Origin of the sequence: Bacteroides sp. AF32-8BH (assembly GCF_003435205.1) — a bacterium.
Classification (GTDB): Bacteria; Bacteroidota; Bacteroidia; order Bacteroidales; family Bacteroidaceae; genus Bacteroides; species Bacteroides ovatus.
Genome location: NZ_QVLZ01000039.1, coordinates 1235 through 54018, shown reverse-complemented (window position 1 = coordinate 54018; position 52784 = coordinate 1235). Strand labels below are relative to the sequence as shown.

Genomic DNA, 52784 nt, shown 5'->3' with positions numbered 1-52784 from the left:
GCCGGTGGGCACACTGGGCACTGTGAAGGGAGTACATCTGACCGAATTGAAAGAAGATATCCAGGCACAGATTATTCTGGGTAATACCTATCACCTCTATTTGCGTCCGGGACTGGATGTGATCGAGAAAGCAGGCGGGCTGCACCGTTTCAACGGTTTCGACCGCCCCATGCTGACTGACAGCGGTGGTTTTCAGGTATTTTCATTAGCCGGAATCAGAAAACTGCGTGAAGAAGGAGCCGAATTTCGTTCGCATATCGACGGAAGCAAGCACATCTTCACTCCGGAGAAGGTGATGGACATAGAACGTACCATCGGTGCGGATATTATGATGGCTTTTGACGAATGTCCTCCGGGTGACTCGGATTACGAGTATGCCAAAAAGTCATTAGGATTAACCCACAGATGGCTCGACCGTTGTATACAACGTTTTAACGAGACAGAACCTAAATACGGTTACAATCAGTCTCTCTTCCCCATCGTGCAGGGATGCGTTTATCCTGACCTGCGCAAGCAATCTGCAGAGTTTGTTGCGTCCAAAGGTGCTGACGGGAATGCTATCGGCGGTTTGGCGGTAGGTGAACCGGTAGACAAGATGTATGAAATGATCGAGATTGTCAATGAAATACTTCCTAAAGACAAACCCCGTTACCTGATGGGTGTCGGGACTCCTGTCAATATTCTTGAAGGAGTAGAACGCGGCGTGGATATGTTCGACTGCGTTATGCCTACAAGAAACGGACGAAATGGCATGTTGTTCACCAAAGATGGCATTATCAATATGCGGAACAAGAAATGGGAAACAGACTTCTCTCCCATCGAAGCCGACGGAGCCTCTTGCGTGGATACATTGTACAGCAAGGCTTATTTGCGCCATCTTTTCCATGCGCAAGAGCTACTGGCTATGCAAATCGCTTCCATACATAATCTGGCATTCTATCTGTGGCTGGCAGGGGAAGCAAGAAAGCACATTATCGCCGGAGATTTCTCGACCTGGAAACCGATGATGGTCAAAAGAGTATCAACTAGATTATAAGAAATGAAAAGCAATCGATTTATAAAACGGCTGGACTGGTATATCATCAAGAAGTTCTTGGGGACATACGTATTTGCTATTGCACTAATCATTTCTATTGCAGTGGTATTTGACTTCAACGAAAAGATGGACAAACTAATGGAGCATGAAGCTCCATGGGATAAAATTATCTTTGAATACTACATGAACTTTATCCCCTATTTCTCCAATCTGTTCAGTCCGTTGTTCGTATTCATTGCTGTTATTTTCTTTACCTCCAAACTGGCAGAAAACTCCGAAATTATTGCGATGTTCTCCACCGGTATGAGCTTTAAGAGGATGATGCGCCCTTACATGATTTCTGCCGCTATCATCGCCCTCGTCACTTTCACACTAAGTTCGTATGTGATTCCGAAAGGAAGTGTTACGCGTCTGAATTTTGAAGACCGGTACATCAAACCAAAGAAACAAAACTCGGTAAGCAATGTGCAGCTGGAAGTGGATAGCGGAGTGATTGCATATATCGACAACTATAACAACGCAATGAAAACCGGTAACCGCTTTTCATTGGACAAATTTGTGGATAAAAAGCTGGTTTCGCATTTGACTGCACGACGGATCACGTACGACACCGCCACCGTTCATAAATGGACGATCCACGATTATATGGTACGCGAACTGGATGGTTTAAAGGAAAAGATCACTAAAGGAGACCGGATAGACTCTATCATCAACATGGAACCTTCTGACTTTCTTATCATGAAAAACCAGCAGGAAATGCTGACCAGTCCCGAATTAAGCGATTATATCGCCAAACAAAAACGAAGAGGATTTGCCAACATCAAGGAGTTTGAGATTGAATATCACAAACGAATCGCTATGTCGTTCGCCTCTTTCATCCTTACCATCATCGGTGTATCGCTTTCGTCCCGAAAAACGAAAGGCGGTATGGGGCTTCATCTGGGTATCGGATTAGGATTAAGTTTCTCTTATATCCTGTTCCAGACGATTACTTCCACCTTTGCCGTGAACGGAAATGTGCCACCTGCCGTTGCAGTCTGGATTCCTAATATCCTTTATGCGGGTATCGCATTCTTCTTGTACCAGAAGGCACCTAAATAAAAGGTAGGCAAGCCTTCCGCAGTCTTCACGGATTCTATCCATAGATTGCCCCAAGGTTTTGGATGCACCGGATAAACGAAGAGTATAAAAGTAGAAGTTCCGCCTATTCTTGCTAATGCAAGTGTAGGCGGAACTTTTTTGTTGTATCCATTTCCTCTTTTGTCTATTCTCCATTGTTTTCACCTGACGGTGATTTGGAAAATCCCTCTTTCTCCTTACATTCTTAAAATCGTTAACCGACTTCTTTTACATAAGCAGAAAGATCAGCAGCAGAGATGTTTTTGGCTATAATTACACCATTTCCATCCAATAAATAGTTCGTGAATCCCCGGTTTAAACGGTACTTCTTAAATAAGCCGGAATCCTCGCCTTCTGTTTCCACGAAACAAGTGGGCGTAACTATTTGATCCTTACGAACGGTTTCCTTAAATATTGACTGATATTCGTCAAATGAAATAGAAACCATTTCCACATTATGAGAAGAACGAAGCGCATTGCTCAAACTTACATTTTGCATCCGGGACTGCGCGTCATAACTTGCCCAAAAACTTAGCAACACGTATTTACCTTTCAAATTTCCCAATTTAAAGGCGGGTTGCCCGTTTGACGTAGATTCGATTTTAAAATCAGGGGCTACGTCACCCTCACTCAAACCTCCGGTAGGTTTGTCTTTCTCAACGAAAGCGGTCAAGGAACAAATCAGTAATACAACAAAAATCCATTTTACATGCTTCATGTAATTCGGTTTTAGTTAATACTATCCGGGACTGTCCTTAAACAGTGGTTTCTTCCCGAAACGTTGTCTTTTCAGGCATCAGGCGAAGAGGAATCCGCTGATTATCAGAGCCTTTATTTTTGAAACCGGGTGCAAAGGTAAGTAAATATTAAATTAACTTCCAAGCAAATAAGCAAAAATCTTACTTTTGGGGTATAACTTTTTATGTTATTTAGCATAAAAACGAACTTTTTTCTCTACTTTTGCAGCGTTAAAGTCTATTTTTTATGCAACCATCAAATACTGAATTGATTCTGATTCGAGTTACCGGCGAAGATCGCCCGGGACTGACTGCTTCCGTGACCGAAATCCTTGCCAAATATGATGCCACGATTCTTGATATCGGCCAGGCAGATATTCATAATACATTATCGCTGGGTATCCTGTTCAAGAGTGAAGAAAGACATTCCGGATTCATTATGAAGGAACTGTTGTTCAAGGCTTCTTCTCTGGGAGTAACCATCCGGTTTGAACCTATCACCACCGAGCAATATGAAAACTGGGTAGGTATGCAAGGGAAAAACCGTTATATCCTGACGGTTCTGGGACGCAAGCTTTCCGCCCGACAGATTTCTGCCGCTACAAGCATATTAGCCGAGCAGGGCATGAATATTGATGCTATCAAACGTCTGACAGGTCGTATCCCGTTGGATGAATGTCAGGCAGATACACGTACCAGGGCTTGCATCGAATTTTCAGTGAGAGGTACTCCGAAAGATCGCATCGCGATGCAGGAGAAGCTGATGAAGTTGGCCAGCGAACTGGAAATGGATTTTTCTTTCCAACAGGATAATATGTACCGTCGTATGCGCCGTCTGATCTGTTTTGATATGGACTCTACATTAATCGAAACAGAGGTGATTGACGAACTGGCTATCCGTGCCGGTGTAGGCGACGAAGTAAAGGCCATCACAGAAAGCGCCATGCGTGGAGAAATAGACTTTACAGAGAGCTTTACCCGCCGTGTAGCACTATTGAAAGGGCTGGACGAATCGGTCATGCAGGAAATAGCCGAGAGCCTGCCTATCACGGAGGGCGTAGAACGGCTGATGTATGTATTGAAGAAGTACGGTTACAAAATCGCCATCCTTTCGGGAGGATTCACTTATTTCGGCCAATACCTGCAAAAGAAATACGGTATAGATTACGTCTATGCCAACGAACTGGAAATCATCGACGGCAAACTGACCGGACGTTACCTAGGAGATGTAGTAGACGGAAAACGGAAAGCCGAACTGCTCCGCCTCATTGCACAAGTGGAAAAGGTGGATATTGCACAGACCATCGCCGTAGGAGACGGAGCTAACGACCTCCCTATGCTAGGGGTTGCCGGACTGGGAATTGCTTTCCACGCAAAGCCTAAAGTGGTGGCAAATGCCAAGCAATCGATCAACACCATCGGGTTGGATGGAGTGCTCTATTTCCTCGGATTCAAAGATTCTTACTTGAATATGTAATTAGACCAAAAAATAGATTATCTTTGCTGACAAATTAAATAAAAGAATGAAGTTTTCCGAACTACAATTAAATGCAAATGTGCTTGAGGCGCTTGATGCCATGCGATTTGACGAATGTACGCCTATACAGGAGCAGGCAATTCCAATCATACTTGAGGGTAAAGATTTGATCGCAGTAGCACAGACAGGAACAGGTAAAACGGCCGCGTTTCTACTGCCTGTATTGAATAAATTATCTGAAGGTAAACATCCGGAAGATGCGATTAATTGTGTCATCATGTCTCCTACCCGGGAATTGGCCCAACAGATCGACCAGCAAATGGAAGGGTTTTCCTATTTCATGCCGGTATCGAGTGTTGCCGTATACGGTGGAAATGATGGAATATTGTTCGAACAACAGAAAAAAGGACTCACTTTAGGAGCTGATGTTGTTATTGCTACTCCCGGACGTCTGATCGCCCATTTAAGCCTTGGATATGTAGATCTTTCCAAGGTTTCTTATTTTATTCTGGATGAAGCGGACCGGATGCTCGACATGGGATTCTATGAAGATATCATGCAAATTGCGAAATATCTGCCGAAGGAACGACAGACAATCATGTTTTCTGCAACAATGCCTGCAAAGATTCAGCAATTGGCAAACACAATCTTAAATAATCCGTCAGAGATAAAGCTCGCAGTTTCCAAACCTGCAGAAAAGATTATTCAGGCAGCATACGTTTGCTACGAAAATCAAAAGCTGGGAATCATACGCAGTCTTTTTATGGATGAAGTTCCGGAACGTGTGATTGTCTTTGCATCTTCTAAAATCAAGGTCAAGGAAGTAGCCAAGGCTTTGAAATCCATGAAACTGAACGTAGGGGAAATGCATTCGGATCTGGAACAGGCTCAACGGGAAACTGTTATGCATGAGTTTAAAGCCGGACGAATCAATATATTGGTAGCTACGGACATCGTTGCACGTGGTATAGATATCGATGATATCCGCCTGGTTATCAACTTCGACGTGCCTCACGACAGCGAAGACTATGTACACCGTATCGGACGTACAGCACGTGCCAACAATGATGGTGTAGCACTTACGTTCATCAGCGAGAAAGAACAAAGTAACTTCAAAAGTATTGAGAACTTCCTGGAAAAAGAGATTTATAAAATTCCTATTCCCGAAGAATTGGGAGAAGCTCCGGAATACAAGCCACGTTCTTTTAGCAAGGGCAAGGGTGGCAACTACAAAAGAAAAGATTTCCGGGGAAAAAGGAATAATAATAACGGAGGAAAGAGAAATAACCGTCCGTCTCCCCCCAGACAAAATTAAAGCAAGGCTTTTTTAATCCGGCACTATACGATCTGAATGTATGGTGCTTTTTTATTTGGATGAAGTGATAGTCAAATCTCCTTTAAAACTTACTTCCATATTTACAATGCTATATATGGAAGTTTCCGGAATGGCCAGGACAGCTTGATAATGAAAACCGTTCCGGTCTACTTTCATAAACTTTGTATCTGACAGGATGGATTGCTCCAGAAAATCGACAGGAAGTACTTTGTCAAACATCTGTTTGGTAACATCGCTGGCAAACAGGCTCTTTTTACCTTCATACACACAAATGTGCATCACATTATCATAGTATACATTATCCATGCTAATCCCGTCTTCGGAATAAGTCGTCTTGATGACTCTCATTTTAGAAGGATTAATATATACGTATGCGCGATAACGAGTGCCATTATAGCTCACTACACTATCGCGTTTGGTTACTTCCGTATATGCCGGAATTACTAATTCCTGACGGACAAAATAGATTGAATCATTGGCATCTTCGGATTTATGCAACTTAATCACATCATCCGTTATGGAATGAAACCAGAATATATGTTCTGCCTGCTTATCAATCTTGTAATAAGTAGTATCATTTCCATAAGTATAAAGAGTATCCCGTATTATTTTAAATGCAATGGGAGTACTTTGTACATCTGCATAGTAGATAGTATCTCCTTCTACACGCATCAACGGGCTCTCCGTTTCATCGTCCAGCCAAATTCCCTGCAGTAGCCCTTTTGCACTAAGATCCTCTTTCTCTTGTTGAAGAGAATGGGGACTCTTATTGCCGCTACATGCCGCGAAAAAGATTGCCATTAACGATACAGCCACATTTTTCATCATCTATTTTAGTTTTTATATAAAGATACTCTTATTTTTTTATTTACCAATACAGTGATAAATAAATCCGAGTTCTTCCATCTCTTTTTTATCATATATATTACGTCCGTCCAACACAATCTGCCGGGACATCGTTTTCTTGATAACGGCCCATGAAGGCAGACGGAATTCTTTCCATTCGGTAACCAGCATCAACACATCAGCATCCAGTACGGCATCATACATATCGCAAGCATAATAGATAGTATCACCAATCCTGCGCTTACATTCTTGCACGGCAGCCGGATCGTATGCGCGTACTTTACAACCTGCTTTCAGCAATTTATCGATCAGGACTAATGCCGGAGCCTCACGCATATCATCCGTTTCCGGTTTAAATGCCAATCCCCACAAAGCAACAGTCTTACCCTGCAAATCACCATTAAACTGTTTCATTAACTTTTCGAACAAGACACTTTTTTGGTTCTCATTCACTTCTTCCACAGCCGTAAGTACCCGCATGGTATAACCATTCTGTTCTGCTGTTTTAATCAATGCCTTCACATCTTTGGGGAAGCAGGAACCACCATATCCGATACCCGGGTACAGAAACTTACGTCCGATACGAGTATCCGAACCGATCCCACTACGCACCATATTCACATCCGCACCAACAATCTCGCACAAGTTTGCAATATCATTCATAAAGCTTATACGGGTTGCCAGCATCGAATTTGCCGCATATTTAGTCATTTCCGCAGACGGAATATCCATGAAAATCACACGGAAATTATTCAATAAGAATGGTTTATATAGTTTGGACATCAATTTCTCCGCACGTGCCGACTCCACTCCCACTACCACGCGGTCCGGGCTCATAAAGTCACTGATAGCATTTCCTTCTTTAAGGAATTCCGGATTAGAAGCCACATCAAAATCAACCGTCACGCCTCTCTTATCCAGTTCTTCCTGAATAACCGCACGAACCTTACTGGCAGTGCCTACCGGAACGGTACTTTTGGTAACTACCAATTTATACTGTTTCATATTGCGACCAATGGTACGGGCCACCTCCAATACGTATTTCAAATCAGCGCTGCCATCTTCATCCGGAGGAGTTCCAACCGCACTGAATATAACTTCCACTTCATCCAGACAACTTTCCAATGAGGTAGTAAACTTCAATCGCTTTGCTTTCATATTACGGAGCACCATCTCTTCCAATCCATTCTCATAAATCGGCATATTCCCCTTTTGCAAAGATTCGATTTTCTCCTTATTCGTGTCTACGCACGTTACATTCACGCCAATTTCGGCAAAGCATGTACCTGATACCAGCCCCACATACCCTGTTCCCACGATTGCAATTTTCATACTTAATCTATTGTTTGTTTAGAAATTCATTCAAAATAAGCGGCATCTTTAAAGGCAGTTCCCTCTCTGTCTTTCGCCGATAATACCATTTGCGAATCTGCCAACGGCCAGTCGATCCCCAACGTTTCATCATTATACAAAATAGAAGCTTCTGCCTGCGGAGCATACTTGTTATCTACCTTATACGTAAAAACGGCTTCTTCGCTCAAGACTGCAAAGCCATGAGCAAAACCACGGGGAATGAAAAATTGTCTCTTGTTTTCCTCACTAAGCAACACGCAGACGTGCTTTCCAAACGTAGGCGATGATTTACGCAAATCAACGGCAACGTCCAGCACTTTTCCTTTAAGAACACGAACCAGTTTCGCCTGACTGTATTCTCCTTTCTGATAGTGCAATCCACGCAATACACCAAAAGATGATTTCGACTCGTTGTCCTGTATAAAATCTACGGGACCAATATTGGCATCAAACTCTTCTTTCTTATAGGCTTCCATAAAATAGCCCCGTTCATCGGAGAAAACTTTAGGCTCTATCAGCCATACTCCGTCTATTTCCGTCTGTATATAGTTCATTATTGATAGTGATAAATAAAACGATGCAAAAGTAGTGAATTTTTCGAAGTTTTCTGGGATATATTCAATTTATCTCTTAATTTTGCAGACATGATTGAATTGGCACAACATATAGAGACTTTACTACTGGAAAACGACTGCGTCATTGTTCCGGGATTTGGTGGTTTTGTAGCGCATTATTCGCCCGCAACCCGCGTAAAGGAAGAAAATATATTTTTACCTCCTACCCGTACAATCGGTTTTAATCCTCAATTAAAACTGAATGACGGCGTACTGGTGCAATCTTATATGTCAGCATACGACACAAGTTTTGCTGACGCCAGCCGTATAGTAGAAAAAGAAGTAAACGAATTTATCGGTCTCCTTCATGAGGAAGGGAAAGCCCATCTGGATAATATAGGCGAGATTCATTATAACATTTATGGCAACTACGAGTTCGTTCCTTATGATTATAAGATAACAACTCCTTCATTATATGGTCTCGACTCTTTTGAAATACATGAACTTTCGGCTCTGCAGCAGAAAGAAAAAGTATTGGTACCGACTTATCAGGAAAAGGAAAAGAAGACTTTTGAAATTAGTATCAACCGCGCGTATCTCCGCAATGCTGCAGCAATGATTGCTGCCATCGTACTGTTCTTTGCCTTTTCAACTCCGGTAGAGAATACTGACGTTCAAAAGAACAATTATGCACAGTTATTGCCCAGCGAGCTTTTTGAGCAAATAGAAAAGCAATCGGTTGCAGTAACTCCTGTTTATGTTAAGAACGATGCTGCGCAACAAGCAAAGAAGCTTTCTGCTTCTTCTGCTTCAACCAAAACTTCATCTGCTAAAAAGCATACAACGGATAAAGCCAAGACTTCCAAACCGATCGCAGTAAGAGAAGTGAAAGTGGTAAAACAGGAAACAGCGACTCCTGCTCCTGCGGTGAAATCTCAAGAAAGTGCAAATCATCCTTTTCATATCATTGTGGCAGGAGGAATCAGCCTGAAAGATGCAGAAGTTATTGCGAACCAATTAAAATCAAAAGGATTTGCAGATGCAAAAGCTCTGAACACTGATGGTAAAGTACGTGTCAGTATCAGTTCATTTAACAACCGTGATGAAGCAACCAAGCAATTACTTGAGCTAAGAAAAAACGAAACTTATAAGAATGCCTGGTTACTGGCTAAATAAAAATCCCTTTTAAAAAGCATGAAACGAGTTCTTTGTCCTAAATGTGAGAATTATCTTTATTTTGATGAAACCAAGTATAGTGAAGGCCAATCACTGGTATTTGAATGCGAACATTGTGGCAAGCAATTCAGTATCCGGTTAGGAAAAAGTAAAGTTAAGGCTCTTAGAAAGGAAGAAAACCTGGAAGAAGAAGCTGAATCTCATAAAGAAGAGTTCGGATATATCACTGTAATCGAAAATGTATTTGGTTTTAAACAGTTACTTCCCTTGCAGGAAGGTGACAATGTCATAGGCCGCCGTTGCGTAGGAACAAACATTAATACTCCCATTGAAAGCGGTGATATGAGCATGGATCGACGCCATTGCATCATTAATATAAAGCGTAATAAGCAAGGAAAGCTAGTCTACACATTACGAGATGCTCCTAGTCTCACAGGTACTTTCCTTATGAATGAAATTCTGGGAGATAAAGACCGTGTACGCATTGAAGATGGCGCTATTGTAACAATTGGAGCTACTACATTTATTTTGCATACGGCTGAACAAGAATAATAAATAATCTGATAATAAAAAATAGCGCCACTGTTCTCTGAACAAGTGGCGCTATTTTTTTATTTAGTCTTCTAATTACAGAATACCTTTAACGGTCTCAAGCATTCCTTTTTCCTGGATAGAATCCAAATCAGCTTTTACGGCTTCTGTCAATCCCGGAATCTTATTCAAATCTTCTCCCCAGATAAAATCTGCAGCCAGAACACCTTCGGCAACTTTCTTTGTGCAACCTGTTGCCCAAAGTTCTTTCAGCAGGTTCATGATTTCAGGAGCATCATTCGGAACAATTTCAGCACCATCAGCACGTACACCACCTTTATAATAAGTAATGATAGCAGCTAATCCAAGCACCAGTCCTTTAGGAAGTTCACCTTTACGTTCCAGATAAGTCTTCAATCCCGGCAAATCACGAGTTTCGTATTTAGGGAAAGAATTCAGCATGATACTGGTTACTGCATGATCCACGAACGGATTGTTGAAGCGTTCCAATACATCATTTGCAAATTTCTCCAACTCATCCTTCGGCAAGTTCAAAGTTTCCATCAGTTCGTCAAACATTACCTTGTGGATATATTTACCAATCACTTCGTGCTGGCAAGCATCACGCACAATATTCACTCCCGAGAGATAAGCAACCGGAGAAAGAACTGTATGCGGGCCATTCAACAAAGTAACCTTACGTTCGTGATAAGGAGCTTCTGACGGTACAAACAATACATTCAAGCCTGCCTTGTCAGCCGGGAACTCTTTTGCAACTTCCTGCGGAGCTTCAATAACCCACAAATGGAAAACTTCAGCCTGAACAACCAGATTATCATCATATTGCAGTTTTTCTTTGATAGCAGCAATATCCTTGCGCGGGAATCCCGGAACAATACGGTCTACCAATGTTGCATATACACCACAAGCTTCTTCAAACCAAGTTTTAAACTCATTCCCCAGGTTCCACAATTCAATATATTGATAAATTGTTTCTTTCAACTTATGACCATTCAGGAAAATAAGCTCACAAGGGAAAATAATCAAACCTTTTGTCTTATCACCATTGAATGTTTTAAAACGATGATAGAGTAATTGAGTCAGCTTACCCGGATAAGATGAAGCAGGAGCATCCTCAAGTTTACAAGCCGGATCAAAAGCAATACCAGCCTCTGTAGTGTTTGAAATAACAAAACGCATTTCAGGTTGCTCTGCCAACTTCATAAACTCGTCATTTTGAGTATATGGGTTTAAAGCGCGGCTGATTACATCAATCATTGTCAAGCTGTTAACAGCCTCTCCTTTATCCAATCCTTGAAGGTTTACATGATAAAGATCATCCTGTGCATTCAGCATATCGACCATACCTTTATCAATCGGTTGAACCACTACTACACTGCTGTTGAAATCAGCTTTCTGGTTCATGTTATAAATAATCCAATCTACAAATGCACGCAAAAAGTTACCTTCGCCAAATTGGATAATACGCTCCGGACGTTGTGTTTTAGGAGCAGTTTCTTTGTTTAATGCTTTCATGTTAGTTGTAATTTATAAAGTTGATATTATACAAATTCAAAATAAAAATCAATGTTTTCCTTTATCAGGATATCAATAGGCATGTATTTTACAGGTTCAACAGACTTCTTAAACACGACATGGTCGCACAACGCCTTCACCCCACAATATCCTTGCAAACCCGGACGTTGCCCGATTAAATAATGCACATCACCGGATTTTAATAAATCTACGTTTGCTTTCAGAAGGTCATATCCTATCAGTCCTTTCATGCTACGTCCCGCATGACGAAGATACTCTCCCAACTGATACACTCTGGAATTAAATACAACTCCCAGTAAAGCCTTCGGATGCGCCTGAAAAAACTCATCCAATGTCTGTTGGTTACTTTCCTGATCGGATTTATTAAGTACTACCTCATGGATTACCAAGTTATTATATTCTTCGGCAATGTAACTCATAAAACCATCCAAACGGCGTTGCATCTGTATTTCAGCCGGATTATCTTTATTGTTACTTAAAAACAAAACCAACTCCTGGCCTTCTCCTGCCGAATAATTGCGCATCAATATTTTCGCTGCGATATATCCGCTCTTATATGAATCCTGCCCGATATACGTCAACGCTTTCGCTTCTTCCATATTGAAATCGACAAAAGCATAAGCAATCTTATTTTCCTGTAAATAGGCTGTCAGCGCCAGTGTCTCTTCCCGAAAATTCGGAGAAATCAATACCGCATCCACATTCTTTTCTTTTATAGAAAGGCAGGCTTCCTGATAACTCTTCTCATCCCCATGGTGATAGCACAAATAATCTATACTCACATTAAAAGGACGTAATTCTTGCCGGGCACGCTCAATCCCCCCTACTACCGAATGCCAATAATCATGCTCTATATAATAAGGTATCAAACAGAGGAAAGAATATTTCTTTTTAGCGGCCAAACCGATAGCAAACACATTGGGCTGATAATGAATCTCATCCAACACCTTTTGTACTTTGGCTTTGCTTTTGGGAGACACGTCACCGCGATTGTGCAACACCCTGTCAACCGTTCCGGCGGAAACACCGGCCATACGGGCAATGTCTTTAATGGTATAGTTCTGGTCCTCCATAGTGCTAAAACTTAAATATTATAAATAATCGCTGCAAATATACGAATTATTTTGTTACTCCAAGTAAATTTTCTATTTTTGTGTTCGATAACGGTTAATAAAACTAAAACAAGATTTACGCCTATTAGCTTTAAAATCAATACTATATAGGTATAAATATAGAAAGTAATAATTTTATATACTTAAAACACAGTAATAATGAAGAACTTCATGGACGAAAACTTCTTGCTGCAAACAGAAACTGCGCAAAAGTTGTATCACGAGCATGCGGCTAAAATGCCGATCATCGACTATCACTGTCACCTTATCCCTCAAATGGTAGCTGACGACTACAAGTTTAAATCACTGACTGAAATCTGGTTGGGCGGTGACCACTACAAATGGCGTGCAATGCGTACAAACGGTGTAGACGAACGTTTCTGTACGGGAAAAGATACCACAGACTGGGAAAAATTTGAAAAATGGGCGGAAACAGTACCTTACACTTTCCGCAACCCATTGTACCACTGGACTCACCTTGAACTGAAAACGGCATTTGGTATCAATAAAATATTGAATCCACAAACCGCACGTGAAATTTACGATGAATGTAATGAGAAACTGTCTCAACCCGAATATTCAGCTCGTGGAATGATGCGTCGTTATCATGTAGAAGCCGTTTGCACAACGGATGATCCTATCGATTCATTGGAATATCATATCAAAACACGCGAAAGCGGATTTGAAATCAAGATGTTACCAACATGGCGTCCTGATAAGGCTATGGCTGTAGAAGTCCCTGCAGATTTCCGCAGTTATGTAGAAAAACTGGCAGAGGTAAGTGGTGTTATCATCTCCAACTTTGATGATATGATCGCTGCTTTGCGCAAACGTCATGACTTCTTCGCAGAACAAGGCTGCCGTCTGTCTGACCATGGTATTGAAGAATTCTACGCAGAAGATTATACAGATGCTGAAATCAAAGCTATTTTTAATAAAGTATATGGTGGCGCAGAATTGACCAAGGAAGAAATTCTGAAATTCAAATCGGCAATGCTTGTGATCTTCGGTGAAATGGACTGGGAAAAAGGATGGACTCAACAATTCCATTACGGCGCTATTCGTAACAATAACACGAAGATGTTTAAATTACTGGGTGCTGATACAGGTTTCGATTCTATCGGTGAATTTACAACCGCCAAAGCAATGGCTAAATTCCTTGATCGCCTGAACACTAATGGCAAATTGACTAAAACAATCCTCTACAACTTGAACCCATGCGCCAACGAAGTGATTGCAACAATGCTGGGTAACTTCCAGGATGGTTCTATCCCGGGAAAAATCCAATTTGGTTCCGGATGGTGGTTCCTCGATCAAAAGGATGGTATGGAAAAACAAATGAATGCTTTGTCAGTACTTGGTCTTTTGAGCCGCTTCGTAGGTATGTTGACCGACTCTCGTTCATTCCTATCCTACCCGCGTCATGAATATTTCCGCCGTACATTGTGTAATCTGGTAGGACGTGACGTAGAAAACGGAGAAATTCCGGTATCTGAAATGGAGCGTGTAAACCAAATGATTGAAGATATCAGCTACAACAATGCCAAGAACTTCTTCAAGTTCTAATAGATAGTAGTTACACTATAAAAAAATACCGCTACCAAAGTCGAATATAGCTTTGAGTAGCGGTATTTTTTATTCCTATAGCTGAACTGTAACAACAAAGACTCTTAACAAAAAAGGAGAACCTTTTAAGTTCTCCTTTTAATAATCTTTGTACACCCTCAGGGGGTAAAATTGATGTTGATAGTCAGATAATTACACATTTGGTATCATTTTAGTATCACATCCCAATATTTCAATTCATCTACATACCAACCATAGGTTAATAAATGTAGGATAGACTCACTTGTTTATGATACAAAGATAATTCATTATGAGAATAAATCTATGTCTTTATTGTATTTTATTTCTTTTTATTCATAACTCTTCTTTCAGCTCGATTTTTATATGGACTATGAATTTCAGAATATGTATTGCGAGAAATCTCTAGCGTATTACGGCACCATTTCCTCAGTTTTTGAAATATCGTCATTAGAGTTAGGTATTTGAGTTATTTGAATGATTTGCTGTAATTGTTCGTTAGTCAATTTATCAATTTGAACGTTCTTAACTTGTTGTATTAAACGTTTTCGCATAACTTTCTGCCTATGTTTATACAATAACTCTGGAGTAAGTACTTCAATATAACAATATTGGTATCTTTCAGAAGGTGTTTTTCTACCATCATTTTTACGGAACTTAATATTATTACAAATAATTAAAGTTGGAGTTACTCGATCCACAACATAAATTGTGGAGAAATAGTTACTCCTAAAATACACCTTATCTCCAGGTTGTATGTCATAAAGAGATTGTTTTATATCATTACTCTTTTCCATTGTTGATTTTTATAAATGATTTATAATACTTACAATAACGAGGTGTTTTTCTTGCTGTTATTCGCCTTTTTAGAGCTTTGCAATACATCTGATAGTTAGGGCATACCTCATAGTGAACACACTCGCTACAATGCCTATCATCATCTTCTTTCATATCTTTTATTTCAGATATTCTTTATTAAAATGATGATTTTTAATGAGCCATTCTATCATAGACACACAGCATTCAATTGGAGTATCCTCGATATGTGTCCCAACCAAACAATCTGCTGTATATCTCCGAATTGATAGATTATATCCAAAAGCATGTTTTATCAGTTCCGGATGATGTGCTTCAAACCCTGGTTTAGGATCTGGAACTTCATTAGGCAACATTTCCAACAATCTCGATAAACTCCATGCCGGAATATCTTTACCCCATATTTCATCAAATACTTCTTCTCCTGTCATAGGTGTCCCATCCGGATGCTTATGAAAAGGCAATGATAACTTTGCTATTCTTTGAGGTGTCCAGAATTTACCTCTCAATGTTGGCGGAGTTGTTTTTAATTCCCATTCCAGTGCAGGTACTTTACTTTTGGTATAATGATATACCATATCAGCAGTTTCGGGTTTTACCCCTAAAGCTATCAATCGTTCTGATTGCTTTTTATCTGTAGATATTGATGATATAAATTTTTTCATTGCCCTACTATTCTCGTTTTACTTTGTTATTCAATTATTTTCTTATAAATATCATCTTCTTGCAATAATTTGCGTCCAGAATAGTCTTGCCGATGACAAGCGTCTTTGAGAACATCTGCTTTTGCCGGATCTATCTTGGCAATTCTCAATGCAGCTATCATCTTCCGTGTGCCGCGTTGACAGATGTCATTCCACAGAACATATATGTCACTGCCATATATCTCCAGTTTATCAAGAAGTATGATATATTCCCATCCATCAACGTATGGATATACCTTTGCACCCTCTTTGATTATACAGCAGCACGCATTGATGGCTCCCGGATTGCCTTCGCATATTTTTGCCAATGCACTTTCAGCATTGTCTATCATTGTTATTTTGCTCATATATACTATTTCATTTTTTTTATTTGAATACGTTTAAAAATGCCTTAATCGTCTGGCGCATATCATACACGCACTGTGGGACCACATTATTTTCCGGAAGGCTATCAGCAAGTATCATATCACGCACCATAGTTGCTGACACACCATCTTCACAAGTGTTTCTGGCAAGTAAGGATAGAGATACATTATTCCTTAAAAGAAATCCTGGGAACCAAGATGTGATGGTCTCAAATCCATCAGAGTAATAGATGGTGAAATCAGATTGGTTGATTTTGCTGACAATAAATGAGTATAGGTAAAAGCCCCAATCGTGGCTGTTGTCAGATTCATCAGAAAGGTCAGCAAGCTCAACAATCTTCGTTTTTTCGTGAAGAGAATGGTCTTTAATCGCCTTTTCAACAAGTTGTTTTCGGATAGTCCAAGGTATCGGATTCCGTTTTGAGAGTTTGTCTATTGAGCCAATAATAACTAAAACTTGCTCATTCTCGTCACAAGCCTTCTTTATCAGCTGTAGGTGTCCGTTGTGTATAGGCTGGAACCGAGCCAGTATTACTCCTGTTTTCATAACTACTCAAATAAGCTGATGGTTATTTCTTATTAATCATACTTCTCACTATGATTGCAATTGCATGTACAAGCAATGAAATTGCAATAATGGCAAAATGAACAGCAACTCCTCCCCAAAGAGGTGAAGTTACCCACCACCATGACCAATTGATTACATTGCACAACTTTAATGTGATAAACACAATTGCCAGCAATCCTAAGAATCCGATTCCATTACCGGATGTTTTTGTTTGACTACTCATAATAATGCTTTTAGACGGACAATAAGAAGAAAAGCCGTATCTTTGCGGTTAAAACTGATTGAAATGAATCCGTTGATAACGGCTTTCCTTCAGATGTTTACTATAAATAGTTGTAATACAAACATTAACGCCAACTTTACAACCAACTTAAATGTTAATGTTAACTACGACATCAATCTGGACTTGACATTAGCCGTGTCAATTACTGCCAGTTTTGCGGTTTGTGCTACAATCTATCTTATAGGTAAATGGACTGTCCGTAGATTTAACAATTAATTTATTTTTTATCTTCCTCCATGCAGTAGTTGGCTGCATGGTTGTATTTTTGCAATGCATACAAGAATCGAACTTGTGACCTCTACAACGACAGTGTAGCGTTCTAACCACTGAACTAATGCACTAAATGCCATATCTCTTTTGATTCAACTTTGCGAATAACCACTGTCATTTTGATTTCACAACCATATTAGCCCTATGGTTGTCATCTTTAGGGAGTAATTGCAACTCCCCATCACATTGTTTACTTTTTCGATAATAATATTCTTTATTATAAGCTCTTAGATAGTCACGCCTATCTTGGTAAGTTCTTAGAGTGCCCTCTTCTTTTTGTTTGTAATAACGTTTTTTAGCATCTTCTCTATTCTTTTTTTTACGTAACTCGTCTCTTTTTCTCTTCTCATCTAAGATTTCTTTCTGGTGAGATAAAGAATAAAGCAATATACTAATCTTTGTATTCACAATACGTTGGTTCCGCTTTTTGACATATTGTGCTACTTGGCCACTATTTACTTTATTACGGTAATACATCGCATTTCGGTATTTGTGACTATGATAAAAAGCATTGTTTTTTCTTTTTATTTCTTCTTTATGCTTTTGATAGTATTGTCTGGCATATTCTTTTAGCCTTTCTTTATGCTTCTGATAATATGCTCTATAGTATTCTTTCAATTTATTGGATACTGTCATATAAATCAATTTAAAATCGTGGAAAATTAATTGCATCCCATTTGAGGCCCATGCAGGAATCGAACCTGCGATCATGGTTTTGCAGACCATTGCCTTACCACTTGGCTAATGAACCAGAGAGCTGGAAGTTTCACAACTTCACAGCTTTGCGGAAAGAAAAATAAGCTAATCCAATAACAATCTTTTTACCTTTAAATATGCGTTCTTAGGTGGATTTGAACCACCGACCTGATGATTAACAGTCATCTGCTCTACCACTAAGCTATAAGAACAAATCCGCAAAGGCTTAAATAATTTTCTTATCTTTGCGGACGCAATGAAAAAGAAATTTTTCTTTCTGTCCTTTACAAAGAGAATTGCATTTGAGTTGGGGCGGCTCACCATAAAAGCCGTAGAAATGCTATTCTTGGACTGATAGAAACTCTTTAAATTGAAAATGAATGGAATAAAGCCACACCAAGCAGAGCCAACCTGCTATCTTTATTTGTGAAACTGCAATAAAACCAATCAAACGTTTATATGTGAGAGTTTCACGTTCTGTGTGGCTCCATTCTCTTTATCTTAACCTGCTTTAATTAGTCATCTTAAGAAATTCTGGAGTTACCCCATACAGCGGCGTTTTTCCGTCCCATTTGTCAATAAACTGTTTGTATAGAATTTCTTTAGTTAACCCTTTCGATGTGATAAGAGCCTGTTCGGTTTTTAATCTCTCCAGTTCGTTTTGCTTTTTCTGTTCCTCGATTTTCTGATCAATAACGGAAATATTAGTGTTGACCTCGTTTCTATTATCAATCTTTTCCCGGACTCTCTTACTAAACTCTAATTGAGCAGAAAACGATTTTAAATCTAACCCTCGTTCTTTAAACTCCGCTCTAACAATATCCTCTAGCTGCTTTTCAAAAGCTAAAGAGCCACCATCGGCCATAAGCGTATCTGTTTTATACTTCCGGCTTTCTTCTTTAATTAGGTCGTAAATACGCGGTTCCAAAATGTTATCCTCCAAGGACCTCATAAAACCATCGCCATTGCCTATATGCTTATTATCGAAAACAACATCAATCGCTTTGTCTTTAATTACTCTATATGAGTATAAAGGAGTAGCCTCAAATTCCGTATTGTCAGCAGCTTTCAGAGTAACTGCTCTCTGGAAACCTCCTCGCTGTTCAAACAACGGTACCTGGAATAACTCTGTCCCCCATTCCCATGTAGAAACCTTTCCGGACACGATCTTAAAATCGTTTTTACCTTTTTTACCGTAATTCTCCATAAGAACGCCGGCATAGTTAGGAGCAACACGCTCACAAGATGAAAAAATCACTGTTGCCATAAGAGCAACCAACATAAACTTAATCTTCGTTTTCATGTTTTTTGATAATTAATTTAATGATGTTAATAACTGGATAGCAAACCCCAAAACATATAGCAATTCCCAACCAAGCGTCAACATGATTGAATACTCTATTGCCTATGAATAAGACTGCTATCATAAAAAAGAATTGTTCTATATACTTTTTCATCGCATATTAAGTTTGGTATATTTCAAAGAACTCTTATTGACTTATGTCATTGTGCCGCAAACAGGAGTCGAACCTGCACCGTCCTTTCGGACGAATGGATTTTAAGTCCATCGTGTCTACCAATTCCACCATTGCGGCATCATCTTATCAAGACTTAAAGAACAAAGAAAAAATCCGAATAAAGAATGAGTTTCTGGTTTTCATCTTCTCCAACTCTTTATTGTCTTTTCTCAATTTCTTAATGTCTGCCTTATTGGAAGACACGTGTGTTTTAGCTCTCGTGTTCAACTCCACTAAGGACTGAACCAATTGTCTCAAATTGGCAATAATATTTGCCCTTTCAGATATGATTTGCTCTTTCATACTATAATTAATTTAATTAGTTAGTGGCGGAGAACCGGACTCGAACCGGCGACCTCTTGGTTATGAGCCAAGCGAGCTACCAACTGCTCCATCCCGCTATGTAACGGCTATTTATGACTAAGTATCTCAACAGCCGTTAGTTGACAGAATTTTGAAAAACTGTCCTACTTTGAAAGATTCTTCTTACCTTTGCGAATATATGCCAATCGCATGGGTGCTGATTGCCTTTACAATGAGAAAATGCCTACGAATAAGAGTGGATTTCGATGTAGCCGCATCGTTAAAATCTATCGCTGACATTATCTGGGCTTTCAGAGGAAGAAAGACTTCCAACAAATGATGATTTGTATATCTCAATCCTCCAGTTCTCTTGCTGGAGGATTTTATTTGTTTCCAAAATCAGCAGGGGTCTCACCCCATTCTTTGTTGTTCCAGTGTCGGACTTCAATTGTATCAACATCCCATGCAAGAGTTTTAAGAAATATCTCGGCTTTCTGAAGTTCTTTGCATTTCTTCTTGGATGCTGTTTTTTTGTTTTGAAACCAAGCTATTGCTGTTATACTATCTGTATAGATAATTCTGGGAGAATAATCATTTTCTATGATATATTTTGCCGCTTCAACAACGCCTAAGAACTCACCAATATTCACCGTTTTATTACCCAGGTTCTGATAAAATATCCGCTTACCGGTCCGTAAATCTATCCCCTGAAACTCTGTTATTTTATTTTTCGTGGAATGAGCTGCGTCTGTAGCTATTCCCTCTACTGGAATTTCTATCATATTCTACCAATATTGAGCGGGTGTGGGAATAAGAGCCACAGTACCATTTATCATTACCGGTTTCATTTCTACTGTCGAATTAACCCAAAATTTACAAGGCCACTCTCCTTCTACTTTAGCAAGATTAACAGTGCTATAATACGAAGCGCGTCCTTGTGCTTTTATACAAGCCTTTTTTCTTTTTCTCGGCAGCTTAGGTTTTCTACTTTTTGAGAACTTTTTTTGCTGCGACATAATGACCATCGTTCTGGAATGCGGTTAATACAATGTTTGCTGACTTACAGAAATCATCAATTACCAGCAATAGATTTTTGATGTCTTTACGTTTTGACAGTTCCTCTACAACCCCATCAATAGTACGAACAGAATCTTTGACCCCATCCAGCGGATCGTATTTGATTGTCTTGTTTCCGAACTTTACTTCCACTAAATACACAGCGTTCTTTACAACTGTAGAAGTAATCTTTGCATCAAAAGCATGTGGTTCCGCTGCTACAACGATGTATCCAGCCTTTTCATTTTTCATAGGAACCATTTGTACATCATAAAGCACATTCGGCTCAATAATTGGCTCTAGCTCATGTGTTACAATACATACTTTTTTAGGACCCTTTGCGTCTTCTCTAACGCCCTTAATGTAACCGGTTTTAGTATTGATAGAAACAAATCCTACCCATGACTCTGTACGGTCTGACTTAATAAATTTCAATTTTGTTTTTATCTTATCCATATTCCTATGATTTTTGTTTACATATAAAAGCCTTACCAACTATTTTGTTAAGATGGTGAGGCAAAGGTACGACTTTGTTTTAAATTATGACATCAATTTATTAATTATTTTATATTTAATCAACTGTTATACAATAGATTAGCTATATATAAAACTAAATATAATACTTAATATAATTGACTATATTACAGATATTTACAAAAATCACTATTAGTATATCGAAAATGTCAATAATCAGCTTCAATATCATCCAAAATTTGTTTCACTTTTGGTATTGCGAATACCCCATTTTCATCTCGATATTCTATAGTATTAACCGAGATACCAATCTGTACAAGGAACAACAAGGTGTTTTCAAGTTCATAATCCGGGAAACTACAGAATTTCACGCCTTCTTGCAGATGTACTGGGAGATTCAGTGCTGCCCCCAGTTGAATAGCATCATCTTCATAAGCCTCAAAATGAGATTGAATATGAAATAATACTAAACCATGTGCGTAGTCATTCTTATAGAACTTATACGCTTCAATGTACAGATTGTCCATAATTTATAATTTTATTTGTTTAGAAATACACTTATCGCATATACCATCGTTTCGCATGTATTTGACTTTCGATAACTGGAGTCCACATTGCCTACAATAATATACGCGCTTGGGCTTAACTTTTATCGCATATAAAATTTTACGTTTATTGACATCATATATACCAGAAAGTTTTTCAAGTATCTGGTTGTGTGTGAATTTGTTTGTTTTCATCAATTTCCAATAATCATATCGGATTAACTTATCTCTTGCTTCTTTCTGATTCAACAAGCCATTGTCTCTCAATACAATAATATAAGGATATGGAATATTGGTTATATCCGAAATCTTTTGAGCATACAAGTCATAAATCTGTGCATCACTCATTTCTTTATCACTATTTTAGTTTGAAGGATTATAGATTTGGAATCTTCAATATCGCGTATAAGATTAAATGAATCTTCCAATAGGGCCAACATAACACGATTACTTTCTTCGTGTGTCATACTTTCCCAGTCAATTTCTAATTGTTTAGCTATTTCTTTCGCTAACTCATAAAACTTATTTGTTTTCGGAATGTCTGTGACATCATATATTTCGTTTTGCTTTTGACCGAACAATAAACGGCTTAACTCATAATAACGAAAAAACGCCTCCAAAGTCTTCTTCTTATCTGGAGGCGCAATAGATAATTTGTTTTTTGTCATATTTATAAATGATTATATACGATTATCAACAATTTATGTAATTTTGCAACCAACATGGTAAGATTAGTCATGCTGGTTGCCCTTTTAGTAGCAAACCTTGTCGATGCACCTGGAATATCATGGATCAATTATACCACCCTGATTTATGATATTTTCTCAGCCGCCATCGCAAGGTTTGCAGGACTAACCAAAAGGAGTCAAAAAGACTCTGCAAATTGATGAATTTTATCTGTATGGCTGGAGAATATATCTCCGGTCTTTTTTAAGTAATAGTTGGAACTGGATGGAGTTAGTTTAGAAAACCAAGTGCATTTTTGGAAAATTAATTGGCTACAATTGTATTCAATTATCAATAAATAGCAGTATCTTTGCTGAAACGATTAATAAATATTTATCATTATGAGTATAGAAATTGGAGACAGTGTAAAAATTGTCAATGCTATTGATCCTATAAAGATGGTTGTTATAGATAAAATAGACAATGAACATTTAACCGCAGTGTACTGGAGTCATACCCAAGGAGCATATCTTACAATAACAGGAAATATAAATGCTTTCGTAAAAATCGACTAACAAGCCCATTGCTTTTTATAATAAAATATAGGAACACACAAAAAACGTATCTCGACAACAATATACGAAGAATCAGTGTCCCTATATTTTTTTGCTTCAATAATAGCTTTCATATAACAAAATTTTAGTCTATAACAATATCATATTAAATAGATACAATACCAGATACCAAAGTACTGATATTGACAACTACAGTTTTCTATAGAATAGGAAAGATGGAAAAAGAATGGTTGTTATTTTTAGTTATTACACCAGAATGACAAAATTCTTTTTTAACACCAATTTCGGAATTCCACAACTTATCGAATAAGCCGAAATTAAATAGTTACAAAAACTTATTATATGTATCAATAACAATTTCCAGTAACTCCATTGATTTCCCTAACGAGTCATACGCATCATTAATTACGTTATAACTTGCCTTTAACGTCTTTAGTTCACTCTCGGAATAAGGATATGTTATAACTTTAATTAAGTATAATGTTTTCTTAGCTTCAATGAGTTCAGAAATTGATTGTTTCTTACGTTGGCATGTTTCATAATATTGTTGATACGCATCACCTAATTTGGAATTAAAATTTCGATTATAGAGGTCTAATTGAATTGCGATAGATTTGGTGTACACCTCGTTTGAAAACATTGTTATGTCGGAATTAAGTGTATTTAATTCATAAGTCAATTTAAGGTATGACAATTCATGTTCAAGAGAATCGACTCTCTGGACAAGTGTTTGTATTTCCTTTTGTGAATCATTAGATTGTGCATGGACTGAAGAAAAAGAAAGCACAAATACAAGAGAGCATAAAAATTTATTCATATAAATATGGGTGTTAAAAGTGTTTATAGCCAAAACTGTATGGTATTATATCGTGGACAATAACTCAAAATCTTCAATAGATATTTTGTCTATTGAGACAAGCCATTCAAGATAAGAAATATCATCTTTAATGTCACGAAACTTTTGTCCCTTATATTTCCCAAAATCAATTACTTGGTCTGCAATAGATATATCTTCCTGTTTTTCGACATCTGGATATAATTGTTTAAGCTCCTCAAAATTAACTTTGAAAAGCCTATCTGTTTTTTCTAGCCAATGAAGATATTGATAATCTATCTTATAAATGTCACCATAAGTTTTCCCCTTATATTTACCAAACATAAGTATCTCATCCGCTTTATGAATGGGAAATATTTCATCAAGCGATACACCAGGAACATCAATCAAGACCCATTCGCCACACCCGGCGCAAGGGATTTCTTCGTCTTTGATATTTGGATAACATTCTTGCCTATATGTATCATCAGGCTTACCATTTACAAAACACTTGCCATAAGCCTTACCATATTTGCCACGCGGCTTTACAGTTTCGACTAAGAAGGTTCTATCTTGATTTGGGTCAATACGTCTTTCCTCGCTGGATGAACGTGCTAACCCTAACTCACATCGTTTAACCAAGAATGGAGTTCGCTTCCCTATATTGTAATAAATACTAAAAATATTATCGTGTGGGTACATAGCTTATTTTATTTTTATTATGAATTAATTACACAGACTGACATAATTAACAGGATTGTTCAATGTACAAAATCATTTCCAATTTGTCTGGTAAAGGTAATAATTTATTTTTTAGTTACAAATTTGTTGCAGCATTTATTCTAATAGAATCAGCTTAGATAAGAAAAATAGAAAAGAAATAGTTATATATTGATGTATTTTTGAAAATTAATCAGCTATAATTATAGCTAAATATCAATATTTTGTATTTTTGCAATCAAACCAATTGATGATACAATGAATACAAAAGAAAAGCAAGACCTCATTGAGTTATTAGTAAAAGTTGTAACAAGAACTTTTGGCCCTGAAGTAACCCCTTATGAAAAAGAGAGAATTTGGGTTGGGTGCCAAACATACGTTTCCACATGTCCGCAAGTTTTTTTTGAATCTTGCCGACATGGAATTCCTCAATATCATATTGATAAAGCGTTAGAATTATCTCAGAAAATGATTGATAACCCTAAAATAGCTGGAAATATAATAGAATTTTAGCGTTGGTCCATATAGGCTAGTCCAACAAGGTCCCAAACCTTATCTGCTAGATATACTTCTATCAGCCTTACTTCATTTGCTATATTCGCATCATTAAGGGGGTATTTCCCCTTACATGATTGTTTTGCACGTAACCTTTCCAGAACATCCGTATCAACAGTTACCTTGAAAAGTTTAGGAGCTTTTTTATTCTCTTCTTCTATTTGAGGAATAATCTCAGTAATAAAATCAAAGGATGTCTTCTGCTTATCCAATATGAACTCTACCAAACGGTCTGTATTGTGTAAGGCATATCTGCTTTTTAATGCCAAGAATAATTTTGCATTTTTAGGTTCTTCCATACTCTTTAAAATCGTTTTCTATAGAATAGAAAAAAAGAAGAAAGACGGTTATGAAAAAGGTATTGAAATCAGAAATAATATGCCAGTTCTTATGCCAGACAATCATCTTTTAGATCTAAAAAACGATATACCCAAAGCATAAATAACGATACCAATTACCCCAATAGCTAAGAAAAACTTATACAGTAATTCATAATGTTCGTCATACATATACAAAAGGAAAAAAGTAAATACAGACACTAATAACATACATGTACTATATCTTTTCCACGAAATACGTTGACTTTTTTCTTTTTTTAAAGACAACCCACATATAACAGCAATGCAAGGTGTTACTATAATCCAAATAATAACACAAATAAACGCAACCATAGCAATTATTGTTTTTCGATATTAATTGTATATCCCAGAACATCTACTGTTTTAAGTAATGTATCTATACTAATAGTAGTTGTTTTTCTCTCAATATTCGCAATTGTAAGGTGAGAATACCCTGCTTTTTCAGCCAAAGCTCTCTGTGAAATTGCTTTTTCTTTACGAATTAATGCTAATATACTTCCTAATTCTTGTGCATCATTTGTACGATATGAATGTTGGCCGTTCTCAATTACAAGAATATGCTGTAGTGCTTTAATATACGACATCATATTCCCCATCTCAAAATTGCTACTTCCTTTTTCTAAACGATATATAGCAGTAGGCATAACCCCCATTTGAAAACAAATATCTTTCATTTTAATGGTAGACTGCTTTCGTATATCTGCAATTATTTGGCAAAATTCTTGTCTATTCATGTTCTTATAGTTAATAATACAACAAAAATAAGCAATGTATTTGATATACACAAATAATACCTATTTTTTCTTTATAATTTTCTCCTCCACAAACCCAACGACCTTATCTATCTTGCTTATACAGTCCTCCATCAAGCCGATATAGTCCTGCATCTTTTCTCCTCTAGAAGACATTTGTAAGCCATCTGGGAGAGAATCGTAAGAGTCTTGTTCTTCATTTAAGATGTCCTCCACTTCTCCCTTCGCTTCTTCCAGGGAACTAATAACATCGTTGAATCTACCTTTCCTTTCTTTGTTCATTTATTTAAATACGATTATATTCGATTATACACATTATTATTAAATTTGTAGCCAACTATGATAATGAATATCATGTTGGCTACTATTATTTGAAATAAATATTTTTATCATGTACAAAACACCTAATAAATATTACGAAGACAACCACAAAGAAAACAGTAAACTGTCTTTTAAAGCTTTTCAGAAAAGATCAGAATTTTGGCAGGGTGTACTCGTAGCCAGCGCAAGCCTATACGGGATATTAGTTTCCCTCCATGATAATTTTCAAGAACCGCTATGTACCCGCGTGGTATTTCTTTGTCTGATAGTCGTGTTGACCATTGGTGTGAGTACAGCTGGCGTAACTCTATACAACTACGCAATTCTTCTTGAACGTCATAGGCAAGAGGTCGAGAAGGAATTATTATCTGCATTGAATAAAGATGCTCTGGTGTCGGAGGTACATACTGGTTTATCAAAGAAGGAGGAGTTTGTAGAATGGTTGGCTCTGTTTGCATTGCTAAGTACACCTTTTCTATTACTTGCATACACCATCCTAAAAATGTACGTGAATTAACCTTGTCCCTATCTTTCCATAAAGGCATCCTCCAGTAATATTCTTCCGGGAACTTGCAGAATGGACGATAACATGGATCATCCATAAGAGTAAAAGGCATTCTTCTCATAGCAAAAATTCTTTGCTAAAATACCCTTTTGCAATAAGCCACTTAATCATAGACACACAACTGTCAAAAGGGCTGTTCTCGATATGGGTACCGGCAAAACAATCTACGGTATATCTACATACGGAGAAGTTATATCCAGCCTCATACTTAATCAGTTCTGGATGGTGAAGAACACTTGGTCGGTCGCAAGGAATCTCATAAGGAAGCAGTTCAAGTAACCGGACCAAGCTCCATGCTGGAATGTCATTGTTGTCTATGTTTTCCAGTGATGGCGGACACAATTGTAGTTCCCATTCCAATGAATCAGTTTTTGATTTTGTACAGCGATATACCAAATCTGCTGTTTCAGGTTTTACACCTAACTCTATTAATTGTTGCGACTGCTCTATGCTTGTTGCAACTTGTGTTGTAAACTGTACCATATCGTTATTATTTTTTCATTAGTTCCTCTTCAAATTCGGCAATGATACAATCTGCATCACCACCATGCACCCAATTCTCTAAAACAGAAGCCAGAATTTCTATAGCTCTTTTCTTGGCATCTTCTTCACCTTGCTTGTAGGTATCCATGCCTATTCGATCTATGTCTCCTAAAAAATCATAACTCATTTCTCTAAACAGATTTAAAATGTTCTATAAGCTCTTTCACCGTTGCCTTATGACTACAATGGAACCATGCCGCCTGTACACTATCTTTAATATTTTCTCGTGCATAATTGATGTCATCGTCATCGCATATAAACCAAATATTTTCAGGAGGATATACAAACCATTGTGAATCGTCAGTATCGTCTCTCAATGCGGCTATGGCAAGGAACAAAGCCTCATTAGTTCCGCAATGAATATACCCATTACATTGTTCAGGAGGATATGGAACATCAATTCCAAACATCTCATCATTGTCTGTCGCTAAAAAATCATCGTTTATATACCTTTCATATCCTATTTTATACCCTAAACGAACTAACTTATCTCGAAGCTCCGGTGTGTTTTTGAGTATAAACACAGGTGTTGTAAATCCCATAGTTAATCCTCCGTTTCTATCTTTACTTTGGCACGTATTACAAATATTCCACTACATGAATTAAAAACATCGCATGGATCTGAATACAACCTATCACCTAAATAAGTACCACACTCATTCTTTAAAGAACACTCTAAACAAGGGGATTCGCTCGGTATGACAAACTCATGCAAAACTCCATTAATTATTATTCCATTATTTACTTCCATAATCATTTCTTTCTTCTATGTGTTTTCTTATTTTTGTTTTTCTTTCAATTCTTCAATCATCCGTTCAAGGCGATTGTATTCATCTCTCCCAGCTTTATAAGACTGGTCAATACAATCACGACAGAATTCCAGACGTTTAATTTGTTGTTCCAATGTTTCGTTCATATTTCTTATTATTATATTTTATTCCAGAGGACAATCGCTGGGAATATCAACTTTGTCACCTTCGTGGGGTCGGAGTGCAGCAGCTACTGTCCTTTTTAATTTTTCACAAAAGAGTTTTACGTCATCGTCACAAAACCAATCATACGGATCTGGGTCCGGAAGAATTATACAATGCGGACATTGTACACACTTCTTTATTTCATTAATTTTTGTTTTACCCATATTGTATATCAACTTTAATTAAACCAATGTTTTCAATATTCCAATCGCTTTTGCTATACTCAAAACTTCCTTCTTTGTTTTTACAGCAGCTGGAATAATTGTCCCATTTGCAGACTTAGAATAGGTCTTGCCACGACATAATACATAATCGTAACCCATTACTTGCTTCTTACGAGAGAAACCTATACATCCATATTGCAGCGTCCATTCAGAACCACCTCCAAACGGCATATAGTTACCTTTATCATCATACCACGAATTTTGATGACGTCTTGCATGAAAATAACGAGTACCAAGTTGATTATACAATAACACCTCGTATGCACTGTTGATTGAACGATTATGTAAATTCAATCGTTCGCAATTTAATCGTTGTCGAGTATCAATCGGTAAATCACAGAATTTCATATTTATTCTTATCTGAGTGTTGGTTTCTCGAATGTAATATTAGGCAGAAGAGAGTCGACTTTATTAGCAATTCTACAATTCCATTCTTGTTCTACATTTGATATAGCTTCCATTATCTTACCGAAAAGGCAAACTGGAATTTCATCGCAGCAGGGGTCTATAAAAGAGACACATCCTTTTTCATCTATCTTATACCGTATTAAAAGCTGTTTACGGTCATCTGTAATTCTCTTTTTACTCATTTACGATATTTAATAAGTTAAATTTCCATCTTTACTAATAGTAATCACCCCGCTCGTTACCCCAACAAAATAATACTCGGCCTTTGAGATGATGCCTTTGTTTTTCTCCAACATGTGTTCTGCTTCTATTTTATCAAAAGCGGTAACTAAGCAAAGTGTATTATCAATGCATAGTCTAAAAATAAATGTTCCCATATTAATTACTATCTTTTTATTAGTTAATTTTCACCCAAATACGAGAACCGGGTAAATCTGACTTAGCTGACATTACATGAAATGCCAACACCTTTTTCACATCTACGCGATTTCCTTTAATTGTTCTTTTAACTTTTTCAGCACTCACAAAATAAGTGTATTCACGTTCACCATTTAGATGTTTTTTAAGAGCTTCTTTTGCGTCAGATTCCTCTTTAAAAACATCATAAGAATATGCGTTATAGGTCCGTTCTCCATCCAATTTAAATTGTAGCTGATAAAAGACTTCATTTGTTTCTTTATCAAAAGATTTTCCTATTCTTATCTTCATTTCTATTCTGTTATTAGTCAAACAGCTTAAATTCATACACCCACACAAATGGGTTTTCTTCCCATGTACCTTTGCCGGATACTTTATCTATCAGGACAGCAAAGGCTTCTTTGGGGTTCTTAAACCAGCGAGAAGCAAAGTATTTATTATCTCCGTTCAAAAAAGCATCATAAGCATAAAGGAAAGGGGATTCATCAGATATTACCTCTTGCATAACAATTCCTTCTTTCAAGCAATCTTCATCGCTAATGTCCTGTAGGCGTTCAACCTTGATTCCGGTAATTTCGATATGGTGTGGCATTAGGTCGGCTTTCGCAAACATCTTATTTCCCCAACCGGGATATAATTTCAGTTCAGGCAATATAGAATCCAAGTATTCTAAGTAAGCCGCATTTTTCCCCTTTCTATGAAATCGGTCAACATCCATATAACTTTGTGCAATGGCAACAACTTCACCAACCTTGTATTTAGGCTTTATTTCATACCCATGTATGCTTTCATAACCACTCTTACAAAAGATACTGTTGCGTATTTGGTCTTCCGAAATACGTCTCGTCATAGTCTTTCGACCATCCAACACAGCTTGGGTTAAGCCGTATTTATCGTTAAACATTATTTTCTTCATGATTATTCCTCCTTGATTAAATATGGATTATCGTAGATGTTGCCTAATATTTTAACATCACTTTCTGTATCTGTATTCAAATCACTAATTGCATAAAAACCAGCATTTTCAGAATCATTTTCTGTAACATTGAAAATAAACCCACCTTGATGCCATTCTATACAACCTTTCAAATAGTGCTCTTGTTCTCCATAACAGCCATTGGAAAAGAATAACCATTCAACAATATCCCCTTCATATATTTCTTTTCCGTTTTTGTCAAGTAGCCCGGTGAATTGACCTACGGTTTCGGGAATGACCTTACTTCTATTAAACATTTCAGTAGCTTCGTATCCATATTGGGAAAGTTTCTTGCTGAAAATAGCCATTTCACCACTTTCGTACTGAATCAAGTCACCAAATATCCATTCGTTATTATATAAGTTTTTACCTCTGAATTTTATTGTTCTCATATTCATTACTATTTTGTTTTACTTCAAAATATCAATAGCTTGCTTCAATATAACATCAGCTATTTTTTCATCACCGATCTCTGTTTTGCAAATTATTCTAAGTTGCGTTGCTAAATATCTTGTAGCTTGTGCCAACTGTTGAACATCTTTTGGGACTTCCATATCATTTTCAATCGCAGACCGTCCCAATATCTCTGCTATCCTAAATTCTATTTCACTCATATTAAGATAAGAACGTATAACCCTTTTTGATAGCAAGAGCTTCTTCTTTACTATCAAACATTAAAGTTGTTTCGCACTCGCTTCCATAACATAAAGCTTTCACTTTCAGCCACCAATGATAATTTCCACTACCATAATCATCATAATATGGCTCACCGATAATCTCGGTTACATAATGTTCAAGTACATTCATTTATCCTCCTTGTTTTTTGTTTTGACTTCCTCTAATTTGCAACAATTATGTTTATCATCTTGCTTCCAACATGGAAGTCCTGAACCTGAATATAAGTCGCAATAGTCACAACCGTCCCAATTTGGGCGTGCTCTACATACATTGATAATATTTTCCCTTTGTTTGTGAGAAAGAAAATAACTTCTTAATCTTTCCGCATTATTAACATTAGTTGCCATGTTCTCAAAATTTATCATTTATAGACTCTTTTATCTTCTTGTCGGTGCCGGTTTAGTTTTAAACATATACAAATCTTTACCATCATTATCAAGAAGATAATAATCCGGTTTTACTAATGTGATCCAGTAATCTATAGGCAGCAAACGTTCGTCTCCAAAAGAAGGAGATGTGTATTGGCTAGTTGGAACATAATGAGCTTGAAACAAAACCTTATCATTATTATATGTTGACATGATTCTTGTTATATCTACATCTGAAAAGTGTTCCAAGACCCCATGTGTTACCACTACTGTAGATGATTCAAAAAACTTAGGTTCACAAATATTCTCTTTAACATAAAACAATGGGACTTTTCCTAAGTAATTATCCGTGGATATTGAGAGTGTGTTCTTGCAACATAAATCCAACATAGGAATATTGATGTCTGAGAAGATAACTTTTGAAATTTTCTTTGTATTAGAAACACTGGTTAATCTAAAAGAATTAAACAACCTCTCTCCTATTTGCGAAATAGCAAGGCTTACAGTACCTATTCCACATCCTTCCTCTTTTAAGATAAGAGGTGCTTTCAGGTCGTAGGATATTTGTTGTATATTGATAATTATTTCTTCTATAAAACGGTTGTATTTTTTACAAAACACATTCACATAACTGTTGTTACAGACACGACTTTGATAGAAATCTTCCCAGGTATTCACAGATTCTGTAATATTATCTTTGCTCATATCTCCTTTTGATTTTCAAATTACTTCTCATCAACATACACCTCTTTCTTGTTGTTAGGCCAAGATTTACGGATCAGGGAAGTGATCCTCTTCCTTTGAAGTTTCTCGATAGCTTTTCTTTTGGCTTCGGCTTTATTATTAGCCGAAACCACTATTTCAAAAGCATCCAGGTCAATCGTCACTCGGTATTTTTTCATATCGTTTTGTCTATACTCTTTCCAGATCACTACTTGCTGCAATCCCTTTTAAAACAGCTCCTCCAACTTCAACGCGATAAAAGTAAGAAGGCTGAACATTGTTATCTGAATCTTCAGAAAATGATGGATACACTTTCTTTATTCGACCAATTTTACCAACCATTGCCGGTTGCAAATCATTAGAGACAATTTTCACATTATCCCCAACATTAAATTTTAAATTTTCCATATTATTGTTGTTAAATTACGCAACCTTACGTTGCATTGTTACTAATATTTTACATAATGCCTCACAAAGAACTCGTGCCATATTAACTTCTACGGCGTTTCCTATATACTTTTTCTGTTCTGCTTTTGTTCCTATTAGCATATAATCTTCTGGGAATCCCATAATACGTTTCAACTCTGGAATCGTTAGCATTCTCATTTTTATGTCGGAAATTCCATACATGGCCATGAATTCCTTTATTTTCTTCATTACATCACTATCTGTGTCATATATCTCATATACCAATCCTTCTGGAAACATCTTAATAAAGCCAGGTAGCTCTCCCCCTCCAGATGCTTCAATCAAATATGGCGGCATCTTATCCATTCTAGCGATTAACGTAAAACAAGGTTTATCTACAGATCCGCCAGCAGAATTAAATTGAGGATTCATCAAGTAATGCCATTTACGGTTTGCGGTAATTACTGGTGCCGGTTGATTTATACTTGTGCCAACATTCTTAAAATTTGCATCTAAAATCCAAGGTTTACAGCTTACAAGGCTATATTTGGGATTAACAGTAATACAGCCTAGTGGTTTATCCAGTGAAGAAGGCTTACTGTTTCCGTATTGTTGGTCAATAAACACAGAAGAAATTAATGAAAATCGGTCTTTTGTTGTTACGGTTGGTGCTGGTTCATCTACAGATTTACAAAATCCATTTCCATAATGAACAGAAATAAATGCTTTTCCGGTTAGAATATTTAAACGGTTTATGCAAGCAACACCAAGTCGATTTTGAGTAGATATTACTGGACATGGATCCTCAACTCCCGGAGCATTGTACTTTCCAGCTTTACTCATTGAGTTATACTTAACCATGAAGGCATCTTTCCCACCTGCTACAAACTTAATAAGTCCTGCATAAATTCTTAATAAAGAAGAATCTACTAAAGGTGTTTTCCGACCAAAAATACTTTTTCCTTCATCATCAAAGTCTAACACTTCTCGTACTGCCTTCCAGTTCTTTAATTTTTGGTCTGGCTTTTTAGAATGGGTTTGCTCTGGAAAAACAATAGGTAAACTCCCTTTCGCAAATATTCCGAAAAATCTCTTCCTAGAAGTGTAAGCCCCATAGTCTGCTGAATTTAATATTTTATGTTCAAATTTGTAGCCATAAGACCTTACGTTATCCAGCCATCTCAAATAAGATTTACCTTTATCACGACTAATGGGTTTACCGTACTCATCCAAATCTCCCCATGACATAAACTCTTCTACATTCTCAATTTGAATATAGTCTGGGTTAATAGCCTCAATATACCGAAACAAGTGCTCTGCAAGTGTTCTACTATCTGCATCTCGTGGTTGACCACCCTTAGCCTTCGAGAAGTTTGTACATTCCAACGAAGCCCATAAAACTATCAATGCTTCAGGATATTCAGCTCTGCATTTTTGTAGGTGGGAAACTAAAGGTGATAAATTTAGTGTACGAATATCTTCTGTAAAATGAAGAGCGTCCGGATGATTAGCAGCATGACTTGCAATCGCATTTTTATCATGATTTACACACGCTATTACCTTAGCGCATTGTTCATTCTCTAAACGGGCTTTTTCTACCCCTGTGCTGGTTCCACCGGCACCACAAAATAAATCTATATAAAGTAATTTCATTGTTTTTCCAAGTATTCTACAATATCTTTATCAGGCATATTAAAGGTCTCTTCATCCAGATAGAAATAAATCTGTTCATCTACAGATTCTGCTTCTCGTGTACTCCAATTACCCATATCATCTAATAATTGTCGCGCTAATCTCTCGACAGATACAGTCACCTTTTCTTCATCAGGAGTGTTTTCTAAGATTACTACTGTTTTTATTGGATAATCAGCACCATTCCAATCAATATAATCTGGATTTTGGCAAAACATTCCACGAATAATCGACCATATTTTTTCTGACTGAAAATCAGAATTTTGTATATGCCAGTAACATTCCCAGTATGTAAATCCGGCACTGCGTAGTATTTCCTGAATAACCGTATCAGAGGCACCATTACTTACTGCATCTTGAAGTGCACACCAGTACCCTTGATTGAAGTCAGTCAATTTGGGAGTTAATTCGCTGGCCTTTACTTTTACGCTCCCCCTTTTATCAGAAAAAATTAGAGAAACTAATGTATCATTCTCAACAGGATAAGAAACAGAGGTACATATTTGCATAACTTTCTGCTCGTCACTATTTACAGGATGCCATATTACCTCCGCACCTATATTTACAAAATAATATTTATTCATATTCAATTATATCAAGATATGCTTAGCGAATCTAACAGTTGTTTTAATGGCTGTTTATCATCTTCATTTTTAGCTGTTAATAATTTCACTTCTCTGTCAGCTAATTGATAAAATTCATCTTTTTCAGCATAATTCATAGCTTTTATATACAATTCAAAAGCGTCTTCAATAGACATGCCATCTGCCGAAATATTAGCTAACAATTCTCCCATACACACTTCGCTTTGTGTGTATTGTTCTATAATCTTTTCAAATGTTTCCATGCTGTTAAAGAATATTTTGCCACCCATACCATATCAAATATGGGTGGCGATAATATTAAATAGTCAAGGTCTTAGTCAATTCGCCTTTATAACCACGTTCACGTAACATGTTTATAAGAGCTTCGTCACTATGCAGACAATCGTTACTTTTTGCCTCGCCTGTCAACAGGCTCGGCGAAGGCTGAAATGCTGCAACCGCTCTCACCATGCCACTGTAGTACTTGAAGTAGCTGAGGAAGTAGCCATTACTAAAGTTCACGTACCAGCTGCCGTTCTGACTGCCCTCACTGCTACTCCAAACCCAAGTTTCATCAGAATCTTCTGTAGGAAGTAAACATTCATCGGGACATCCAATTTCTTTCATTGCTTTGTTTATCTCATCACGATATGCGCAAAGAACTCCTAGCTCCATCAAACATGGCAAATACCACTGGAGACCACCTTTTTGATAGTTCCAGCAACGTTTGGCGGCAGTCATTCCATCAATATCGGTTTGTGCTTCTACGATACGTTTGGTTAGATCAAGTCCAGAGAAAGTTTGCATAGCAACAGATTCATTCTGCTCTTCAGTCAAGACCCTACCAGTGTTTCCCCATCGTTCTTTCCAGGTGTCAAACGCCAAAATACGGCTCATAAATTCTGTTGTTACGATAATGCCAATAGCATTAGTATAATTCATACCTCTTGCTCTGAAATCTGCGATTTCATACTGTTTCTTGTCGGCTCCTAAAACCGAAATAGAATACTTTTCCATACTTGTAAATTATTATTAATATTGATTTTAGAACCACACCAATAGTCTTGGAGTCTTCCAATAAAAATTGAATACTGGGAATATCTCTTTAAGTGTGGTAGTTATTTTTCCTGTAATATTTTTCACATGTCTAATTCGCAAATGGTTAGCTGTTACGATATAGTCTATTCCTGATTGTAACCCTATTTGCGAAAGAAGCGATTTCAAGAATATTTTTATATGTTGCTTTGCATCAGTAATTGAACGATAGTCGAAATCAATGTTAGCTACATACTTGATACGCTTGCGTTTCATTTATTTTTCAGCTTGTTATTAAATTTGATCTTTCCATTTCTGTATAAATCAATTTTCTTTTTTCGATACTTCCGTTTTAACTCTGTCCAATATTCTGTTGGATATTGTTTAGAGTGCTTGCGAACAGGAGGAGATAGTATAGATTGTATAAGCCGCTTGCTAACATTGAACATAGCAGCCAACCTTCTTTGGCTATATCCTTCACGGGCCAAAATTTGAATAGCCTGACGTTGTTCTGGGGACAACTTAGCGCGGCCATCAAACTTGGTTCCTGCCAACTTGATATTCTCAATTTTCAATGGCATATTTATTACTGTTTTAATGTGAATAGATTTTATAGTTTTATATGGTGTGAATAGTTGTCCACTTTAACCATTGTTTAACACAAAAGGCTGCTCTATTTTATTAGAACAGCCTTTGCTTTACAGACATCACTTTAACTATGGTCGATTGTACCTTAGTCCGTCTGTATGAATAAACCATTTCTTCAAACTTCCGTCTGACTTCTGAACTTTCTCAATATCCACTGTTAACCAATGAATAGCTCCCTCACCGAACTTGATTTCCCTTTTGGTCGGGTGTCTCCAATAATCAATCGTCTTTTTGTGCCCCATATTAATCATCATTTATTGCCACTGATTTTACCTTGTCTGTGACAGGCATGTACTCTATAAGATAAGCAAGGTGTCCGGGGGCAATATCTTCCGGCTCAATATCTACCCGGTTTCCCCATTCATTATCATAAGTCAATAATCCAATACAACCATCATCCAGCCATGCTTTATGAACCACAACGTCCATAGGACCGTCATTTGAATTAACCATAATTATAGGCGGTTCATATAATTGTTCCTCATCGTTTTCATCATCAATCCAGACAAATTCTCCACCATGAGCTTCCAATGCTAAATGTAATTCTCTAGCTTCCATTTTTCTAATTTTATCACACATGGCGTAAAAATTAGAATGCTCCATATATTCCATGATAATTCAATATTTTATGACCTACAAACACAAATATATTCTCCGGCAATTTTATATTCTTCATACCGTCCATCCCAAGAATTAAGTACCGAGCACCAACCATCCTCACTTATGATTGAATCCAACCAATCACTCAACGAATCAGTAGTTCTTTGAGCCGCCACAGATTCACGCCATAAATACGCGTATTCATCACCATTATGTACTCTATCACTAGCTATATTAGTCAGTTCATCTTCTGTACCAATATAATAATCAATACCATTTGCACAGTATAGTTGTTCACCATAGGAACATTCTTCAAATGTATCATTCAAATCACCGAATGTACATCCCAAATGTACTCCCAGAGCTACAAATCGTTTGGCTTCATCTTCGTCACATTTACGTAAATCCATTACTTGCTGGATGATTTCTTTTGTGGCAATAAACCCTTCTTTACCCATGTCAAAAACCGCTTCCAGTTCTTCTGTTAACGCAGTTTCTTCTTCTTCAACAAGGTCACAAATATTATTTATGATCTCTTCAATATTATCTGGAAGCGGACTGTATAACCAGCCATTACCATATTTATATCCATTATCTACATATAAGCCTTTTATAGCAAGAAAGAAACATTTTACGTTGTAATCTGAAGATGTATGGAAGTATTTGTTTGACAATCCAAGGATATATTGAATGGGATTATTCCTCATTTTCTCATAAAGCACATTTCTCACCTGTATTATAGCCGCGTCACTAATATTAAAATTCTTAACAAGAATCTGAAAAGAAATATCATCAAACTGTTCACGGTAATGCTCATTATATGTTTTAAACAACTCCACAAAGTAATTGTAGTCGTTAACATATTGCTCGCCGTTTAAATATTCATCTTGACGAATCGTACCGCCAGACATACCACCTAGATGATATTTGTTCCAAAATTCCAGAAGTTTCTTTTGTCCTTCTGTACGAGAAATTATATGATCGTAGCATTGCCCGGCACCCATACCTCCAGCTCCACATACCGAAACACTGAAACTTTGTTTAAATTTTTGCAATGTTTCACGGTTTATACGAGTAGATTCTTCCTTATAAACCTCAAAATCTACAGTCCAACTGTTTTTATTTTCGTCCCGAAATTGGACGGAACGTTTGAATATTATATCGTTTCTCATAATCAATCTTTCTAATTTTATTTTCATAAACCAGAGGCAATGCACCTAAACTGGTTTATGAAAACTGCCTTGATTAAGTTATTTACGCCATTCCTTCATTTTAGCAACCACATCAATGTTGTTGTCATCTAGCATTTTCTTCAACATACCAATCAAACGCCAACCTTCTCTATTCTCATACAACTTTGCCTTCTTATTCAAAAAGGCAAGGGACGCGTTTTTACCTAATGTTTTTCCATTGTCATCTATGACAACGCAATTATGAAAACGAATCATGTTCTGCATTGTAAAGAACGCTCCAGCTCCTTTGTAAGCATCTAGCCATGCTGCATTTTGAGGAGTACCCCAATGCATTTTGATACGCCTTTTATTGAACTCCTGCACCGAATGCCAAAGTTCATAAGTGTTTTCGGCATGTTGTATTTTATGTACTGCAAACAACAATGGCTTGATTACTTTTTTATCAAAATCATCAACGAAAATGTTTTGGCCGTTGATACGTTTATACGGTACCCCTTTACATTTTCTCAATTTCAACTTCTCAAATCTCTTTTTGAGTTTCTCGATATAGTCTTTTGCCATATCTAATACCACTCTTTTGTTGAACCAGCGATTTCGATCTCTGAAATTATCGACATCACCATTCTGCATCATTTTGTGCTGGGCGTACAACTCGTTATTTAGCATCTTCCACTGATATTCATATCCCATACTACGAATCACCTCTGAAACTCCAATCGGCTTATAAGCACCGTGGGTATTGGTAGTTGTATAAATTATGCGGAACATCTGTGCCATTACCCAACGTCTGAATAATTGCCGATTAGGAATTGTGCCTTGAATTATAATGGCCTGGAAGATTGGATCATCTTCTTCCAAGATACTAATGACACCATCTCTTTTTGAGGCTATAAACTCCAAACCATCTGCACTTTGCATTGCAAAAAGCTCACTAACATCAACACCAGCTTTCTTTAAAGCTTCAATACGCTCCTTAGCTTTGTTTTGATTAGCTGTAAGCGTAAACTCGGTACCACACTCAGGACATTCAAATTTTAACTGTTTCATAACTTATTAATAATTTAATTTTTAGTCTGATTATTTATTTCTCTACTGTAATCCAGTTTTTGAGAATTACTAAATCTCTATCTTTGTTGCTTTGCCAAAACCATTTACCCATTTTATTAGCATCCCAACCTATACCTAATATTATTTGACAGAGAATGTATAATTCCAATTCGACTTGTGCTATATCTCGACCAACTCCAAACAACATGTCTTCATCCTCTAAATCTTTATCAGACAAAGCCTTAAAGTATTTTCGGCTTTTACATTCACTCATTGTTGATGGAATAGAATGTTTATATCGAGTATATAAATGCTCTACATTAGACAGAAACTCATCAAGAGAAGCGCATAATTCCACACCTAAGTCTCCCTCATACTGCGAATTCTGTATAATATATTGGCCATTAAGTTTGAAACTTCGTGTTTTAAAATCTACTTTAAACTTGGTTCCGTTCTCTACTGCCCGTATTGATTCTTGATAAATATTTTTCATAATGTTTACTTTTGATTTTATACTCAAACCTTTGACACATTTCTTTAAAAGCCTGATATTAACATCCAGAATACGCCGGAATAAAGGTTTATAAAACCGTAGATGCCGGCGTAATTGTCGGATAGTTGTTAAACGCAGGGTTCTTGTATAAATGAAAGTTGTGTTACTTATAAAACAGCCCCCATTTAGCGTGACACATGTCTATATGTTTATGATATATACTGTATCAAGTAATGCCCGCGTGATCCTAGGTCATACATAGGATGACCGTCATCACGCGGGCATCATATCTTGTCCAGTATGTTAAATTACTAAATCCCAGACTGTAAACTTTGTGTGAAGTAATAAGTTGTAATTCTCAAAATATTGGCACATTTCTATACTTATTCGATTTAAAGCTGGTGTGATCAGGAACGGACCAGGAGTTCTCGGTCCTTCCTGATATATAACCAGCTATATAAATGATATTTCTTGAATTACATTTCTGTGCTAAATAGTTATCCTCATAATACTGATACATTACTTTACCCAATAGATGTATTCCGGTTGGATATTCCTGGAGCAGATGAGTTATCGACTCATAGATCCAGGAAGCTGCTCACCGGAACAGTAAACAAATGTATTCCTTGGATAGCTTTTGATGTATTTCATTTATTTTACAAGTTCTCAAGTAAATGGCACATCACTTTACTCTCATGATAATTATAAATATGACCTGATCGAGAACCTGAGGTGAGAGGCTATGCAGCCTTGTGACCTCCGGTGAACGATCAATAGTTCATACTTAGAATATGAAATTTTCTTCTTGAACTTGCCTGCTGTGCTGCTTTATAAACCCTCATAACAATCGACACATTTCTTTATCTTCATTGATATAATCCAGATGATTATATAGTGCCCGGAGTAGATACTGAAAGATGTAATCTTTCAAGGATAGAATCGGGGTACCTAATATAATCTGGATATTAAACACTTGTTCCTTGGATTTATTTACTGTGTGTTCATATTGTAGTTTACAATATTGCCACTAAAGTATTGTACGCTGCTCGCCTAGTCAAAATGGCATTCTGCATACAACCAATTGTCAAATAGCCTTCAATTTCCTTACTTTTAGATTTATTTCGATTAGCCTTAACGTTCCGACCAATGCCTCTGACAACACAACCATCAGGCTTATCTTTAACATAGCCAAGACCACCGACTTTATGTTTCCCGGTTTCAACAGCTCTCAGACAATCCATTACAAATTTGTTCAGTTCATTAATATCACCCCGAACATTACATACTGGAAGAATTTGAGTCGCCCAACTATATTCGCCATTCCCTTTATACAAATATCGGTTAACCGAATCCACAGCCTTCTTCAACGTAATACCACGTTTTCTGATTGTTCTTGATTCTATTTCTTTCTGGAAGGTTTTAAGGCGATTGGGAGAGAAAGAAATCATACTTCCCTTAATGCTGAAACCTAGAAATTTAAACCACTTGTCCATAGTCAGGTACTCTACTTTCTTGGGATTCAAATTCATTGATTTTTCGGCCAATCTCTTTTGTAAAATGGTCATAGCCTTTTCATAGTCCGGACCAACGAACAACATATCATCCGAATACCTTACGTAAAACCCATTCAATTGGGACAGTTCATCATCTAGGCTATATAGCAACACGTTGGCTAACCAGCTTGCTACTGCGCATCCTTGTTTAAGTGATTGATATTTCTCATGCAGTTCGTTGTTCTCATCGAAATACAATCCGCAATGATAGTATTTTCTTAATACATCAATTAACACAGAATGACCACACTTAGCTTCCACTTTATCAAAGGCTGCGTCAATAAACTGGATAGGAACAGAGTCGAAATATTTACTTAAATCAGACTTCCAGCCCACATAACCATCACTTTTCATGTTAACAATTGTGTGACTTACTTCCAGAACCACTTTACCACAACCAATACCGACCTGATAAGATTTACAAGCAGGATGAATCATCTCTGGCATTAAATCAAACAGCAAATCGTTCGCGATGCTTAGGATTATACGATCAATAGGTTCGTTGACATATACAGTACGAAACTCTCCGTTATCCTTCGGGATTTGTGCAATATGTGGTGGTGTTATTTGATATTTACCATTCAACATAGCTTCTGCCATGCGAATTCTGGTTGGTTCTTCTGTCAGTTTAATAAGTTCGCTCTTCCGAATATCCTTCAGAACTCCTTTCTCAATTGCTTTTGTCCATCTATCAATGTCGAAGAACATTGTAATAATCTTATCTTTCATTTTATATCTCCTTTCTTTTTGAGTTGTTCCTTATATCTCCTGTACTCACGAATTGTTGCTGCCCATTCTGCTTTTGTAGGTTTGTATCGCCCTTCTGCTTTACGTTGTTTTAAACTCTCTCTATTTTTCAAATATTTGTCTGGGCAACAAATAAATTGAATAAGACGCTTGCTCACTCCAAATATTTTAGCAAGTTTAGAGTAACTGATTAATTGCTTTTCTCTCAACCATTTTATATATTCTTTTTGGTCTGGAGTGAGCTTTATTCGTCTATCATATTGGGTTCCAGCGATACGAATCTTTTCTGATTTATACGGCATCGTTTTTAGGATACATTAAATCATCGTGTAAATTGTTAGGACATCGTTCATCGAACCAATGCCAGACATCGAACCTTGATGTTCCGGCTGGGAAGTTGAGGAAGTCTTCTTCAATCTCATCATCATTGTTTACTGGAATATCCCCAAACATTTCCCATAATTCTGAAAGGGTGCGTAATTCTACATGCTCTTCACAAATGCCACACCAGCAATCTGTCACCTCAATTGAATCATTGTATCTGATTTCACGTGTATTCGGATTTACCCATACCCTCTTTTCAACATCACTGCTTCCACATTTTGAGCAATACAATGTGTCTAATGACCTTTCTACTTGTACCCCCTTCTTTTTAAACACTATGTCAAACTGTTTGAGATTTGAAAGTTCTGTAAAAACCATTTCTGTAATAAAGGATCTCATTTTATTAATCTGTTCATCTGATGATATTCCCCATATATTAGCCGCAGCTTGTACTGCATTTTGCATGGAAAAACAGATTTGAGTCCAGTCATCGTACTCTTTTTTATCTTCGAGGATTTCATGGATTAGCGTTTTCGCTTTCTCAATGTATTCTTGATTGAATGATTTTGATGTTTTCATATCCTATTGTATTAAGTTCTTCTAACAATGACCGATATTCTTGTTCAGTAGCTAAAGGCCAATTTTTCAGAATGTCAGGAGAGCAGCCGGCGTGTTGTCCGATGTGCATATAGCTTGTCAATTTAGTTTTGGACCTATCCCAAAATTCATTCACAAATACAGCACATATTTCTCCTTCTTCTGGAGATTTTACGAAAGTTATTTTTATTTCATTTTTCATACATATCAATTATTGTTATACCATTCTATTTCAGCATCATTTGCTTCACGATACAGCATATATACACCACCAATAGTTGAGTTGTAAATAAGGGTGTATCCATCCTTTTGATGTACGGAATCAGTGCCATTATTCACCCACCTTGGTTCTTCGCTGCGAATATCATCGTCAGCCCATTCATCGCTATCCCATTGCTTCAGATAATCAATAACAGCTTCTCCATTCGCATCGGTAAAGACAGTTCCAGACCCTTTACCATCGTACAATTTATCACATTCGTCCAGCATGTCTCCGTACTGGACATCAACGACAATTCTATACAGTTTTGGGAGTTCCATTGATTTTTGAATTTTAATTATGCAACATCATCTAACGGTCCAGTATAGACTCTTCCATCCATATAATACAACCTGTCCTCATACTGGTTGTTATGTAATTCCTCCCGGATTGCATTTTCATCATTGGCCCAATACTCATATTCTTCATGCCAGCATTTGAAAAACTGTCGTAGCATTGTTCTATTAAGTCTGTGAGCGAAAAGTTGTCCGGATAACTGCACCAAGTTTTATAATATTTAATGATAGGTTCAAGCAAGTAATAATCGTAACACATACCAGTTAGTGGACAATCCTCTAAAGATTTAATAACCCTACTTCGTCTATGCTTATAAGTGCGTTTCCCGTCTATACACTCACCTGAAGTTGAATAATATTGGCCATGCGTAATGTATGGCATAATATTATTATTGATATATCGGAACAGTAACTTCCCACACAAATCCTCTGCGTAAATGTCATTATCACAATTAACTGGACATTCAAAAATTTGGTTATAACTACATTTAAAATTAAAATCGTATCCGCTATAGTTAACACTCCAACTATATGATTGGGTGTTTGTCAATTTCTCGAAAGCTCTTAGAGCCGTTACATAATCCGAACCGTAACCCTCCATACACTGCTCCATTATATTCCAGCGTTCACGCTCAATAATTTCCTTTTGTACCTCATCCGACAATTCATCAAAAGTGTACAGTTGCAATGTTATTGTTTTCATTGATTTAAGATTGTTGGTTTTTAAACTCCATATAAAGGAACTCTGATATATTTGACTGGAAATTATAGGATATTCCCCATGTTCCAAAAGTTTCAAAGAACCAGTCAACAAGAAAGTCCCGGTCCTCGTTAGCTTGTTCGCTGTCTTCACCGGCATCTAATCTAGCGATCATAGCATTTACAAGAGGCGTATCGTATGTAACCTCTCCATAAATATGATAAGGGTAGTCATAATCAATGTTATTGAAATTACCACAAATCCTGTGGTCTGGATTATGCAAGTATTTCTTCATATCAGAATTAAATTGCCAAGCCATTACATTACTGTAATCTTCCAGATATTCATCCGAAAAGTTCTCCATGATAAAATCCTTATTTTTATCATCAACCATGCTTTCACGTGCATCTTTGAGAATTTGACAAAGGCGTGTCGCCATATTATCAATATTTATATACTTCTTTTCTTCCATTTTACTACTTTATTTGAAGTTGAAGATTATCATTACCATAAGAATACATCATTACAGAAGCCCCACAAGGAGCATTTTTACCAGCATGAAAACATCTCACACCTATTTCACGAAGTTTCTGAAAAGCATCAAATGATTGATTTTCGTTTGGAAAATGCAAATCAATAGAACTACCAATATCTACATGCTGTACCTGCAAGGATACTTTGTTTTTGTGATTTAAGACTATTACATCCATATTATTCATCGTTTTTTTGTTCACGTCTATATTGTCTGTATCTATCGTATGCTTTAAATGTCTCTGCTATAGTTTCAGAGAGATCATCAAATTTTAGAGGAGTAATTTTTGCAAAATATGCAATCCCTTTAGTTGTATAACAACAATTTGTTACAAGTCTATCTGGAGTGCCAAACAAACCACGAACTTTAAATCGGTCATCTGATCTTACTTGGAAATGTTCTGACAACACCTTCAATGTTTCATTACCAGCTTTGACTGCTTCTTCCAAAGTATCAAATATACCTATGGCAATTGTCTTACTACAAGAAGTAGCTGGGCAGCTACCTATCGGTCTGTCATGATAACGAAATTCTATTTCTAACAATTCCTTTTGCATATTTCTTTTTGTTTTTATTATCGAATAGTTTTTTGATGGTGTCCATAGTTGTCCACTTTTTGAATATTAACTCGCTTTAACTTTAAAGGAAAAGGCGCAACCAGAACAATAACATTCTGATCGCGCCACCCTTCAAACAAAAACATGTCGAACAACACACATGGAAACAACAAATATATGTAGTGTTCCGGGAATCGAACCCGGATTTCTACCATAACACTTTACTCGTGCTTACGATACTCTTTCACTTGTTCAATATCATCCATATTGTTCCACCAATTTGAAAAGTCATAGTAAACAAGATCTTCATCAAATTCTTCTTCCCCATTTTCATCTGTAGAAATATAGTCTTCTCTGTCAAGGCTGGCTATATCAATCATATCTTCGGTGTCTGTGATACCGTCAAACCAATCTTGCGCTTCTTTCACATCATCTTCACTAACTCCTGCATCAAAATGTTCTCCATCCTTGTATCCAAGCCAGTCTGCAATTGTATCAAAGTCAAACCAAAAGAAATTATTTATGTCATCATCGGTCCAACCACTTTCAGGAGCAGCACTCTCCATTATGGATTCAATTTTATCCAGTTGTTCATCGGTACAGTTCTTTGCCCGATCCTCACCCCCACTCCAAAATTTGAAATCTCGAAGTGAAATTTCTGATATAACTTTCATAGTTCGTTTGCTTTTAAAAGTTCCTTAGCAACTCTTCCTACCCGCAGCAAGTATTCATTCCAGACTCTCCCATCAGAGATTCTGTTCTGAACAACAGCACTATAACCGCATTTAATATTCAATTCTCTCACATCATAAGGGGAAACAAGCATACCTCCATGTTGTGCCAAGTTATAATCCGGTTCTTTAGGAAATGATTTTATATACCTCTTAATAATTTGAATACTCTCTTGCTTATCCTTTCCTTTGGATAACAATAGTTTCTCAATACTATTCATAACAGCATTGAGATTAGGATTTACTGAATACTTCATATTACAACAGTTTTATGTATGAATACTCCAACGTCTTTCAGTCGCATTTGGGGACATAATTATCCCGCCGCAAATTTTGCGTTTGCCATTTACCACCTCAGAGAATCCAAAGCTATTTTTCGCAAAATCACCATATATTTCAATATGTTGGTTAACGGCAAATCTCACCCATTTTTGTAGACTTTTCAAGCAATCTTCAAAACTTGAATCTTGCAATTCCGAAGCAATATTCTTGACCTCTTTTACACGCTCTGATATTTCTGGGGACATTTTTAATTCCAATGGTTTGTTTATGGCTGCATACTCTTCAGGGTATTGAATGGAAAGTTGATGTATCCGGCTTCCCCAAATATTATTGAATATTGAAATAACCTTATCCTTGGATACTTTCTGAAGCTGTGCTCCATCCCAATAAAAATACTTATTATAGTCCAAATCGTCCCAATAAACAATACTTGCAATAATAGCATGAGAATCTTTCATAATTGCAAACCGGTTACTTTCTGACGAAAAAAGACTTTCTACACTGGGGCCAATAAAACACAAATGTGTTCCGTGTGTGCGCACTAACCAAAAAAATGGCTCATTGGTCTTTTCAAGAGTTTTCAAATCATACTTCTCGAAATCAGAGATGCACAATTTAGTATCGTATAACTCTTTGCGCATTTGTTCAATAATTTCTGGTATCATACTTCTTTATTTTAATTTTCACTTTTTATCAATCTTCCAGTATAACCACGGTATTCAAGCAATGTCACAATAAGATGATCTGGCACATCTCTCAAACGTCTGTAATTTTCCGTTAACACTTCAAGCAGATATTCCTCATCTTGTCCCTGCAAAAGATTAGTCAATTCCCAGCCATAACTTGTGTACATACCTATATATTTACTACTTTGGAATAACGTAATTCTCCAGTGTATCCACGTCTACGCAATTCAGCAAACAACATGTTGTCATCAAAGTCAGACATTTTCAGAGTAGCTTTTACTCCTTGTTGAGTTATGCCCCCACTGGATTTGCGTCTTCTTTCTTTGTCACACTTCTTACAATAGTTTGCCAACCCATCTTTGGTTGCCTTGTTCTTAGAAAAATTTGATTTGGGCAAACTCTGACCACATTCTTTACACACTTTTGTTTCCATTATTGTCTTGATATTAATTGTTCTCTTCAGGATGGAGTTTCAAATACTCGGTAAGTTCACAGTCATATATTTGTTCCTTAGCAATTTCAGAAACAAGGGAATCTCCTTTAGTCTCCCAGAATTTCACCAACAAATCAATATTGGCGCATTCTGGGTGCTCTGTAATTATGCGCTCTCGGATTTCTTTTGGGATGCTATCAACTACATCGCACACATAATTCAAGCGGCAGGCTTTTAATGTTATTGATACAAAGTTACTACAAAAAAGAGAAATGCGGAAAGATATAGTGATAGAATTGAGTTACAAGGGTTTCAGTCGTGCTTCCGATTATTCGTGAAGCCATCGCAATCACCGCTGAAGCCAAATCAGGACGCCGCTACGTTACTTGTCCGTAACCATGCACGGAATGGCGACAAACGGACACGGATAACGAAACAAGGCGTTAAGGATTAGTGAGTTACTGACAACTCACGCAACAAATCCGGTTACGGAAAAAGATTGCGCCGTTCCTCCCCGTTTTGCGTACCGGCGACGGACTCTTCACCAACTAATTTTGAACCTAAAAAAATAAGGACGATGAAGAGTACATTTTCAGTAATCTACTACCTCAAACGTCAGGTAGTGAAAAAGGACGGGACAGTACCCGTCATGGGACGCATTACGGTGGACGGCAGCCAAACGCAGTTCAGCTGCAAACTGACCGTCGATCCCAAGCTGTGGGACACCAAAGGGGGACGTGTCACGGGCAGAAGCTCGGCGGCACTCGAAACGAACCGCATGCTCGACAAGATGCGTGTGCGCATCAACAAACACTATCAGGAAATCATGGAGCGTGACAACTTCGTCACGGCGGAGAAGGTCAAGAACGCCTTTCTCGGACTGGAACATCGCTATCACACGCTGATGCAGGTGTTCCGGCAGCACAACGAAGACTACGAGAAACAGGTGGATGCTGGCATGAAAGCCAAAGGCACGCTCCTGAAGTACAGGACCGTTTACAAGCACCTGCAAGAGTTCCTCACCATCCGCTACCGCGTGAAGGACATCGCGCTGAAAGAGCTTACGCCCGCCTTCATCTCCGACTTCGAGATGTTCCTGCGCACGGACAAGCACTGCTGCACCAACACCGTGTGGCTGTATGTCTGCCCCTTGCGGACGATGGTGTTCATCGCCATCAACAACGAGTGGCTCACACGCGACCCATTCCGGGAGTATGAAATCAAGAAGGAGGAAACGACACGCAGTTTCCTGACGAAAGAGGAAATCCGGCTGCTGATGGAGGGCAGGCTGAAAAACGCCAAGCAGGAGCTTTACCGCGACCTCTACCTGTTCTGCGCCTTCACGGGCCTGTCGTTCGCCGACATGCGCAACCTGACGGAAGAGAACATCCATACCTACTTCGACGAACACGAGTGGATAAACATCAACCGCCAGAAGACGGGCGTGGTGTCCAATATCCGCCTGCTCGACATCGCAAAGCGCATCATCGACAAATACCGGGGTCTGTGCGGGAACGGCAGGATTTTCCCCGTTCCCCACTACAACACGTGCCTTGCCGGAATCCGTTCCGTCGCCAAGCGTTGCGGCATCACCAAGCACATCACGTGGCATCAGAGCCGACACACGGCAGCCACGACGGTGTTCCTCTCCAACGGCGTACCCATCGAAACGGTCAGTTCCATGCTGGGACACAAGAGCATAAAAACGACGCAGATATACGCGAAAATCACCAAAGAAAAGCTCAACCAAGACATGGAGAACCTTGCCGCAAGGTTGAACGGCATCGAGGAATTTGCAGGTTGCACCATCTAAAAAGAAAAGCCATGAAACGTGACATAATCATCATAGAGGACAAGGCGGTCAGCGTAACCGGTAACGAGATATGGATGACCTCCACAGAAATCGCCGGACTGTTCCACACGGGCGTCCCGGCAGTGAACGCCGCCATCAGAGCCGTCCGCAAGCCGGACGTGCTGAACGACTACGAGGTGTGTCGCTACATGCGGCTTGAAAACGGGCTTTCAGCCGACGTGTATTCGCTGGAAATCATCATCCCCATCGCCTTCCGGCTGAACACCTACCATGCACACGTGTTCCGCACGTGGCTGGTGGGCAAGGCACTCTCGAAGGAAAAGCGGCAGGCATACGTGATGTTCATACAGAACGGAAAAGCCGGGTATTGCTAAACACGCATAAAAAGAAAAAAGAAAAAGGAAACGGACAGCCCGTATGGAGTTGCCCGTTTCCTTTTTTCATGCAGCCGCCTTATTCCATCGGCTTGCGGTAGTTCGCCTCCAATAGTTCACGCAACCCCGATTCGGGGTAAAGCACCTTCCCTCCCAAAAGTATAAAGGGCAGCACCCTGTTGTTGCGGTACTCCTGCAAGGTGCGGCGGCTGACACGGAGCAGTTCCGCCACCTCCCTGTCCGTCAGGTAACGCTCCCCGTCCAACGGCGGGCGGTAACTTTCCAGAAAGGCGGAGAGCCATTTCGAGCCTTTGCGCATGTTCTGCACGACGGTGGCAAGCGGCTCGTCCTCCATCGTAAACACTTCATTGTTCTCGTTCATCATAACTTCGGATTCAGTGGGTTGTGAATAATAAAAATCAAATCATTTTCCGCCGGGATAGAGCGTGCCGACAAGCGGAATGAGCCTTTTGACCTCCTCCGGCTTGTAATAGAACCTGCGGTTTATCTGCGAGTAGCCGATAAGCCGCCTGTCACGCAAAGTCTGCAACGTGCGCGGGCTGATCCTCAACTGCCCGCAGACCTCCTCGCCCGTGAGCCACCTTTCCATCCGCCCGCCGTCGCTCCTGCGCCTCAGGGCGGCTACCTTCTCCGCGAGGGCGTTGAAGGACGCCACCATCATCTCGAAGGTCTTTTTCTCGATAGATACTATTTCCATAAGCAAAACATTTCAGAGTTTGCCGCAAAGGTAACGAAGCCGCCTTGAACACGTACCGTTTCCCGCTAAAAGGCAGCTTGTTGCGCCGTCTGTCCGGGTTACGGAGCCATTATCCGTAAAAATCTTACGTGAGCCACGTAGTGAGCTGTTAAAGCCCATTTGGTTTATTGCCGAATTTTGTCGCAGAAACATAGCGCAAGCCGAGCGCAGAACGTCAAGCCCGCTTGAACGGTATGCCGAGGCGCAGCCTATGTTCATGCAAATAAACCAAAAGAAAGAACTGAATATGAAAGTGATAACGATGGAAAGTTCCGCCTTCACCGCATTGACGGAACAGATAGCCGAGATAGCGGCACACGTGCGTGCCGTTTCCGGCGGTAGGAAGGAAGAAGCTCCCGACAGGTTGCTCACCACCCGCGAGGCGGCGCACCTGCTGAACGTGAGTTGCCGCACCCTCCAGCGCATGCGCAGCGAACAGCGCATCGCCTATGTCGTGCTGCGCGGCAAGTGCCGCTACCGGCAGTCGGAAATCGACCGCCTGCTCGAAGACAGCACCGTTACGGGCGAAGCCGCGACACCGGAACAGTTGAAACGCAACCACACGCTGCGCACGGGCGGCAGACCCAAAGGAAGGAGGACGTAAGACATGGAACTGCTTACCCGCAACAATTTCGAGAACTGGATGCAGAAGGTGATGGAACGGCTCGACCGTCAGGACGAGATGCTGCTCTCCATGCAGCCGTCCGGCAAAGCCCCGAACCCGATGGACGGGATCAGGCTTTTCGACAACCAAGACCTGTGCATACTGCTCCAGATCAGCAAGCGCACCCTGCAACGCTACCGCAGCATCGGCGCGCTGCCCTACAAGACGCTCGGCAAAAAGACCTATTACAGCGAGGCGGACGTGCTGACGTTCCTCTCCGAACATGTAAAGGATTTCCGCAAGGAAGACATAGCCTTCTACAAGGCTCGTATCCATAATTTCTTTCAAAAATAACCATTAAAACATTTTTCAGATGGCAAAGAAAAAAGACGAAAAGGACGTGCTGGTTGTCCGTGACGAGAAGACGGGCGAAATCAGCGTGGTAGCCGGGCTGAACGCCGACGGCTCCCCCAAGCGTATCCCCGCGAAAGCGGAGAACGCGCAGAGTTTCCTGCAATTCGACCGGCACGGCGACGTGCTGGACAACTTCTTCAGGAACTTCTTCCGGCAGTGCAGGGAACCCAGCCGCTTCGGTTTCTACCGTGTCGCGGCGGACCAAGCCGACAAACTGCTGGAGGTTATCAAGGACTTGCTGAAAGATCCCGACGGCAACAAGGAGATGCTTGCGCCCCACAAGGTGGACACCTCCGGCTACGAAAAGAAAGTACAGGAGGAGCAGTCCGCCGAAAAGCAGGAACAACCGGAACAGAAACAAGATGACGAACCTAAAAAACAGGAAGAAATGGAACAGAAAAACGAACAGAATCAGGAAAGTCCTCAGCAGACGCAGGGCAACCGGGGCTACCAGCCCATCGACGAGAGCAAGATCAACTGGCAGAAGTTGGAGGAGAAATGGGGCGTGAAGCGCGACGACCTTGAAAAGTCGGGCGACCTTAACAGGATGCTCAACTACGGCAAGTCCGACTTGGTGAGGGTGTCGCCCAATTTCGGCGGAGAGGCTTTCGAACTGGACGCCCGCCTCTCCTTCAAGAAGGACGGCGAGGGCAACGTCAGCCTTGTGCCGCACTTCATCCGCAAGGAGCAGAAGCTCGACGACTACAAGGAACACAAGTTCTCCGACGATGACCGGAAGAACCTGCGCGAAACGGGCAACCTCGGCAGGGTC

The 52784-nt window shown here is 38.5% G+C and carries 77 protein-coding genes and 5 tRNA genes (1 of these 82 cut by a window edge); 16 read left to right on the top strand and 66 right to left on the bottom strand.

Features of this window, described 5'->3' with window-relative positions:
- Together tgt and DWZ47_RS23150 are read left to right on the top strand one after the other, a co-directional pair.
- Positions 1 to 1036, top strand: partial view of a tRNA guanosine(34) transglycosylase Tgt gene (gene tgt / locus DWZ47_RS23155; RefSeq protein WP_117514832.1) — the 3' portion only. Its footprint begins 95 nt before the window's first position; the window shows 1036 of its 1131 coding nt (coding positions 96–1131); the start codon falls outside the window, past its left edge; the stop codon is at positions 1034 to 1036.
- A gap of 3 nt (positions 1037 to 1039) precedes the next feature.
- Positions 1040 to 2137 carry an LptF/LptG family permease gene (locus DWZ47_RS23150; RefSeq protein ID WP_117514830.1) on the top strand — a complete coding sequence of 366 codons (1098 nt, stop codon included), beginning with the start codon at positions 1040 to 1042 and terminating at the stop codon, positions 2135 to 2137.
- A 232-nt stretch (positions 2138 to 2369) separates the two neighbouring features.
- Here the strand turns inward: DWZ47_RS23150 and DWZ47_RS23145 are convergent, their stop codons facing one another.
- Positions 2370 to 2873 (bottom strand): thioredoxin-like domain-containing protein, encoded by a 504-nt coding sequence (locus DWZ47_RS23145; RefSeq protein WP_004295908.1) that lies wholly within the window; start codon positions 2871 to 2873, stop codon positions 2370 to 2372.
- A gap of 266 nt (positions 2874 to 3139) precedes the next feature.
- Here DWZ47_RS23145 and serB point away from each other — a divergent pair, with 266 nt between their 5' ends.
- Together serB and DWZ47_RS23130 are read left to right on the top strand one after the other, a co-directional pair.
- Positions 3140 to 4369 carry a phosphoserine phosphatase SerB gene (serB, locus tag DWZ47_RS23135; RefSeq protein ID WP_004311666.1) on the top strand — a complete coding sequence of 410 codons (1230 nt, stop codon included), beginning with the start codon at positions 3140 to 3142 and terminating at the stop codon, positions 4367 to 4369.
- Positions 4370 to 4415: 46 nt separating this feature from the next.
- The gene (locus DWZ47_RS23130; protein ID WP_004295906.1) at positions 4416 to 5684 is read left to right on the top strand and encodes a DEAD/DEAH box helicase; all 1269 of its coding nucleotides are present in this window, start codon (positions 4416 to 4418) and stop codon (positions 5682 to 5684) included.
- A 51-nt stretch (positions 5685 to 5735) separates the two neighbouring features.
- On the opposite strand, the gene DWZ47_RS23125 is transcribed toward DWZ47_RS23130, so the two are convergent.
- The 3 genes from DWZ47_RS23125 to rfbC are packed head-to-tail and all read right to left on the bottom strand — an operon-like array spanning position 5736 to position 8458.
- Positions 5736 to 6533 (bottom strand): DUF4738 domain-containing protein, encoded by a 798-nt coding sequence (locus tag DWZ47_RS23125; protein ID WP_008647664.1) that lies wholly within the window; start codon positions 6531 to 6533, stop codon positions 5736 to 5738.
- Positions 6534 to 6569: 36 nt separating this feature from the next.
- A complete protein-coding gene (locus DWZ47_RS23120; protein ID WP_008647671.1) occupies positions 6570 to 7883 on the bottom strand; it encodes a UDP-glucose dehydrogenase family protein in 1314 nt (437 codons plus the stop codon).
- 26 nt (positions 7884 to 7909) lie between these two features.
- Entirely contained in the window at positions 7910 to 8458 is a 549-nt protein-coding gene (gene rfbC / locus DWZ47_RS23115) for a dTDP-4-dehydrorhamnose 3,5-epimerase (protein WP_004315343.1), read from the bottom strand.
- 90 nt (positions 8459 to 8548) lie between these two features.
- Here rfbC and DWZ47_RS23110 point away from each other — a divergent pair, with 90 nt between their 5' ends.
- Positions 8549 to 9634 (top strand): SPOR domain-containing protein, encoded by a 1086-nt coding sequence (locus DWZ47_RS23110; RefSeq protein ID WP_008647674.1) that lies wholly within the window; start codon positions 8549 to 8551, stop codon positions 9632 to 9634.
- Positions 9635 to 9652: 18 nt separating this feature from the next.
- Positions 9653 to 10186, top strand: coding sequence for an FHA domain-containing protein (locus DWZ47_RS23105; protein WP_004295901.1), 534 nt, complete (start codon positions 9653 to 9655; stop codon positions 10184 to 10186).
- Between the two features lie 75 nt (positions 10187 to 10261).
- Here DWZ47_RS23105 and DWZ47_RS23100 read toward each other — a convergent pair whose 3' ends face one another.
- Positions 10262 to 11701 (bottom strand): tagaturonate reductase, encoded by a 1440-nt coding sequence (locus DWZ47_RS23100; RefSeq protein WP_004295900.1) that lies wholly within the window; start codon positions 11699 to 11701, stop codon positions 10262 to 10264.
- 26 nt (positions 11702 to 11727) lie between these two features.
- Entirely contained in the window at positions 11728 to 12795 is a 1068-nt protein-coding gene (locus tag DWZ47_RS23095; protein ID WP_004303151.1) for a substrate-binding domain-containing protein, read from the bottom strand.
- A 198-nt stretch (positions 12796 to 12993) separates the two neighbouring features.
- On the opposite strand from DWZ47_RS23095, the gene uxaC reads away from it, so the two are divergent.
- Positions 12994 to 14400, top strand: coding sequence for a glucuronate isomerase (gene uxaC, locus DWZ47_RS23090; protein ID WP_004295898.1), 1407 nt, complete (start codon positions 12994 to 12996; stop codon positions 14398 to 14400).
- A 431-nt stretch (positions 14401 to 14831) separates the two neighbouring features.
- Here the strand turns inward: uxaC and DWZ47_RS23085 are convergent, their stop codons facing one another.
- The 5 genes from DWZ47_RS23085 to DWZ47_RS23065 all read right to left on the bottom strand — a co-directional run bounded on the left by DWZ47_RS23085 (position 14832) and on the right by DWZ47_RS23065 (position 17094).
- Positions 14832 to 15215 carry a hypothetical protein gene (locus DWZ47_RS23085; protein ID WP_117514828.1) on the bottom strand — a complete coding sequence of 128 codons (384 nt, stop codon included), beginning with the start codon at positions 15213 to 15215 and terminating at the stop codon, positions 14832 to 14834.
- A 159-nt stretch (positions 15216 to 15374) separates the two neighbouring features.
- Complete coding sequence (locus tag DWZ47_RS23080; RefSeq protein WP_117514826.1) at positions 15375 to 15899, bottom strand: hypothetical protein; 525 nt, start codon at positions 15897 to 15899, stop codon at positions 15375 to 15377.
- 26 nt (positions 15900 to 15925) lie between these two features.
- A complete protein-coding gene (locus DWZ47_RS23075; RefSeq protein ID WP_128132054.1) occupies positions 15926 to 16285 on the bottom strand; it encodes a hypothetical protein in 360 nt (119 codons plus the stop codon).
- Between the two features lie 19 nt (positions 16286 to 16304).
- Positions 16305 to 16850, bottom strand: coding sequence for an adenylyltransferase/cytidyltransferase family protein (locus tag DWZ47_RS23070; RefSeq protein ID WP_109115745.1), 546 nt, complete (start codon positions 16848 to 16850; stop codon positions 16305 to 16307).
- Between the two features lie 22 nt (positions 16851 to 16872).
- Entirely contained in the window at positions 16873 to 17094 is a 222-nt protein-coding gene (locus tag DWZ47_RS23065; protein WP_109115744.1) for a hypothetical protein, read from the bottom strand.
- Between the two features lie 63 nt (positions 17095 to 17157).
- On the opposite strand from DWZ47_RS23065, the gene DWZ47_RS30465 reads away from it, so the two are divergent.
- Positions 17158 to 17370, top strand: a complete 213-nt coding sequence (locus DWZ47_RS30465; RefSeq protein WP_117514822.1) for a hypothetical protein — start codon at positions 17158 to 17160, stop codon at positions 17368 to 17370.
- 52 nt (positions 17371 to 17422) lie between these two features.
- On the opposite strand, the gene DWZ47_RS23055 is transcribed toward DWZ47_RS30465, so the two are convergent.
- From DWZ47_RS23055 to DWZ47_RS22990, 11 genes are all read right to left on the bottom strand, one after another.
- A tRNA-Asp gene (locus tag DWZ47_RS23055) sits at positions 17423 to 17495 on the bottom strand.
- A 43-nt stretch (positions 17496 to 17538) separates the two neighbouring features.
- On the bottom strand, positions 17539 to 18135 hold the full coding sequence (locus DWZ47_RS23050) for a hypothetical protein (protein ID WP_117514820.1): 597 nt from the start codon (positions 18133 to 18135) through the stop codon (positions 17539 to 17541).
- Positions 18105 to 18175 (bottom strand) — tRNA-Cys (locus DWZ47_RS23045). Before DWZ47_RS23045 ends, DWZ47_RS23050 begins: the two co-directional genes overlap by 31 nt.
- Before the next feature lie 85 nt (positions 18176 to 18260).
- Positions 18261 to 18332 (bottom strand) — tRNA-Asn (locus DWZ47_RS23040).
- A gap of 299 nt (positions 18333 to 18631) precedes the next feature.
- On the bottom strand, positions 18632 to 19423 hold the full coding sequence (locus DWZ47_RS23035; protein WP_109115741.1) for an SPFH domain-containing protein: 792 nt from the start codon (positions 19421 to 19423) through the stop codon (positions 18632 to 18634).
- A gap of 206 nt (positions 19424 to 19629) precedes the next feature.
- Positions 19630 to 19715, bottom strand: a tRNA-Leu gene (locus tag DWZ47_RS23030).
- A gap of 249 nt (positions 19716 to 19964) precedes the next feature.
- A tRNA-Met gene (locus tag DWZ47_RS23020) sits at positions 19965 to 20038 on the bottom strand.
- Positions 20039 to 20323: 285 nt separating this feature from the next.
- On the bottom strand, positions 20324 to 20722 hold the full coding sequence (locus DWZ47_RS23015; protein WP_008647689.1) for a ribonuclease H: 399 nt from the start codon (positions 20720 to 20722) through the stop codon (positions 20324 to 20326).
- 202 nt (positions 20723 to 20924) lie between these two features.
- A complete protein-coding gene (locus tag DWZ47_RS23005; RefSeq protein ID WP_008647695.1) occupies positions 20925 to 21452 on the bottom strand; it encodes a hypothetical protein in 528 nt (175 codons plus the stop codon).
- Positions 21453 to 21679: 227 nt separating this feature from the next.
- The gene (locus DWZ47_RS23000) at positions 21680 to 21997 is read right to left on the bottom strand and encodes a DNA mismatch repair protein MutS (RefSeq protein ID WP_109115739.1); all 318 of its coding nucleotides are present in this window, start codon (positions 21995 to 21997) and stop codon (positions 21680 to 21682) included.
- Positions 21998 to 22359: 362 nt separating this feature from the next.
- The gene (locus tag DWZ47_RS22990; protein ID WP_109115738.1) at positions 22360 to 22683 is read right to left on the bottom strand and encodes a hypothetical protein; all 324 of its coding nucleotides are present in this window, start codon (positions 22681 to 22683) and stop codon (positions 22360 to 22362) included.
- Positions 22684 to 23082: 399 nt separating this feature from the next.
- Between DWZ47_RS22990 and DWZ47_RS30460 the strand changes: the two genes are divergently transcribed.
- Positions 23083 to 23256, top strand: coding sequence for a hypothetical protein (locus tag DWZ47_RS30460; protein ID WP_153880776.1), 174 nt, complete (start codon positions 23083 to 23085; stop codon positions 23254 to 23256).
- Positions 23257 to 24118: 862 nt separating this feature from the next.
- Here DWZ47_RS30460 and DWZ47_RS22980 read toward each other — a convergent pair.
- Positions 24119 to 24772 (bottom strand): hypothetical protein, encoded by a 654-nt coding sequence (locus tag DWZ47_RS22980; protein WP_117514818.1) that lies wholly within the window; start codon positions 24770 to 24772, stop codon positions 24119 to 24121.
- Between the two features lie 276 nt (positions 24773 to 25048).
- On the opposite strand from DWZ47_RS22980, the gene DWZ47_RS22975 reads away from it, so the two are divergent.
- Positions 25049 to 25303 carry a hypothetical protein gene (locus DWZ47_RS22975; RefSeq protein ID WP_117514816.1) on the top strand — a complete coding sequence of 85 codons (255 nt, stop codon included), beginning with the start codon at positions 25049 to 25051 and terminating at the stop codon, positions 25301 to 25303.
- Here DWZ47_RS22975 and DWZ47_RS22970 read toward each other — a convergent pair.
- From DWZ47_RS22970 to DWZ47_RS22955, 3 genes are all read right to left on the bottom strand, one after another.
- The gene (locus tag DWZ47_RS22970; RefSeq protein WP_117514814.1) at positions 25300 to 25644 is read right to left on the bottom strand and encodes a hypothetical protein; all 345 of its coding nucleotides are present in this window, start codon (positions 25642 to 25644) and stop codon (positions 25300 to 25302) included. The genes DWZ47_RS22975 and DWZ47_RS22970 overlap by 4 nt on opposite strands.
- A gap of 377 nt (positions 25645 to 26021) precedes the next feature.
- Complete coding sequence (locus DWZ47_RS22960; protein WP_117514810.1) at positions 26022 to 26438, bottom strand: helix-turn-helix domain-containing protein; 417 nt, start codon at positions 26436 to 26438, stop codon at positions 26022 to 26024.
- A gap of 60 nt (positions 26439 to 26498) precedes the next feature.
- Positions 26499 to 26738 (bottom strand): hypothetical protein, encoded by a 240-nt coding sequence (locus DWZ47_RS22955; protein WP_008768620.1) that lies wholly within the window; start codon positions 26736 to 26738, stop codon positions 26499 to 26501.
- Positions 26739 to 26847: 109 nt separating this feature from the next.
- Here DWZ47_RS22955 and DWZ47_RS22950 point away from each other — a divergent pair, with 109 nt between their 5' ends.
- Positions 26848 to 27294 carry a hypothetical protein gene (locus tag DWZ47_RS22950; protein WP_032846333.1) on the top strand — a complete coding sequence of 149 codons (447 nt, stop codon included), beginning with the start codon at positions 26848 to 26850 and terminating at the stop codon, positions 27292 to 27294.
- A gap of 105 nt (positions 27295 to 27399) precedes the next feature.
- Here DWZ47_RS22950 and DWZ47_RS22945 read toward each other — a convergent pair whose 3' ends face one another.
- From DWZ47_RS22945 to DWZ47_RS22750, 38 genes are all read right to left on the bottom strand, one after another.
- Entirely contained in the window at positions 27400 to 27825 is a 426-nt protein-coding gene (locus tag DWZ47_RS22945) for a hypothetical protein (RefSeq protein WP_117514808.1), read from the bottom strand.
- Between the two features lie 7 nt (positions 27826 to 27832).
- Positions 27833 to 28012, bottom strand: a complete 180-nt coding sequence (locus DWZ47_RS22940) for a hypothetical protein (protein WP_115484601.1) — start codon at positions 28010 to 28012, stop codon at positions 27833 to 27835.
- 4 nt (positions 28013 to 28016) lie between these two features.
- A complete protein-coding gene (locus tag DWZ47_RS22935; protein ID WP_008768618.1) occupies positions 28017 to 28427 on the bottom strand; it encodes a hypothetical protein in 411 nt (136 codons plus the stop codon).
- Positions 28428 to 28663: 236 nt separating this feature from the next.
- Complete coding sequence (locus tag DWZ47_RS30740; protein ID WP_165360465.1) at positions 28664 to 28801, bottom strand: hypothetical protein; 138 nt, start codon at positions 28799 to 28801, stop codon at positions 28664 to 28666.
- Positions 28802 to 29041: 240 nt separating this feature from the next.
- Positions 29042 to 29431, bottom strand: a complete 390-nt coding sequence (locus tag DWZ47_RS22920) for a hypothetical protein (RefSeq protein WP_115484599.1) — start codon at positions 29429 to 29431, stop codon at positions 29042 to 29044.
- Positions 29432 to 29682: 251 nt separating this feature from the next.
- Positions 29683 to 29868 (bottom strand): hypothetical protein, encoded by a 186-nt coding sequence (locus DWZ47_RS22910; protein ID WP_032555586.1) that lies wholly within the window; start codon positions 29866 to 29868, stop codon positions 29683 to 29685.
- 19 nt (positions 29869 to 29887) lie between these two features.
- A complete protein-coding gene (locus tag DWZ47_RS22905) occupies positions 29888 to 30199 on the bottom strand; it encodes a hypothetical protein (RefSeq protein WP_141409270.1) in 312 nt (103 codons plus the stop codon).
- A 13-nt stretch (positions 30200 to 30212) separates the two neighbouring features.
- Positions 30213 to 30824 carry a hypothetical protein gene (locus DWZ47_RS22900; RefSeq protein ID WP_115484597.1) on the bottom strand — a complete coding sequence of 204 codons (612 nt, stop codon included), beginning with the start codon at positions 30822 to 30824 and terminating at the stop codon, positions 30213 to 30215.
- Positions 30825 to 30826: 2 nt separating this feature from the next.
- The gene (locus DWZ47_RS31100; RefSeq protein WP_233525095.1) at positions 30827 to 31276 is read right to left on the bottom strand and encodes a YopX family protein; all 450 of its coding nucleotides are present in this window, start codon (positions 31274 to 31276) and stop codon (positions 30827 to 30829) included.
- A gap of 18 nt (positions 31277 to 31294) precedes the next feature.
- A complete protein-coding gene (locus tag DWZ47_RS22890; RefSeq protein ID WP_115484596.1) occupies positions 31295 to 31498 on the bottom strand; it encodes a hypothetical protein in 204 nt (67 codons plus the stop codon).
- A 1-nt stretch (position 31499) separates the two neighbouring features.
- The gene (locus DWZ47_RS22885) at positions 31500 to 31691 is read right to left on the bottom strand and encodes a hypothetical protein (protein WP_070612561.1); all 192 of its coding nucleotides are present in this window, start codon (positions 31689 to 31691) and stop codon (positions 31500 to 31502) included.
- Between the two features lie 248 nt (positions 31692 to 31939).
- Positions 31940 to 32635: a hypothetical protein gene (locus DWZ47_RS22875; RefSeq protein ID WP_117514804.1), complete on the bottom strand. Its 696-nt coding sequence runs from the start codon at positions 32633 to 32635 to the stop codon at positions 31940 to 31942.
- A 20-nt stretch (positions 32636 to 32655) separates the two neighbouring features.
- Complete coding sequence (locus DWZ47_RS30735) at positions 32656 to 32832, bottom strand: hypothetical protein (protein WP_199488164.1); 177 nt, start codon at positions 32830 to 32832, stop codon at positions 32656 to 32658.
- A gap of 10 nt (positions 32833 to 32842) precedes the next feature.
- Entirely contained in the window at positions 32843 to 33061 is a 219-nt protein-coding gene (locus DWZ47_RS22870) for a hypothetical protein (protein WP_117514802.1), read from the bottom strand.
- A 15-nt stretch (positions 33062 to 33076) separates the two neighbouring features.
- Positions 33077 to 34714 (bottom strand): DNA cytosine methyltransferase, encoded by a 1638-nt coding sequence (locus DWZ47_RS22865; protein ID WP_117514800.1) that lies wholly within the window; start codon positions 34712 to 34714, stop codon positions 33077 to 33079.
- Positions 34711 to 35337, bottom strand: coding sequence for a hypothetical protein (locus DWZ47_RS22860; protein ID WP_117514798.1), 627 nt, complete (start codon positions 35335 to 35337; stop codon positions 34711 to 34713). The genes DWZ47_RS22865 and DWZ47_RS22860 overlap by 4 nt, the downstream gene beginning before the upstream one ends.
- Before the next feature lie 11 nt (positions 35338 to 35348).
- A complete protein-coding gene (locus DWZ47_RS22855) occupies positions 35349 to 35600 on the bottom strand; it encodes a hypothetical protein (protein ID WP_055268810.1) in 252 nt (83 codons plus the stop codon).
- A 55-nt stretch (positions 35601 to 35655) separates the two neighbouring features.
- Entirely contained in the window at positions 35656 to 36354 is a 699-nt protein-coding gene (locus tag DWZ47_RS22850; protein ID WP_117514796.1) for a DUF1566 domain-containing protein, read from the bottom strand.
- A gap of 290 nt (positions 36355 to 36644) precedes the next feature.
- Positions 36645 to 36953 carry a helix-turn-helix domain-containing protein gene (locus tag DWZ47_RS22840; RefSeq protein ID WP_115484590.1) on the bottom strand — a complete coding sequence of 103 codons (309 nt, stop codon included), beginning with the start codon at positions 36951 to 36953 and terminating at the stop codon, positions 36645 to 36647.
- A gap of 135 nt (positions 36954 to 37088) precedes the next feature.
- Positions 37089 to 37274, bottom strand: a complete 186-nt coding sequence (locus DWZ47_RS22835; protein WP_115484589.1) for a hypothetical protein — start codon at positions 37272 to 37274, stop codon at positions 37089 to 37091.
- On the bottom strand, positions 37264 to 37578 hold the full coding sequence (locus tag DWZ47_RS22830) for a hypothetical protein (RefSeq protein ID WP_233525094.1): 315 nt from the start codon (positions 37576 to 37578) through the stop codon (positions 37264 to 37266). Before DWZ47_RS22830 ends, DWZ47_RS22835 begins: the two co-directional genes overlap by 11 nt.
- Positions 37579 to 37646: 68 nt before the next feature.
- Positions 37647 to 38792 (bottom strand): hypothetical protein, encoded by a 1146-nt coding sequence (locus DWZ47_RS22825; RefSeq protein WP_233525093.1) that lies wholly within the window; start codon positions 38790 to 38792, stop codon positions 37647 to 37649.
- 78 nt (positions 38793 to 38870) lie between these two features.
- Positions 38871 to 39860, bottom strand: coding sequence for a ubiquitin carboxyl-hydrolase (locus DWZ47_RS22820; RefSeq protein ID WP_117514792.1), 990 nt, complete (start codon positions 39858 to 39860; stop codon positions 38871 to 38873).
- A gap of 34 nt (positions 39861 to 39894) precedes the next feature.
- The gene (locus DWZ47_RS22815) at positions 39895 to 40353 is read right to left on the bottom strand and encodes a hypothetical protein (protein ID WP_117514790.1); all 459 of its coding nucleotides are present in this window, start codon (positions 40351 to 40353) and stop codon (positions 39895 to 39897) included.
- A gap of 1013 nt (positions 40354 to 41366) precedes the next feature.
- A complete protein-coding gene (locus tag DWZ47_RS22810; protein WP_117514788.1) occupies positions 41367 to 42635 on the bottom strand; it encodes an RNA-directed DNA polymerase in 1269 nt (422 codons plus the stop codon).
- Complete coding sequence (locus DWZ47_RS22805; protein ID WP_117514787.1) at positions 42632 to 42955, bottom strand: hypothetical protein; 324 nt, start codon at positions 42953 to 42955, stop codon at positions 42632 to 42634. The genes DWZ47_RS22810 and DWZ47_RS22805 overlap by 4 nt, the downstream gene beginning before the upstream one ends.
- Positions 42945 to 43556, bottom strand: a complete 612-nt coding sequence (locus DWZ47_RS22800) for a hypothetical protein (protein WP_117514785.1) — start codon at positions 43554 to 43556, stop codon at positions 42945 to 42947. Before DWZ47_RS22800 ends, DWZ47_RS22805 begins: the two co-directional genes overlap by 11 nt.
- Positions 43519 to 43776: a hypothetical protein gene (locus DWZ47_RS22795; protein WP_115484583.1), complete on the bottom strand. Its 258-nt coding sequence runs from the start codon at positions 43774 to 43776 to the stop codon at positions 43519 to 43521. The genes DWZ47_RS22800 and DWZ47_RS22795 overlap by 38 nt, the downstream gene beginning before the upstream one ends.
- Positions 43777 to 43781: 5 nt before the next feature.
- Entirely contained in the window at positions 43782 to 44114 is a 333-nt protein-coding gene (locus DWZ47_RS22790) for a hypothetical protein (RefSeq protein WP_115484582.1), read from the bottom strand.
- 17 nt (positions 44115 to 44131) lie between these two features.
- Positions 44132 to 44290 (bottom strand): hypothetical protein, encoded by a 159-nt coding sequence (locus tag DWZ47_RS31095; protein ID WP_233525092.1) that lies wholly within the window; start codon positions 44288 to 44290, stop codon positions 44132 to 44134.
- A gap of 546 nt (positions 44291 to 44836) precedes the next feature.
- Entirely contained in the window at positions 44837 to 45301 is a 465-nt protein-coding gene (locus DWZ47_RS22780; RefSeq protein ID WP_008768598.1) for a hypothetical protein, read from the bottom strand.
- 4 nt (positions 45302 to 45305) lie between these two features.
- Positions 45306 to 45539 carry a hypothetical protein gene (locus DWZ47_RS22775; protein WP_128131928.1) on the bottom strand — a complete coding sequence of 78 codons (234 nt, stop codon included), beginning with the start codon at positions 45537 to 45539 and terminating at the stop codon, positions 45306 to 45308.
- Position 45540: 1 nt separating this feature from the next.
- Positions 45541 to 45918 (bottom strand): hypothetical protein, encoded by a 378-nt coding sequence (locus DWZ47_RS22770; RefSeq protein WP_008768597.1) that lies wholly within the window; start codon positions 45916 to 45918, stop codon positions 45541 to 45543.
- Between the two features lie 221 nt (positions 45919 to 46139).
- Complete coding sequence (locus DWZ47_RS22765) at positions 46140 to 46592, bottom strand: hypothetical protein (protein WP_008768596.1); 453 nt, start codon at positions 46590 to 46592, stop codon at positions 46140 to 46142.
- A complete protein-coding gene (locus tag DWZ47_RS22760) occupies positions 46589 to 46906 on the bottom strand; it encodes a hypothetical protein (protein WP_008647782.1) in 318 nt (105 codons plus the stop codon). Before DWZ47_RS22760 ends, DWZ47_RS22765 begins: the two co-directional genes overlap by 4 nt.
- Before the next feature lie 12 nt (positions 46907 to 46918).
- Complete coding sequence (locus DWZ47_RS22755; protein ID WP_008768595.1) at positions 46919 to 47596, bottom strand: DUF4120 family protein; 678 nt, start codon at positions 47594 to 47596, stop codon at positions 46919 to 46921.
- 11 nt (positions 47597 to 47607) lie between these two features.
- Complete coding sequence (locus tag DWZ47_RS30455) at positions 47608 to 47784, bottom strand: hypothetical protein (RefSeq protein ID WP_008647785.1); 177 nt, start codon at positions 47782 to 47784, stop codon at positions 47608 to 47610.
- Positions 47785 to 47786: 2 nt separating this feature from the next.
- A complete protein-coding gene (locus DWZ47_RS22750) occupies positions 47787 to 48050 on the bottom strand; it encodes a hypothetical protein (RefSeq protein WP_032555573.1) in 264 nt (87 codons plus the stop codon).
- Between the two features lie 577 nt (positions 48051 to 48627).
- On the opposite strand from DWZ47_RS22750, the gene DWZ47_RS22740 reads away from it, so the two are divergent.
- Positions 48628 to 49863 carry a site-specific integrase gene (locus tag DWZ47_RS22740; RefSeq protein ID WP_008645569.1) on the top strand — a complete coding sequence of 412 codons (1236 nt, stop codon included), beginning with the start codon at positions 48628 to 48630 and terminating at the stop codon, positions 49861 to 49863.
- 11 nt (positions 49864 to 49874) lie between these two features.
- Positions 49875 to 50237 (top strand): hypothetical protein, encoded by a 363-nt coding sequence (locus DWZ47_RS22735; protein ID WP_008645570.1) that lies wholly within the window; start codon positions 49875 to 49877, stop codon positions 50235 to 50237.
- Between the two features lie 79 nt (positions 50238 to 50316).
- Here the strand turns inward: DWZ47_RS22735 and DWZ47_RS22730 are convergent, their stop codons facing one another.
- Together DWZ47_RS22730 and DWZ47_RS22725 are read right to left on the bottom strand one after the other, a co-directional pair.
- Positions 50317 to 50622, bottom strand: a complete 306-nt coding sequence (locus tag DWZ47_RS22730) for a helix-turn-helix domain-containing protein (protein WP_008645571.1) — start codon at positions 50620 to 50622, stop codon at positions 50317 to 50319.
- Positions 50623 to 50661: 39 nt separating this feature from the next.
- Positions 50662 to 50955: a helix-turn-helix domain-containing protein gene (locus tag DWZ47_RS22725; protein WP_032535412.1), complete on the bottom strand. Its 294-nt coding sequence runs from the start codon at positions 50953 to 50955 to the stop codon at positions 50662 to 50664.
- A 250-nt stretch (positions 50956 to 51205) separates the two neighbouring features.
- On the opposite strand from DWZ47_RS22725, the gene DWZ47_RS22720 reads away from it, so the two are divergent.
- From DWZ47_RS22720 to DWZ47_RS22710, 3 genes are all read left to right on the top strand, one after another.
- The gene (locus tag DWZ47_RS22720) at positions 51206 to 51598 is read left to right on the top strand and encodes a helix-turn-helix domain-containing protein (protein ID WP_008655856.1); all 393 of its coding nucleotides are present in this window, start codon (positions 51206 to 51208) and stop codon (positions 51596 to 51598) included.
- Positions 51599 to 51601: 3 nt separating this feature from the next.
- Positions 51602 to 51952, top strand: a complete 351-nt coding sequence (locus tag DWZ47_RS22715) for a helix-turn-helix domain-containing protein (protein WP_008655857.1) — start codon at positions 51602 to 51604, stop codon at positions 51950 to 51952.
- A gap of 19 nt (positions 51953 to 51971) precedes the next feature.
- A partial coding sequence (locus DWZ47_RS22710) for a DUF4099 domain-containing protein (protein WP_199488163.1) occupies positions 51972 to 52784 on the top strand: 813 nt, incomplete at its 3' end.

Excerpts from the sequence above, each read along its gene's own strand:
- DWZ47_RS23150 (WP_117514830.1), top strand. The coding sequence starts at position 1,040 with ATGAAAAGCAATCGATTTATAAAACGGCTGGACTGGTATATCATCAAG.
- DWZ47_RS23145 (WP_004295908.1), bottom strand. The coding sequence starts at position 2,873 with ATGAAGCATGTAAAATGGATTTTTGTTGTATTACTGATTTGTTCCTTG.
- serB (WP_004311666.1), top strand. The coding sequence starts at position 3,140 with ATGCAACCATCAAATACTGAATTGATTCTGATTCGAGTTACCGGCGAA.
- DWZ47_RS23130 (WP_004295906.1), top strand. The coding sequence starts at position 4,416 with ATGAAGTTTTCCGAACTACAATTAAATGCAAATGTGCTTGAGGCGCTT.
- DWZ47_RS23125 (WP_008647664.1), bottom strand. The coding sequence starts at position 6,533 with ATGATGAAAAATGTGGCTGTATCGTTAATGGCAATCTTTTTCGCGGCA.
- DWZ47_RS23120 (WP_008647671.1), bottom strand. The coding sequence starts at position 7,883 with ATGAAAATTGCAATCGTGGGAACAGGGTATGTGGGGCTGGTATCAGGT.
- rfbC (WP_004315343.1), bottom strand. The coding sequence starts at position 8,458 with ATGAACTATATACAGACGGAAATAGACGGAGTATGGCTGATAGAGCCT.
- DWZ47_RS23110 (WP_008647674.1), top strand. The coding sequence starts at position 8,549 with ATGATTGAATTGGCACAACATATAGAGACTTTACTACTGGAAAACGAC.
- DWZ47_RS23105 (WP_004295901.1), top strand. The coding sequence starts at position 9,653 with ATGAAACGAGTTCTTTGTCCTAAATGTGAGAATTATCTTTATTTTGAT.
- DWZ47_RS23100 (WP_004295900.1), bottom strand. The coding sequence starts at position 11,701 with ATGAAAGCATTAAACAAAGAAACTGCTCCTAAAACACAACGTCCGGAG.
- DWZ47_RS23095 (WP_004303151.1), bottom strand. The coding sequence starts at position 12,795 with ATGGAGGACCAGAACTATACCATTAAAGACATTGCCCGTATGGCCGGT.
- uxaC (WP_004295898.1), top strand. The coding sequence starts at position 12,994 with ATGAAGAACTTCATGGACGAAAACTTCTTGCTGCAAACAGAAACTGCG.
- DWZ47_RS23085 (WP_117514828.1), bottom strand. The coding sequence starts at position 15,215 with ATGGAAAAGAGTAATGATATAAAACAATCTCTTTATGACATACAACCT.
- DWZ47_RS23080 (WP_117514826.1), bottom strand. The coding sequence starts at position 15,899 with ATGAAAAAATTTATATCATCAATATCTACAGATAAAAAGCAATCAGAA.
- DWZ47_RS23075 (WP_128132054.1), bottom strand. The coding sequence starts at position 16,285 with ATGAGCAAAATAACAATGATAGACAATGCTGAAAGTGCATTGGCAAAA.
- DWZ47_RS23070 (WP_109115745.1), bottom strand. The coding sequence starts at position 16,850 with ATGAAAACAGGAGTAATACTGGCTCGGTTCCAGCCTATACACAACGGA.
- DWZ47_RS23065 (WP_109115744.1), bottom strand. The coding sequence starts at position 17,094 with ATGAGTAGTCAAACAAAAACATCCGGTAATGGAATCGGATTCTTAGGA.
- DWZ47_RS30465 (WP_117514822.1), top strand. The coding sequence starts at position 17,158 with ATGAATCCGTTGATAACGGCTTTCCTTCAGATGTTTACTATAAATAGT.
- DWZ47_RS23050 (WP_117514820.1), bottom strand. The coding sequence starts at position 18,135 with ATGATCGCAGGTTCGATTCCTGCATGGGCCTCAAATGGGATGCAATTA.
- DWZ47_RS23035 (WP_109115741.1), bottom strand. The coding sequence starts at position 19,423 with ATGAAAACGAAGATTAAGTTTATGTTGGTTGCTCTTATGGCAACAGTG.
- DWZ47_RS23015 (WP_008647689.1), bottom strand. The coding sequence starts at position 20,722 with ATGATAGAAATTCCAGTAGAGGGAATAGCTACAGACGCAGCTCATTCC.
- DWZ47_RS23005 (WP_008647695.1), bottom strand. The coding sequence starts at position 21,452 with ATGGATAAGATAAAAACAAAATTGAAATTTATTAAGTCAGACCGTACA.
- DWZ47_RS23000 (WP_109115739.1), bottom strand. The coding sequence starts at position 21,997 with ATGGACAATCTGTACATTGAAGCGTATAAGTTCTATAAGAATGACTAC.
- DWZ47_RS22990 (WP_109115738.1), bottom strand. The coding sequence starts at position 22,683 with ATGACAAAAAACAAATTATCTATTGCGCCTCCAGATAAGAAGAAGACT.
- DWZ47_RS30460 (WP_153880776.1), top strand. The coding sequence starts at position 23,083 with ATGAGTATAGAAATTGGAGACAGTGTAAAAATTGTCAATGCTATTGAT.
- DWZ47_RS22980 (WP_117514818.1), bottom strand. The coding sequence starts at position 24,772 with ATGTACCCACACGATAATATTTTTAGTATTTATTACAATATAGGGAAG.
- DWZ47_RS22975 (WP_117514816.1), top strand. The coding sequence starts at position 25,049 with ATGAATACAAAAGAAAAGCAAGACCTCATTGAGTTATTAGTAAAAGTT.
- DWZ47_RS22970 (WP_117514814.1), bottom strand. The coding sequence starts at position 25,644 with ATGGAAGAACCTAAAAATGCAAAATTATTCTTGGCATTAAAAAGCAGA.
- DWZ47_RS22960 (WP_117514810.1), bottom strand. The coding sequence starts at position 26,438 with ATGAATAGACAAGAATTTTGCCAAATAATTGCAGATATACGAAAGCAG.
- DWZ47_RS22955 (WP_008768620.1), bottom strand. The coding sequence starts at position 26,738 with ATGAACAAAGAAAGGAAAGGTAGATTCAACGATGTTATTAGTTCCCTG.
- DWZ47_RS22950 (WP_032846333.1), top strand. The coding sequence starts at position 26,848 with ATGTACAAAACACCTAATAAATATTACGAAGACAACCACAAAGAAAAC.
- DWZ47_RS22945 (WP_117514808.1), bottom strand. The coding sequence starts at position 27,825 with ATGGTACAGTTTACAACACAAGTTGCAACAAGCATAGAGCAGTCGCAA.
- DWZ47_RS22940 (WP_115484601.1), bottom strand. The coding sequence starts at position 28,012 with ATGAGTTATGATTTTTTAGGAGACATAGATCGAATAGGCATGGATACC.
- DWZ47_RS22935 (WP_008768618.1), bottom strand. The coding sequence starts at position 28,427 with ATGGGATTTACAACACCTGTGTTTATACTCAAAAACACACCGGAGCTT.
- DWZ47_RS30740 (WP_165360465.1), bottom strand. The coding sequence starts at position 28,801 with ATGAACGAAACATTGGAACAACAAATTAAACGTCTGGAATTCTGTCGT.
- DWZ47_RS22920 (WP_115484599.1), bottom strand. The coding sequence starts at position 29,431 with ATGAAATTCTGTGATTTACCGATTGATACTCGACAACGATTAAATTGC.
- DWZ47_RS22910 (WP_032555586.1), bottom strand. The coding sequence starts at position 29,868 with ATGGGAACATTTATTTTTAGACTATGCATTGATAATACACTTTGCTTA.
- DWZ47_RS22905 (WP_141409270.1), bottom strand. The coding sequence starts at position 30,199 with ATGAAGATAAGAATAGGAAAATCTTTTGATAAAGAAACAAATGAAGTC.
- DWZ47_RS22900 (WP_115484597.1), bottom strand. The coding sequence starts at position 30,824 with ATGAAGAAAATAATGTTTAACGATAAATACGGCTTAACCCAAGCTGTG.
- DWZ47_RS31100 (WP_233525095.1), bottom strand. The coding sequence starts at position 31,276 with ATGAGAACAATAAAATTCAGAGGTAAAAACTTATATAATAACGAATGG.
- DWZ47_RS22890 (WP_115484596.1), bottom strand. The coding sequence starts at position 31,498 with ATGAGTGAAATAGAATTTAGGATAGCAGAGATATTGGGACGGTCTGCG.
- DWZ47_RS22885 (WP_070612561.1), bottom strand. The coding sequence starts at position 31,691 with ATGAATGTACTTGAACATTATGTAACCGAGATTATCGGTGAGCCATAT.
- DWZ47_RS22875 (WP_117514804.1), bottom strand. The coding sequence starts at position 32,635 with ATGAGCAAAGATAATATTACAGAATCTGTGAATACCTGGGAAGATTTC.
- DWZ47_RS30735 (WP_199488164.1), bottom strand. The coding sequence starts at position 32,832 with ATGAAAAAATACCGAGTGACGATTGACCTGGATGCTTTTGAAATAGTG.
- DWZ47_RS22870 (WP_117514802.1), bottom strand. The coding sequence starts at position 33,061 with ATGGAAAATTTAAAATTTAATGTTGGGGATAATGTGAAAATTGTCTCT.
- DWZ47_RS22865 (WP_117514800.1), bottom strand. The coding sequence starts at position 34,714 with ATGAAATTACTTTATATAGATTTATTTTGTGGTGCCGGTGGAACCAGC.
- DWZ47_RS22860 (WP_117514798.1), bottom strand. The coding sequence starts at position 35,337 with ATGAATAAATATTATTTTGTAAATATAGGTGCGGAGGTAATATGGCAT.
- DWZ47_RS22855 (WP_055268810.1), bottom strand. The coding sequence starts at position 35,600 with ATGGAAACATTTGAAAAGATTATAGAACAATACACACAAAGCGAAGTG.
- DWZ47_RS22850 (WP_117514796.1), bottom strand. The coding sequence starts at position 36,354 with ATGGAAAAGTATTCTATTTCGGTTTTAGGAGCCGACAAGAAACAGTAT.
- DWZ47_RS22840 (WP_115484590.1), bottom strand. The coding sequence starts at position 36,953 with ATGCCATTGAAAATTGAGAATATCAAGTTGGCAGGAACCAAGTTTGAT.
- DWZ47_RS22835 (WP_115484589.1), bottom strand. The coding sequence starts at position 37,274 with ATGATGATTAATATGGGGCACAAAAAGACGATTGATTATTGGAGACAC.
- DWZ47_RS22830 (WP_233525094.1), bottom strand. The coding sequence starts at position 37,578 with ATGGAAGCTAGAGAATTACATTTAGCATTGGAAGCTCATGGTGGAGAA.
- DWZ47_RS22825 (WP_233525093.1), bottom strand. The coding sequence starts at position 38,792 with ATGAGAAACGATATAATATTCAAACGTTCCGTCCAATTTCGGGACGAA.
- DWZ47_RS22820 (WP_117514792.1), bottom strand. The coding sequence starts at position 39,860 with ATGAAACAGTTAAAATTTGAATGTCCTGAGTGTGGTACCGAGTTTACG.
- DWZ47_RS22815 (WP_117514790.1), bottom strand. The coding sequence starts at position 40,353 with ATGAAAAATATTTATCAAGAATCAATACGGGCAGTAGAGAACGGAACC.
- DWZ47_RS22810 (WP_117514788.1), bottom strand. The coding sequence starts at position 42,635 with ATGAAAGATAAGATTATTACAATGTTCTTCGACATTGATAGATGGACA.
- DWZ47_RS22805 (WP_117514787.1), bottom strand. The coding sequence starts at position 42,955 with ATGCCGTATAAATCAGAAAAGATTCGTATCGCTGGAACCCAATATGAT.
- DWZ47_RS22800 (WP_117514785.1), bottom strand. The coding sequence starts at position 43,556 with ATGAAAACATCAAAATCATTCAATCAAGAATACATTGAGAAAGCGAAA.
- DWZ47_RS22795 (WP_115484583.1), bottom strand. The coding sequence starts at position 43,776 with ATGAAAAATGAAATAAAAATAACTTTCGTAAAATCTCCAGAAGAAGGA.
- DWZ47_RS22790 (WP_115484582.1), bottom strand. The coding sequence starts at position 44,114 with ATGGAACTCCCAAAACTGTATAGAATTGTCGTTGATGTCCAGTACGGA.
- DWZ47_RS31095 (WP_233525092.1), bottom strand. The coding sequence starts at position 44,290 with ATGCTACGACAGTTTTTCAAATGCTGGCATGAAGAATATGAGTATTGG.
- DWZ47_RS22780 (WP_008768598.1), bottom strand. The coding sequence starts at position 45,301 with ATGGAAGAAAAGAAGTATATAAATATTGATAATATGGCGACACGCCTT.
- DWZ47_RS22775 (WP_128131928.1), bottom strand. The coding sequence starts at position 45,539 with ATGGATGTAATAGTCTTAAATCACAAAAACAAAGTATCCTTGCAGGTA.
- DWZ47_RS22770 (WP_008768597.1), bottom strand. The coding sequence starts at position 45,918 with ATGCAAAAGGAATTGTTAGAAATAGAATTTCGTTATCATGACAGACCG.
- DWZ47_RS22765 (WP_008768596.1), bottom strand. The coding sequence starts at position 46,592 with ATGAAAGTTATATCAGAAATTTCACTTCGAGATTTCAAATTTTGGAGT.
- DWZ47_RS22760 (WP_008647782.1), bottom strand. The coding sequence starts at position 46,906 with ATGAAGTATTCAGTAAATCCTAATCTCAATGCTGTTATGAATAGTATT.
- DWZ47_RS22755 (WP_008768595.1), bottom strand. The coding sequence starts at position 47,596 with ATGATACCAGAAATTATTGAACAAATGCGCAAAGAGTTATACGATACT.
- DWZ47_RS30455 (WP_008647785.1), bottom strand. The coding sequence starts at position 47,784 with ATGTACACAAGTTATGGCTGGGAATTGACTAATCTTTTGCAGGGACAA.
- DWZ47_RS22750 (WP_032555573.1), bottom strand. The coding sequence starts at position 48,050 with ATGGAAACAAAAGTGTGTAAAGAATGTGGTCAGAGTTTGCCCAAATCA.
- DWZ47_RS22740 (WP_008645569.1), top strand. The coding sequence starts at position 48,628 with ATGAAGAGTACATTTTCAGTAATCTACTACCTCAAACGTCAGGTAGTG.
- DWZ47_RS22735 (WP_008645570.1), top strand. The coding sequence starts at position 49,875 with ATGAAACGTGACATAATCATCATAGAGGACAAGGCGGTCAGCGTAACC.
- DWZ47_RS22730 (WP_008645571.1), bottom strand. The coding sequence starts at position 50,622 with ATGATGAACGAGAACAATGAAGTGTTTACGATGGAGGACGAGCCGCTT.
- DWZ47_RS22725 (WP_032535412.1), bottom strand. The coding sequence starts at position 50,955 with ATGGAAATAGTATCTATCGAGAAAAAGACCTTCGAGATGATGGTGGCG.
- DWZ47_RS22720 (WP_008655856.1), top strand. The coding sequence starts at position 51,206 with ATGTTCATGCAAATAAACCAAAAGAAAGAACTGAATATGAAAGTGATA.
- DWZ47_RS22715 (WP_008655857.1), top strand. The coding sequence starts at position 51,602 with ATGGAACTGCTTACCCGCAACAATTTCGAGAACTGGATGCAGAAGGTG.